Genomic DNA, 52,941 nt, shown 5'->3' on the forward strand with positions numbered 1-52,941 from the left:
AGGCGGGCTGGATCACCGGCCAGACCCTCGTGGTCGACGGCGGGATCTTCCTCAACGCCGGAGTCGGCTGAACCCGGCCGCCGCGCCCGGCCGTGCCCCCGTCGCCACCGGCGGCGGGGGCGCTGTCAGTGGCGGCCGGTAGGTTCTGGGGCAGAACCGACCGCGTTTCTGGAGGTAGTCGCCGTGACCGAAACCGCCCTGCTGCCCGACCTGCTGCCCGAGTCCTGGCGCGGGCCGCTCGGCGAGGAGCAGACGAAGCCGTACTTCGCCGAACTCATGGCCTTCGTCGAGGCCGAGCGGGCGAGAGGCCCGGTCTTTCCGCCGCGCGAGCAGGTCTTCGCGGCGCTGGAGGCCACCCCCTTCGACCAGGTCAAGGTCCTCGTGCTCGGTCAGGACCCGTACCACGGCGAGGGCCAGGGCCACGGCCTGTGCTTCTCGGTGCGCCCGGGCGTGCGCGTACCGCCCTCGCTGCGCAACATCTACAAGGAGATGCACGCCGACCTCGGCCACCCCGTCCCGGACAACGGGTACCTCATGCCGTGGGCCGAGCAGGGCGTCCTCCTGCTCAACGCGGTCCTCACCGTCCGCTCCGGCGAGGCCAACTCGCACAAGGGCAAGGGCTGGGAACAGTTCACCGACGCGGTGATCCGCGCCGTCGCGAGCCGTCCCGACCCGGCGGTGTTCGTGCTGTGGGGCGCCTACGCGCAGAAGAAGCTGCCCCTCATCGACACCGAGCGGCACACCGTGGTGAAGGGCGCCCATCCCTCCCCGATGTCCGCGAAGAAGTTCTTCGGCTCCCGGCCCTTCAGCCAGATCGACGGGGCGGTCGCCGCGCAGGGCCACGAGCCGATCGACTGGCGTATCCCGGACCTCGGCTGAGCGCCGCCTGAGCCGATCGGGGCCGCCTTGCCGCTAGCGTCGGCAGGGTCGCCGGCCCAGGGAGCGGTGACACCGGTACCTGGTGGAGGTGTGGTGGCACAGCGGCGGACGGGTGGCGTGGCGGGCGGCCCGGGCCCCGGGGGCGAACCCCCCGGGCCCGACGACGACGGGGACGCGGTGCTGACCCGCATCGGCCAGGTGGCGATCCTGCTGCACGCCGGGGACCGCGAGGAGGCCCGGGCCCGGTTCACCGCGCTGTGGGCCGAGATCGGTGAGGACGGCGATCCACTGCACCGCTGCACCGTCGCCCACTACATGGCCGACGCCCAGGACGATCCACGCCGCGAACTCGCCTGGGACCTCCAGGCCCTGGCCGCCGCCACCCTCTCCGCCGACCGCCTCGCCCACCGGGAACCCGCCCTGGTGGTCCGGTCCCTGGCTCCCACGCTGCACCTCAACCTCGCGGCGGACTACCTGAAACTGGACCGCCCGCAAGAGGCCAGGGCCCACCTGGGCCGGGCCCGCGCCGCCTCCGAGGCACTCGGCGAGGACCCCTACGGCGACGGGGTCCGGGCCGCCCTCACCCGGCTCGGCCACCGGCTGGACGGCCCACCGGAGGGGCCCGGGGGCTGAGCGCGTGGCGCGGCCGGGCGCCCCGTCAGCGGCCGTACGTCTGGCCGCAGATGCGTGCCTGAGGACTGTCCGCGGGCCAGCCGCCGTACGTCCGGCCGAGCCCACACACCCCGCCGCCCCCGCCCTCGGGACGGCCGCCGTCGCCGCCCGCGCGGGGTGCGGGGGCGGGGTGCGGGGGACGGGGCCGCTGAAGCTCCCGCACGGCGGGCGGCACCACCGCGGGCGCCGGACCGGCGGGCGCCGGCACGGCGGTCCGGGCCGGCCGGGGCGCCGGAGCCGGTGACCCGGGCGGGGCGGCCGGTTCGCCCGCGCCCCCGTGTCCCGCTTCCGGCCGCGCGAGCCACTGTCTCGTCTCCTCCTCCTCCAGCGGCACCGGGCCGGCCGGTCGGGGCCCGGCCCCGTCGAGCAGCAGCAGAACCTCCTGGAAGGGGCCGCTGAACGTGAGCGGCGCCGGCGGGGCGGAGGCGCGGGGCGGGACCGCGGGCCCCTTCGCGTCGGGGGGTGCGGGAGGCCGCACGCTGACACATCCGGAGAGGGCGGACACGGCCATCGTGACCAGGAGGGCCGCGGCGGCGGTGGTCTTGGTTCGGTGCACCCGCCAACTCTGCTGCTCCACGCGCTCCCGGCCAAGCCGGACGGACCAGCGTCCCCCGGACGGGTGGGGTGGCGGGTCCCCGGCGGCTGACGGAACGCCCCGGCACAGCTCCACGGCCTCCGCTCCCTGCCCCCGGGTTCGCGCCCCGTCCGAGCCGGGACCCTCCCCGATCCCCGGGCCCCGGTCCGCTGCCCGTAAGCTGCGCGCTCGGGCCGTCCGCCCGTTCACCACCCGCACCGCCCGGCAGGCGAACCGCCGGCCTGGTACGTCCGGACACCGGAAGAAGGAGTTGCCGTGAGGATCGGCTGCATCGGGCTCGGGGACATCGCTCAGAAGGCGTATCTCCCCGTACTCACCACGCTCCCGGGCACGGAACTGCACCTGCACACCCGCAGCCGCGCGACCCTGGAGCGGATCGGCGCGCAGTACCACCTCCCCGCCTCCCAGCTCCACTCCGGCCTCGAAGAACTGCTCGCGCAAGGGCTGGACGCCGCCTTCGTGCACGCCGCGACCGCCGCGCACCCGGCGCTCGTCACCCGCCTCCTCGAAGCAGGCGTACCGACCTACGTCGACAAGCCGCTCGCGTACGAACTGTCGCAGGCGCGAAAGCTGGTGGAACTGGCCGAGGAGCGGCGCGTGCCGCTCATGGTCGGCTTCAACCGGCGCCGGGCACCCGGCTACGTCCAGTGCCTGGAACAGCCCAGGGACCTCGTCCTGCTCCAGAAGAACCGCCACGGACTGCCCGAGACGGCCCGCACCTTCGTGTTCGACGACTTCGTCCACGTCGTCGACACGCTGCGCTTCCTCGCCCCCGGCACGCCCGACGAGGTGCGCATCCACACCCGCTCGCAGGACGGGCTGCTCGCCCACGTCGTACTCCAGCTCGCCGGGCCCGGGTTCACCGCGATCGGCATCATGAACCGGGTCAGCGGTTCCACCGAGGAGATCCTCGAAGTCTCCGGCCAGGACACCAAACGGCAGGTGCTCAACCTGTCCGAGGTCGTCGACCACAAGGGCCAGCCGACCCTGCGCCGACGGGGCGACTGGACTCCGGTGGTCCGCCAGCGCGGCATCGAGCAGAGCGTCCACGCCTTCCTCGAAGCCCTGGCCGCCGGCGAGGAACTGAGCGCCCGGGACGCGCTGGAGACCCACGAGCTGTGCGAGCGGATCGTCCGGGTCGCCGAGGAGGACGCGGCGCGCTGACCCCCCGCGGCTGCGCGCACCCTTGTGGATGAGCGCCTCGCGGCTTCAGGGGGCGTCCGCGGCCGCGGACGCCCCCGCACGCCCGCCCAGCCGGCGCCCGGCCGCGAGACCGCCGTACACGGCGAGCGAGCCGAGGGCCAGAGTGACCGGCCAGTCGCCGAGGCGGACGTACAAGGTCCTGCCGGTGGCGAGCGGCACCTCGCGCACGGCGAGCGCGGAGCGGTCGGTGCCGAGCCACGGGCCGAGCCGCTCACCGTCCGGTCCGAACGCGGCCGAGACCCCGGTGAGCGTCGCGTGCACCACGGGACGCCCCGTCTCGGCCGCCCGCAGCGCACCGAGCGAGGCGTGCTGCGCGGGCGCCCAGCTGTCCTGGAAGGTGGAGGTCGAGGACTGCGCCACCACGACCTGCGCCCCGTCCCGCACGAGCCGGCGGCTCAGGTCGGGGAAGGCCGTCTCGAAACAGATCAGCGGGCCGATCCGCAGCGGGCCACCGTCCGTCCCCCTCGCACGCGGCACCTCCATGACCACCTGCCGGTTCCCCCGCATCCGGTCCTCCCCGGCCGCCTTGCCGACCGAGGTCGCCCAGCCCAGCAGCGCGCGGGCCGGTACGTACTCGCCGAAGGGCACGAGCCGCCGCTTGTCGTACCGCGCGCCGGTGGGGCCGTCCGCGCCGATCAGTACCGCGCTCTTGTAGATGCCGGGGCGATCGGCGCGGCGTGCGTCGACGTTGACCAGCAGGTCGGCGCCGACCCTCCGCGACAGTGCGGCCAGCCGCCGTGCCAGCCCGGGGCGCCGCGTCAGGTCGGCGCCGACACTGCTCTCGCCCCACACCACGAGGTCCGGACGCCGCGAGACCAGGGTGCGGGTCAGCGTCTCCTCCCGCTCCAGTCGCGGTACGACCCCCGGAATCACACCGGGCTGCACGTACGCGATCCGGGCCGAACCGGCCGGCTGCGGACGCGGCGCCCACCAGGAGACCGAAGCCGTCAGGACACCCACGGCGAGCAGCCCGCCGAGCGCGAGGGTCCGCGCACCGGGCGCGCGGAGCAGCAGCGCCCCCGCCGTGTTCACCGCGACGACCGCGAGACCCACGAGCCACACCCCGCCCACCGAGGCGAGCCGCAGCGCCGGCCCCACCTGCCACTGACTCGAACCGAGCAGCCCCCACGGGCCGCCCAGCCCCTGCCAGGACCGCACGAGTTCGGGCACCAGCCAGGCCGAGGGCAGCAGCAGGAGGGCCGCCGCCGCGCGTCCCGGTCCCGGCGCGCCCCCGAGCAGCCGCCGGGCCAGGAAACCGAAGGGCGCCCACAGCACACCGAGCAGCGCGGCGAGCAGGAGAGTGAAGACATGCAGGCTCGGCAGCAGCCAGTGGTGCACCGCGAGCATGTAACCGAGCCCGCCCAGCCAGCCGTCGAGCATCGCGCGCCGCGCGGTCGGGGCCCGCGCCGCGAGCAGCAGCCACGGCACCAGGGCCCCGTAAGCCCACCACCACAGCGCGGGGGCCGGGAAGGCGAGCGCGGGCAGCGCCCCGGCCAGGACGGCCGCCGCGCCCCGCCACCAGGGGGAGTCGAGCGGAGCGGCGGGCCCGCGGCCCTCACCGGGGCGGATCGCGCGGGCCCCGCCCACGCCCGCTCCGGACGCTCGCCCCGCAGCCCGCGCAGCCCGCGCAGCCCCCGCAGCCCGCTCTTCGCGGTCCGCGCGGCGCTGGACGACGCGCCCCATCCGCGTGACCCAGGTGTCGTCGCTGGTCGCCCCCGGCGTCTGCCGCACATCGGCCCCTTCCTGCCCGGCCCGGCCTCCCGGGGGGCCGGGCCGGAGATTCGCGTCCCGGTCGGTGGTGAAGGCCAGTCTGCGACGCGCGGACGATCACGCACAGGGCGCGCGCCGGGGCGGACGGTCAGCGGCCGGGCGCGGACGCCTCCCGCGGCCACTTCCGGCGTACCGTCAGCCGCTCCAGCAGCCAGCCCGCGTCCGTGCGCACCGCCTCGAAGACGCACCGGCCCCCCGAGGACGGGCCGGAGGCGCCGAGCCGGCCCACGTAGTCCGCCTCCACCGTCGCGCGGTCGCCGGGTTCCCGCACGAGCGGGCCGGGTGGCAGACGGAACTGACGGTTCACCAGCAGATGCTGTCGCACGGGCCGGTCGGCGAGAGCCCCGGCGAGCCGGCGGGCCACCTCCCCGGCCGGTCCCTCCTCCCCGCCCGCACCCCGCAGGTCGACGCGGCCGGAGGGCGCGAACAGCGCCTCGTACGCGGGCCAGTCCCCGTCGTCCACGGCGACGGCGCAGGCCGTCAGCAAGGAGTCGAGGGCGAGCCGGTCCATCACGGAAGCGAGGTCCTCGCGCTGCGTCATCCGGCCAGTCTTCGCCACCGGGGCCGCCGGGCCAAGAGCCGCGCGGGCGTTGCCCGGCCCGGACAGGCCGTCACGGCCCGTAGGCTGCCCCGGGTGAACGAGACGATTGTGTTCGACATCGGTGAAACCCTCACAAAAGACGATCGCTACTGGTCGGGCTGGGCCGACTGGCTCGGTGTGCCCCGGCACACCCTGTCCGCGCTCGTGGGCGCCGCCGTGGTCCAGGGCCGCGACAACACGGACGCCCTGCGCCTGCTGCGTCCCGGCATGGACGTGCACGAGGCCAACGGTGCCCGGGACGCGGTGGGGCGCGGCGAGTACCTCGACGAGAGCGACCTCTACCCGGACGTGCGCCCCGCGCTCGGGAGACTGCGTGAACGCGGTCACCGCATCCTGGTCGTCGGCAACCAGACGGCACGGGCGGCCGAGTTGCTGCGCGGCCTCGACCTGCCGGCCGACCTCGTGACCAGTTCGGGGGTGTGGGGCGTCGCGAAACCCTCGCCGGAGTTCTTCGCGCGCGTGCTCCAGGAGGCGGGCACCGCGCCCCGCGACACGGTGTACGTCGGCGACCACCCGGTCAACGACGTCTTCCCCGCGAAGGCCGCCGGACTGCGCGTGGCCCACCTGCGGCGCGGCCCCTGGGGCCACTGGTGGGCCGACGACCCCTCGGTGATCGAGGCGGCGGACTGGCGTATCAACTCCCTGACCCAGCTGGAGCGACTGCTGCACGGCTGAGTGGCATGGACGGGGCCACTCCCGGACGACTGGTCGTTTGTCGTTGCGCGAAAGTACTTCTGTCTCGCAAAAGTATGTGCCAGGCTGAAGAACGGAACAGACGTCAACGGGCTTTCGGCGGGGGAGTGTTGAGCATGGCGACCGGACAAGGCGCGCAGGGCCGGGCGGACGAGGCGGTCGGGGTGCTGGCGGGCGTGGAGCGTGCCCGGGCGGCGGCGCGCGCGCCACGCGCGTGGCCGGGGTGGTTCGGCCCCTCGCGCGGGCTGCTCGCCGTGCTCGTGTTCGGCACGGTCGGGCTGCCGTGGCCCGAAGGGAGCGGAACGCTCGTGTCCGGGGTGCTCCTGGCCTCGGCGGCCGCCTTCGTCGCCGTGCACTACCTCGCGGTACGTCAGGTGGGCGTCGTCCGCTGGCCGCCGCCCGGCACCGCGTGGCAGCGGCTGCTGCCCTCACTGTGGCAGGCCGGGTGCTACGGGGCGGGATGGCTGCTCGCGCTGCCCCTGGACCGGGCGGCGGGCGCGGTGGCCTCCGGGGTGCTGCTCGGGGCGTTTCTGTGGGGCCAGGTGGCCCGCCACAACCGCCGGGTACGGCGCGGAGGCGGGGCGGCGGCCCGGTGAACGGGCTGGACGAGGTCATCCAGCACCCCACCCGGCTCACCGTCATGGCCTTCCTCTCGGGCTGCGCCGAGGCCGAGTTCGCCGCCCTGCGGGAGTACGCGCAGGTGTCCGACGCGAGCGTGAGCCGGATCGCCTCCGCGCTGGAGGCGGCGGGCTACCTGCGGGTGCGCAAAGGCCGTGTCGGCCGCCGCCCGCGCACCTGGTTCTCGCTGACCCCCGAGGGGCGGGTGGCCTTCAGCCGGCATCTGGAGGCGCTGCGCACGATGGCGGAGACGGCGCGAGCGGCGGGTGAACGCTCGGCAGGGGCCGGGAGGGGGGAGTGAGACCGGCGGCGGGGGCCCCGCTTCAAGCCGCCGGGACGACCTCGCGCCGTACGGCCTCGGCCCACTCCGTGACCAGCCGCTCGTACTCACTGCGCTGATTCGTCGTGAGGTGGCCGCCGGCCCGGAGCCACAGGCTGCGGATCTGCTCGTTGACGGCGGCGGCGGAGCGAACGGTCGAGGCGGGGGTCAGGGGGTTGGCGGACATGGCCACAAGCTTAGGGCCTCGATGTGACAGTCCGCTCCCTCGCCGATACCGCCCGTCGCGTTCCCGCCGCCCGCGCGAACCCCTCCTGACCAGCCGAATCATCCCCCAAACCTCCCCTGATACGGGGGTATTGTGACGTCGGCCTCATATTCCCTCCGTACCGGACGGAACCACCGGCCCCCGTTCGCCGTCAACGAGCTGCCGCACCGCTCCTGACCTGCTGTTACGTCCCGTCGGACGGCTCGGGCCGGGCGCGCCCCCGGCCGCAAGGGGGCGCGGCCACCGCTCAGCCCGCGGACTCGCCCGCGTGCGGGCTCAGCGCGCCGGTGCTCACCAGGGCGAACAGGACGATGCCGAGCAGGACCCGGTAGATGACGAAGGGCAGGAAGCTGCGCTGGGAGATGTAGCTCATGAACCACGCGATCACGGCGTAGCCCACGACGAACGCGATGACGGTCGCGAAGATCGTCGGGGCCCAGGACACGTGCCCCTCGCCCGCGTCCTTCAGCTCGAACAGGCCGGAGGCGAGCACGGCCGGAATCGCCAGCAGGAAGGAGTAGCGGGCCGCGGCCTCCCGGGTGTACCCCATGAACAGCCCGCCGCTGATCGTCGCCCCCGAGCGCGATACGCCGGGTACCAGGGCAAGCGCCTGGCAGCAGCCGTAGATGAGCCCGTCGCGCACCCCGAGATCGGCGATGGTCTTGCGCGGCTTGCCGGCCCGGTGCCGTCCGCCCTGCTCCTCACGCGCGGCCAGCCAGTCGGCGGCGCCCAGCACCAGGCCCATCACGACGAGCGTGGTGGCGATGAGCCGCAGATCGCGGAAGGGCCCCTCGATCTGGTCCTGGAAGGTGACCCCGAGCACGCCGATCGGGATCGAGCCGACGATGACCAGCCAGCCCATCTTCGCGTCGTGGTTCTGCCGCCACTCCTTGCTGCTCAGCGAGCGGAACCAGGCCGAGACGATGCGCGCGATGTCCTTGCGGAAGTACAGGATCACGGCCAGCTCGGTGCCGATCTGGGTGACGGCGGTGAAGGCCGCGCCCGGATCGTGCCAGCCCGCGAAGGCGGCGGCCAGCCGCAGGTGGGCACTGGAGGAGATCGGCAGGAACTCGGTCAGGCCCTGAAGCAGACCGAGAATGAAGGATTCGAACCAAGACATGGACGCGCAGCCATCCCAATGATCATCACGCAGGGACCCGTGCGGACGGGTCCGAGGCCGGTGGTGGACGACCGTCGCCCCCTGGCACACCCGCACGGGGTGTGGGGGTGGGGAAGAAGATCACGCGCCGGTCGGTGGGGAGCGTAGGACACGAACGGGGACGGGCAGGTGAACGGCGCGGGAAGCTCAGGCCAACGACAGAACAGGGCCCTCCGCCAGGCGGGTGGAGCGGCTGTCAGGAGGGCGTTCAGCGGTCCGAAGAGGTGCCCGCGCCCCGCAGCCGGTGCCGTTTGCGCCAGGCGACCAGGAGGCCGCCGAGCGCTGTGAGGGCGATGAAACCCATGGCGACCAGGAAGACCGGGGAGGTCGGGGTCGCCGCGCGGCTGCCCGCCACCACATAGGCCCCGGTGTTGGGGATCACCCCGACGCCGGTCGCGAGAAGGAAGGCCGACCAGCGCATCCGCGAGACCGAGGCGCAGTAGTTCGCCGCCCAGAACGGCACACCGGGGAACAGACGAAGCGCGAGCGTCGACCGGAAACCGTGCCGGCTGAGCTGCCCGTCCGCCGCCCGCAGCCACCTCGCGCGCAGCAGCGGGCGCAGCGCCTCCTGGCCGAGTATCCGGCCCAGACCGAAGGCGATCCCCGCACCGAGCACCGAACCGACCACGGCGGCGACCAGCCCCGCCTGGGAACCGAACAGGGCGCCCGCCGCGAGATTCAGCAGCGGCCTCGGCACGAACGCGGCCGTGCATATCCCGTAGGCCGCGGCGAAGACCAGCACGGCGGCGGCGCCCGTGAACTGGTTGGGCCAGCCCCCGGACAGCAGCCGCTGCGGCCGCAGCAACAGCACGAGAGCGCCGGCGGCGGCGAGCAGGGCCACCAGCAGACCGAGCCGGGACCACGGGGAGAGCAACACCCGTACACAACGTCCGGCGAAGCCCGTGGGCCGTGCGGCGGCATGGTCGAACATCTCGGGAGAGTAACCGACATGGGGCGGTGATCGCCGCACCGCGTACCCCGGAACGGGGGGAGTGTGGCGCGTCTCTCCCGCCCCGCCCCGGCCCGCCGGGACCCGGATGCCCGCCCCGCGCCCCCGTACCCGTCCCGCCGTCAGCCCCTGCTCCCGCGCGCTCCCTTGCGGGGACGGGGCGTCTGCGGGCCGGTGAAAAACCCGTCGACGGGCGAACGCCGGACGGAGAGAATCAGCCTCATGTTCCGGCACCTCCACCTCGCAGCAGCGTCCGCAGTCGCGGACGCCGCGAGGGCTGCCGCGACCCCCCCTCGACGGCGCTCGACGCTGACCCTCCCCGGACAGACCGGCGGACCCCGCAGGGGGAGGGTCGGTCCGGCCCCGGGGTCCCGAAACCACGCGTGTTTCCGGGAAGGAACAGCACACCGTCATGTCCAAGACCGCGTACGTGCGCACCAAGCCGCACCTCAACATCGGCACCATGGGCCACGTCGACCACGGCAAGACCACGCTCACCGCCGCCATCACCAAGGTCCTCGCCGAGCGCGGCACCGCGGGCTTCGTCCCCTTCGACCGCATCGACCGGGCGCCCGAGGAGGCCCGGCGCGGCATCACCATCAACATCGCGCACGTCGAGTACGAGACCGACACCCGCCACTACGCCCACGTCGACATGCCCGGCCACGCCGACTACGTGAAGAACATGGTCACCGGAGCGGCGCAGCTCGACGGAGCGATCCTGGTGGTCTCGGCGACCGACGGGATCATGCCGCAGACCGCCGAGCACGTCCTGCTGGCCCGTCAGGTCGGCGTCGACCACATCGTGGTGGCGATCAACAAGGCCGACGTGGGCGACGAGGAGCTGACCGACCTCGTCGAGCTGGAGGTGCGCGAACTGCTCTCCGCCCACGGCTACGGCGGGGACACCGCGCCCGTGGTGCGCGTCTCCGGCCTGCTCGCGCTGGAGGGCGACCCGCGCTGGACGGCCTCCGTGGAGGCGCTGCTCGACGCCGTCGACACGTACGTGCCGATGCCCGAGCGGTACGTCGACGCGCCGTTCCTGCTGCCGGTCGAGAACGTCCTGACCATCACCGGGCGCGGCACCGTCGTCACCGGCGCCGTCGAGCGCGGGACCGTCCGCGTCGGGGACCGGGTGGCCGTGCTCGGGCCCGACACGGAGACCGTCGTCACCGGCCTGGAGACCTTCGGCAAGCCGATGGAGTCCGCGCAGGCGGGCGACAACGTGGCGCTGCTGCTGCGCGCACTGCCCCGGGACGCGGTACGCCGTGGGCACGTCGTCGCCGCCCCCGGCAGCACGGTGCCCAGCAGTCGCTTCACCGCCCAGGTGTACGTCCTCTCGGCCCGCGAGGGAGGCCGCAGCACCCCGGTCACCAGCGGCTACCGCCCGCAGTTCTACCTCCGCACCGCCGACGTCGTGGGCGACCTCGACCTCGGCGAGGCGGCCGTCGCCCGGCCCGGTGAGACCGTCACGACGACCGTCTCACTGGGACGCCCGGTACCGCTGGAGCCGGGCCTCGGCTTCGCGATCCGCGAGGGCGGCAGGACCGTGGGCGCGGGCACGGTGACGCAGGTGCTGCCCGGTTGAACGAGGAGGAGGCCGGCCCGTGAGGGGGCCGGCCTCTGTTCGTCGCTCATGGTCTGCGCGCTGCCGCGGCGGCCTCTCGCTCCGCCGCCTTCGTGCGGCGGGGCCGGCGGGCCACCGCGTGCGACACGGCCGTGGCGGCCGCCACGGCGAGCGCTCCGCGCACCACGTCTCGCGGACCCTGCCGGTGCAGCAGCCCGGCTCTTCTGAGCCGACTACGGGCCCACAGGGCGAACGGGATCACGAGGACCGGTGCCGTGACCGCTCCGGGCGTGCGACTGCGCGTCACCGCCGCCTGCGCCAGGTGCACCAGGCCATGCGCGCCGAAGCCCGTGAGCGCCGACTGGTAGAAGGCCGAGCGGCCCCCGGTACGCCGCCCCTCCCCGGCAGCCGCCCCCACCACGAAGGCCATCACGGCGACCGCCCTGGCGAACTCGGCCGGGGACACCTCCAGCGCCCGCCACACCGGCTCCGGCAGCCGCTTCCCCCGTTCACGCAGAGCCGGCAGGTCCTCGCGGTACCACTGCCGGTGGGTGAGCAACTCCTCGATGTCGTGCAGTGCCCACGCCCAGAACAGCCCCAGCGTCGCGGCACGGGGGAGCGGAGCGGTGGGGAGGTCGTCCGTCGAGAGCGCCATGCCGCTACCCTCGCACGCAGCGGCCCCCGCGGGCCGCGGTTCAGCGGACCGCCCCTGCGGAACCCGTCCCTCCCGCGACCCGGCACACTGGGCGGGTGAGCGCATCCCGGCAGGAGCCGATCCCCGTGACCCGTACCGTCGACCACGGAGTGGCCCGGCTCATGCCCGACGTGGACCGTGAACGGGCCTGGCTGCTCACCGTCGACGGGGCCCCGCAGTCGTACGTGGACCTCGACGAGCCCGGGCACCTGGAGTTCGAGTACGCCCGCCGTATCGGGCACGCCGTGGACTGCGCGGCCCCGGCGGGCGCCGCGCTCGACGTGCTGCACCTCGGCGGTGGTGCCCTCTCCCTGCCCCGCTACGTCGCCGCGACCCGCCCCGGCTCCCGGCAGGACGTCGTGGACGCCGACCGGGGACTGGTCGGCCTGGTCGGCGAGGCGCTGCCGACCGCACCGCACGAGCACATCACCGTGCACGTGGCCGACGCCCTCGACTGGCTGGAGGCGGCCCCCGCGGCCGGCGCCGACCTGCTGATCGCCGACGTGTTCGGCGGCTCCAGCGTGCCCGCCCACCTCACCACCGTCGCCTACGCCGAGGCCGCCGCACGCGTCCTGCGGCCCGCCGGGTGGTACGTCGCGAACCTCGCCGACACCGCGCCCTTCGCCTTCCTCGGCGCCCAGCTCGCGACGCTCGGCACGGTCTTCGACCAGCTCGCGCTGATCGCCGAGCCCGCCGTCCTGCGCGGCCGGCGCTTCGGGAACGCCGTGGTGCTCGCCTCGCGCCGCCCCCTGGACACGGCCGAACTCGCGCGCCGCTGCGCCCGCGACGCCTTCCCGGCCCGGGTGGTCGGCGAGCCCGCCGATCTGCACCGGCTCATCGGCGGGGCCCGGCCGGTCCTCGACGGGGAGGCCCTCGCCTCACCGCTGCCGCCCGGCGGCTCCTTCGGCATCGGCTGAACCCGGGCCGCTGTCCGGCGCCGGCACCTCGACCGGAGCGGACTGCGTCATCTCGCCGACCGGGGCCGCGGCCGGCACCTCCGTCGGCTGCCCCGGGGCCACGGTCCCGCGCGGTGCGCGCCGCAGCCGCCGTACGTCCGGGACGAGCAGGACCGCGAGCGTCAGCAGCAGTACCAGGGCGGCGCAGCCCCACAGGGCCGTGCCGCGGCCCACCGCCGACTCGACCGGGCCCGCCACCGCTGTCGCCACCGGCAGCAGCGCGAGAGAGCCCAGCCAGTCGTACGAGGAGACCCGGGAGAACTTGTCCTCCGGGATCTCCTGGTGCAGGACCGTCATCCACGAGACCCCGAACACCTCGACGCTGACGCCGCTCACGAACATCACGACGATCAGCGGGGCGATGTGCAGGGGCAGCGCCAGGCCCGCGGAGGGCAGCGCGAGCGGGAGAACGCACAGGACACCCACGAACAAGGGGCGGTTCGGCCGCCACCGCGTCATCACCAGCGCGCCGATCACCGTGCCCGCGCCGAAGGCCGCCAGAGCGGTGCCCCACGGGCCCGGTCCGCCGAGGCTGTCCTCGGCGACCAGCGGCCCGTACACCGCCTCGGCGGCCCCGATCACGGCGTTCACCACGGCGAACTGCAGCACGATGGACCACAGCCAGGGCCGCCCGGTCACCTCCCGCCAGCCCTCGCGCAGATCCGCGAGCATCCCGGCGCCGGCGGGCCGCGTCGGCAGCCCCCGCACGTCGAGGAAGGCGCGCAGCGCACCGGCCACCGCGAAGGCCCCCGCGTCCACCGCGAGCACCCAGCCGGGACCGACCAGGGCGACCAGCGCCCCGCCGAGCGCGGCCCCGCCGATCCCGGCGCCGTGCATCGCCATCCGGTACACGGCGAAGGCCCGGCCGGCCTGCTCGCCCTTCACGCTGGACAGCAGCATGCCCTCGGAGGCCGGGGAGAAGAACGCCTGTCCGGTGCCGCCCAGCGCCGCCAACAGCATCATCTGCCACAGCTCGGCCCGGCCGCTCAGGACGACGAGCGCGAACAGCCCCTGCGACACGCAGCTCAGCGCGTTGGCCGCGACCATGACGCGGTGCCGGGGGAGCCGGTCCGCGAGCGCCCCGCCGATCAGCAGGAACAGGACCAGGGGCAGGGTGCGGGCGGCCGCGACCAGCCCGACGTCGCCGCTGCCCCCGCCCGACTCCAGGACCGCGAACGCCGCCGCGATCAGTGCCCCCTGGCTGCCCAGGTTGGTCACGATCGCGGCGGCGGTCAGCAGGCTGTAGTTCCGTCCGGCCCAGGCGGGGCGCCTGGCGGAACGTATCGGCAGTTCAGGGGTCACTCAGGGACTATCGCCGCTCGAAGGCCCGGCTGCCAAACCGGTTGCCGCGTCCGCGCCCGGCGCGCCCCGCTCAGCCGGTGGGCGGCTCGTCCGTCAGGCGCACCGTGCTCAGGATGCGCTGGACCGTCTCCTCGGGCACCTCGTCCTTGACGCCCTTGGCGGCGGCCAGGTTCCAGCTCACGTAGTCCCCGCCGCCGTTCTTGAAGGCGAAGGTGATCGCCTTCCCGTCGCTCGTGCACTTCCCGGTCTGCGGGGTGTTCTCCGAGTGGGCGACCGCGACACTGCCGGTCAGGCCGGACCTCGTCGTGTAGGGCTTCGCCTTCTCGTGCTTGACGCTCTTGCGGTCCGGCTCGGTGTAGCCGCCGTAGACCCACCAGGGCACACGCGCCTCGGCGGCCGCGTCCGCGCTCTTCGCGCCCTCCTCGCCCCGGGTGCCGGTCAGCGCCAGCGACGTGTCGTCGAGCGTCCCGTCCTTGTCCTCGTCGGTCGTGCACCACTTGGACTTGAAGAGGGCCGGCCGGTTGACGGTGGTCGAGTCGGTACCGTCCGGCTTGCTCTTGTCCTTCCACTCGAAGCCGATGCTGGTGTCGGAGGTCTCGACCTCCCAGTCCCCCGGCACCTCGAAGACGGTGCCGTACGTGGGATTGACCACGACCTGCCAGCCGGGGATCGTCGGCTCCATCCCCGGGCCGCCGCGATCGCTACCGCCGCTCGGGCTCGGGCTCTCGCTCGCGGACGGCGTGGAGGCGCTCGGCGCCGGCTTCTTGTCGTCGCCCTTCGCCTCGTTCTTCCCGTCGTCCCCGCCGAGGACGACGAAGGCGGTCACCCCCGCCGCGACCACGACGGCGAGCGCGGACACGATCGCGACGGTCCGCGTCGTGTTCCGTCCCCTGCCCGGCGGCGGGACGCCCGGCCCCTGCGGGGTGGTCGGTGCGGACCAGCCCCCGCCCGGCTGCTGCTGGTAGGGGTTCGGCTGTCCGTAGCCGGAGTGCTGGCCGTACGGGTTCGGCTGCGGGGAGCCGGGCTGCTGGTACGGGTTGGGGCCGGGCTGCGGAGAGCCGGGCTGGTTCGGGTTCGCCTGCGGGTACCCCGGTTGCTGGTACGGGCTGGGCTGCTGGTTCGGGTCCTGCGGGTTCTGCTCGCCCCCGGGCGGCTGCTGTCCTGGCCACATGGGCGGCACCCTACGGGCGCGCGGGTGGCGTGCGCCACGCGTGAGACAGGCTCGTGACCCGCCGCCACCACTCTGTGACATGGGCACGTGGCCGCTGGTGAGGGGGACGGGCGGGTGATCCCGGGGGCCTACGGGCCGCGGCCGCCCGGCACCGCCATCCAGTAGGCTTCCCGGCGTGCGTGCGCGCGGGAGGCGCGACGCGAAGTCTTCTGGGAGGCCCGCCATGGACGTGCAAGGGTGGCTGGAGACCGTACCCGCCGTCGCCATCTACGTCCTGGTGGCGGGCGTGATCGGGCTGGAGAGCCTCGGCGTCCCCCTGCCCGGCGAGATCGTGCTGGTCGCCGCCGCCCTCCTCGCCTCCCAGCAGGGCCACATCGACCCGGTGGTGCTCGGCGCCTGCGCCGTGGCGGGAGCCGTGGCCGGCGACTCCCTCGGGTACCTCATCGGACGCAAGGGCGGCAGACCCCTGCTCGCCTGGCTCGCCCGCAGGTTCCCCAAGCACTTCAGCCCCTCGCACGTCGCGCAGGCCGAGAACTCCTTCCACAAGTGGGGCATGTGGGCGGTGTTCTTCGGCCGCTTCATCGCCCTGCTGCGTATCTTCGCCGGTCCCCTCGCGGGCGTCCTGCACATGCCGTACTGGAAGTTCCTCATCGCCAACCTGCTCGGCGGGATCGCGTGGGCCGGCGGTACGACCGCGGTGATCTACTACGTCGGCGTCGTCGCCGAGGACTGGCTCAAGCGCTTCTCGTGGCTCGGCCTCGTGGTCGCCGTGCTCATCGGCCTCGGCTCGCTGCTGCTCATGAAGCGCCGCAACGCCAAAAGGCCCGAGCCGGAGAGCGAACCCGCGGCCGTCGCGGACTGACCCTTTCGGCACGAGCCACAGGAACGGGAACGAGCACGGACCCGGCCACGGGCACAGCCACCGGCACACAGGAGCAGAAGATGGCCGAAGCACTCGTCGCGGCGGTGGGCGGGAACACCCCCGAGATCCACCCCGAAGCGTTCACCGCGCTCACCTCCGTCGTCCTCGGCGCCGTGACCCTCGCGCAGGAGGCGAGCGTCTGGTACCACGCGGTGCTGCGCGGCGACGTCGAGCGCATCACGATCGGCGCGGGCAGCAACATCCAGGACAACGTCACGGTGCACGCGGACCCCGGGTTCCCGGTGCGGCTGGGCTCCGGCGTCTCGGTGGGCCACAACGCCGTCCTGCACGGCTGCGCAGTCGAGGACGACGTCCTGATCGGCATGGGTGCGACCGTCCTCAACGGGGCCCGGATCGGGGCCGGCTCCCTCGTCGCCGCGCAGGCCCTCGTACCGCAGGGCATGGAGGTCCCGCCCGGCTCGCTCGTGGCCGGCGTCCCCGCCAAGGTCAGGCGCGAGCTCACCGAGGAGGAACGGGCCGGGCTGCGGCTCAACGCGGAGGTCTACCGCGACCTCGCCCGCACCCACCGCGCCGTACGCTGACCGCCTCCGCGCGAAAACCGGTGCGCCGCCCTCGACCGGCTGTGCGCCCGCGTGGGGTGAAGATCACAGGCGGTGCCCCGCCCCCACCGGCTACCGGTGAGTACCGTGAGCGGGTGCCGAGGAACAGGAACCCGCTCCCCACTCCGGCCGCCCTCTCCCGCGCGCTCGCCCACCGCGCCGTGCAGGCCGGCTGGCGCCTGGTCCGTGAGGCGGGCGCCGTCACCGCGCGTACCCCGGGGCGCCTGCGCTTCGGCTCCATCGGCGCCGGGACCAGACTCGCCTTCCCGCAGGGCACGGTCTTCGGGGAGCCCTGGATCCACCTCGGCGAGCACTGCATCATCGCCGAACAGGTCACCCTGACCGCCGGTCTCATGCCCGGTCTCGACCTGGGTCCCGACCCCGTCCTGCGCCTGGGCAACGGGGTGGTGCTGGGCCGGGGCAGCCACGTCGTGGCCGACACCTCGGTCACCATCGGGGACGACTGCTACTTCGGCCCCTACGTCTACGTCACGTCCACGAACCACAGCTACGACGACCCGCACGAGCCGGTGGGCAGGCAGTGGCCGCGTATGGAACCCGTACGGATAGGCCCCGGCTGCTGGATAGGCACCGGCGCGGTGATCCTGCCCGGAGCCGTACTCGGCCGCAACGTCGTGGTCGCCGCGGGCGCCGTCGTACGCGGGGAGGTACCCGACCACGCGGTCGTCGCGGGCGCCCCGGCGAAGGTCGTACGACGCTGGGACGAGGAGCACGGCTGGCAGCCCCCGCTGCGCACCCCGCCGCCCAAGCCGGTCCCCGAGGGCGTCACCCCGGAACAGCTGGTCGCCCTCGCCGACCTGGAGGGCCCGGCCGGGCAGTGACCCGCGCCGTCGGCGCGAGGACGGCGGCGGGGTGAGAGCCGTACCGGGCGGCTGCTAGCGTGCCGCCATGCGTGCTCCTCTCGGCAACTTCACCGACGTCCGTACCGCCCCCGAAGCCCTCGACGACCTGGTCGCGCCCGTCGCCGAGGCCGTACGCCACTGGCGCGGCCCGGTCCCCGTCGAGGAGCTGGTGTACGTGGACACCGACCCGCAGTGGGCCGACACCGCCGCGTTCGTCGAGCACTACGGGCAGGAGCTGCTGGAGAACTCCGCCAACTGCGTGGTCGTCGCGGGCAAGCGCGGGGAGACCCGCACCCACGCCGCCTGCGTCGTCCTCTCGCACACCCGGGTCGACGTCAACGGCGTCGTGCGCAAGCAGCTCGGGGCGCGCAAGGTGTCCTTCGCCGCGATGGACTTCGCGGTCGGCGAGAGCGGCATGGAGTACGGCGGGATCACCCCGGTCGGTCTCCCGGGCGACTGGCCGCTGCTCGTGGACGCGGCGGTCACCGAACTGCCGTACGTCCTGGTCGGCAGCGGCCGGCGCCGGGGCAAGCTGCTGGTGCCCGGCAAGGCCTTCCTCGGACTGCCGGGAGCCGTCGTCATCGAGGGGCTCGGGCTCGGCGCCTCCTGAGAACGGGCGTCCGGGAGCCTCAGAGCCGGGGGATCTCGATGGCGGGGCAGCGGTCCATGACCATCTCCAGGCCCGCCGCCCGGGTCCGTTCGTACGCCGCCTCGTCGACCACGCCGAGCTGGAACCACACGGCCCCGGCCCCGGCCGCGACGGCCTGGTCGGCGATCGCCCCGGCCTGCTCGCTGTTGACGAAGACGTCCACGACGTCCACGGGGAAGGGGACGTCGGCGAGCGAGGCGTAGCCCTGTTCGCCGTGGACCGTCTCCGCCTTCGGGTGGACCGGGACGATCCGCTTGCCGAAGCGCTGGAGCACCGCCGCGACCCCGTAGGCGGCGCGTGCCTCGTTGCGGGACAGTCCCACCACCGCCCAGGTGTCACCGCTCCCGGTGAGGATCTTGCGGACGGTGTCCTGAGTGCCGTACATGGTGCCTCCGTGAGTCCGAGGTGGCCCGCGAGGGCCGGACGTGCCGCCGTACGGGCTCCGGCGGTCTCCGTCTCCCGCGCCAACGATCTCCGCGCGCGAGGGATTCCCCCCGCCCGCCCCGGCACGTGCGGTCCCCGGGCGGCCCGGTCCCCGGCGCTGCGCATACGCTGACCGTATGCCGGACGAGTACCGCACCCTGGCCCGCGCGGGCCACCACGAGACCGAGGTCAACCGGTCGCGATTCCTGTGCTCCATGGCCCCCGCCGCCACGGAACGCGAGGCCCAGGAGTTCGTGGCGCGGATCGCCAAGGAGCACGCCGACGCGAGCCACAACTGCTACGCCTACGTCATCGGCGCCGACGCCTCCGTGCAGCGCGCCAGTGACGACGGCGAACCCGGCGGCACCGCCGGGGTGCCGATGCTCCAGATGCTCACGCGCCGCGAGCTGCGGTACGTCGTCGCCGTCGTCACCCGCTACTACGGCGGGATCAAACTCGGCGCGGGCGGACTCATCCGGGCCTACGGGGGAGCGGTCGGCGAGGCCCTCGACGCGCTCGGGACCGTCACCCGCCGCCGCTACCGGCTCGCCACCGTCACCGTCGACCACCAGCGCGCCGGGAAGATCGAGAACGACCTGCGCTCGACCGGCCGCACCGTCCGCGAGGTGCGCTACGGGGAACGGGTCGCCCTCGACATCGGCCTGCCCGGCACCGAGATCGAGGACTTCCGCGCCTGGCTCGCGGACGCCACCGCCGGCACCGCCTCCTTCGAACTCGGCGCGGAGGCGTACGGAGAGGTGTGACCCCCCGGCCGATGCCACGAGGGCCTGCCTTCGGCTACCTTCGCTGACGTGACCGCCGACGCCACGACCACCGTCCCTCCCTCCGCCCGGACCATGCCCACCGCCGGGGAGTTGCTGCGCCTGTGGCGCGGGGAGCGCCGCATCAGCCAGCTCGAACTGGCGCTGCGCGCCGGCAGCTCGGCACGGCACCTGAGCTTCGTGGAGACGGGCCGTGCCCGGCCGGGGGAGGACCTGCTGGCCCGCCTCGCCGAACAGCTCGACCTGCCCATCCGGGAGCGCAACACCCTGTTCGTCGCGGCCGGTTACGCCCCCGTCTACCCGCAGACGCCGCTCGACGCCGAGGAGATGGCGGCGCTCGGGGAGACCCTGGCCGGCCTGCTGCGGGCCCACGAACCCCACCCGGCCCTCGTCGTGGACGGTGCCTACGACGTCGTGGCCGCCAACCGGGGCGTGCGCTTCCTGCTCGGCGAACTGCCGCCCGAACTCGCCACCGCCCCGCTCAACGCGATCCGCCTGACCCTGCACCCCCGGGGCCTCGCCCCTCGTATCCGCAACCTCCCCGAATGGCGCGCCCACTTCCTGCACCGCGTCGAACGGCACCTCTCGCTGGGTGCGCACCCCCGGTTGCGCGCGGTCTACGAGGAGGTGCTGCGCTATCCGGTACCGGGAGCCGAGGAGGGGTGGGAGGCTCCTGGTCCCCGCGCCCCGCAAGCCCGCGCCCCGTACCCCTACGCCCTGCCGCTGCGGATCGAGGCGGGCGGCCGGGAACTGACCTTCCTCTCGACCGCGACCACCTTCAACACCCCGCTCGACGTAACGGTTTCGGAGCTGGCGGTGGAGACCTTCCTGCCCGCCGACCGGCGGACGGCCGAGGCGCTGCGCGAGGCTCTGGGGCCCGCCTGGCCGGACTGGGAGCGCGACCCGCTGCACCCCGCGGCCCCGGACGGAGTGCCCGGTGAAGACGGCGGTTAGGACGGCGGTCACAGAACTTCGTGGTGAACGGACAGAACTCGGGCCCGCGAGGTGAGAAACTGACCGACGGCTCGGCGATGCCGAGCGCGAGGCGACACCCGTTCCCTGGGGACGGGCCCGGTTGCCCCGGGGCGGCCGCGAGGGTCGCAGAGCAGTGCCACGTCCAAGCCCTCGCGGACCCGTAGTCTTCCTCGTCATCCCCGATCGCCGGGGGCGGACCCGATCCGATCCGGCGCCCACACTCGTAGGAGCAGCCCGTGCCAGACCCCCTGCCCGCTCAGCAGCCGCGCCGCAAGGGCGCCGACCAGGGCAGCCAGAACCGCCTCGGACTCGCGGACACCGACGCCGCGCCCGCATACCGGCCGGTGCCCTCGATCACGCCGTTCCTGGAGCCGGACCTCCCGCCCGCCGTCGAGGACGACTACGACGAGACGGCGTGAGCACGCGCCCCGCCCCTGCCTTCGGCGGGTGGCGGGGCTTTCGCCGCTCGCCCTCGTGTGCCGCCTCGCGGGTGCCGAGTCGCCCGGCCCCGCGTCCCCTCCTAGGCTGGAGTTCCGCCACGGCAGTCCAGGAGGTGCGCATGCCCCGTCCGATCTGGAGCGGTGCCGTGTCGTTCGGCCTGGTCACCATCCCGGTGAAGATGCTGCCCGCGAGCAGTGACCACAGCATCCGCTTCCATCAGGTCCACCGGGAGGACGGCGGCCGGGTCCGCAACCGGAAGATCTGCGAGATCGACGGGAAGGTGCTCGACAGCAGCGAGATCGGCAAGGGCTTCGAGGTCGCGCGGGACCGGATCGTGCCGCTCACCGACGAGGACTTCGAGGACCTGCCCCTGCCGACCGCCAAGGCGATCGAGATCGTGGCGTTCGTGGACGCCGACGAGATCGACCCGATCCAGATGGGCACCGGCTACTACCTCGAGGGCGACGGACAGGTCGCCGCGAAGCCGTACACGCTGCTGCGGAAGGCCCTGCAGCGCAGCGCGAAGGTGGCCCTGGCGAAGTACGCGTTCAGTGGCAAGGAACGGCTCGCGATGCTGCGCGTACTGGACGAGGTGATCGTCCTCCAGGTCCTCCACTGGCCCGACGAGGTCCGCGACGGCTCCGGGCTGCCCCCGAAGCCGGCCGAGGTCACGGACGAGGAGATCGACCAGGCCGTCTCGCTCATGGACACGATGCACCGCGAGGACCTGGACGACTTCCAGGACGCGTACCGCGCGGCGGTCGAGGAACTGATCGCGGCCAGGTCCGAAGGCCGCGAGCCCCCGCACGAGGAGCCCGAGGAGCCGAAGAAGGGCCAGGTCGTGGACCTGATGGCCGCCCTCCAGGACTCGGTCCGCACGGCCCGCGAGAGCCGGGGAGAGCCGGAGTCCGGCGAGGACGCGACCGTCCACGACCTGCGCGAGCGGACCGGAGGGAAGCGGACGGCGAAGAAGACGGGGACGAAGAAGCCCGCCGCTGACAAGCCCTCCGCCCAGAAGTCCCCCGCCAAGAAGGGGACCGCCCGGAAAGCCTCCGCCGGGAAGGCGCCCGCGAGGAAGTCGCCTCCGGCGAAGAAGACGGCCGGGAAGAAGACGACGGCCAAGAAGGCATCCACGGACAACAGCGGCAAGAAGAAACCGGCCTGAGCGGGCGGGCCACCGCGTACGGGCGCACGGATCGGCCTGTGGTTCTCCCCGGCTCGTGACCCGCGTCCGGTGAACTCGTGGGCCGGCCGCCCGTCCGGTGGCCGAAAGCGCGCGCCTCAGGACCGGTGGTCTTCCGCACGTTCGCCCACGGCGTCACGCGGGACTCGCCCACTCCTCGCGGAGCATTCCGAAGAGCACGCGGTCATGGCGTGTCCCCTCCACCAGTACCGCCGACCGGCGGCGGCCCTCCTCGCGGAAGCCCAGCCGGGTGAAGGCGCGCACGGCGCGCTCGTTGCCGCTCCAGGTGTCCAGCTCCAGGCGACTGAGGGGGTAGGCGCCGAACAAGTGGTCCACGAGCAGCCGCAGCGCGTCACTGCCATGGCCGCGGCCCCAGAACTCACGCTCACCGATGGTGACGCCCAGCGTGGCCACTCCGGCGTACGGGTCAAGGTCCCGGTAGTCGGCCATGCCTATGACCCGTCCCTCCGCCAGTGCCTCGACCGAGAACACCGCCGACTCCCTCGGGCTCAGGCGCAGCATGGTGTCGAAGCCGAGTCCGATCGCCTCCGCCGTGACCGGGCCGAAGCACGGGTCACCCGCCGCGGCCCAGTGCACCACTTCCGGGTCGTTGCGCCATCGGAGATGGTGCTCCGTGTCTTCGGAGCGCAACGCGCGCAGCCTCACCAGCGTTCCTTCAAACATCGCGCCACCTTAAGCGACGGTCGCGGCCGCCGTGCGGGTCACCTGTGGTCGGCGTCCCTGCGGACCCGGCCTCGCTGACGGCCAGGGAGAACACCTCACCGGGCAATACCCCTGGGGCTTCACGCGGGGCTCGGTGCCGACGGGCCCCGCGCGAGTCCAGCGACCCGCACTCACATGTGGGAGCTGATCTCACCGCCGGCGCTGAGCACGATGTACGAGGCGTTGGCGTCGAGGCCGACGTCGTGTCCGTTGGTCTCCAGCGTGGCCTCCACCGCGCCCTCGCGGCCGATGATCTGCGCGCGGAACCGCAGCTCGCCGAGCTTCGTGACCTTGGCCGTCCAGCCGCCGGCGAGCTTGAAGGTGCCCGGTCCGGTGTGCTCGCCGCCCATCCAGGAGTGGATCTCGCCGCCCATCGTGAGCACGACGAACATGCCGTTGCCGTCGAGCCCCGCGTCGTGCCCGTTCGTCTCCATCGTGGCCAGCACGGCACCCGCGTTGACGATCTTGGCGCGGTACCGCTGCTCGCCGAGCTGGGAGATCTCGGCCTTGCTGCCGTCCACCAGGGTCTCGGTGCGGACCGGGGACGCCGCCTTGGTGGTCGCGGCCGGCGCGGTGGTGGTGCGCGCGGCGGACGTCTCGGCCCGCGCGCTGTTCTGCGCCTTGTCCGTGCCGGGCTCGGCGTCGCCGGACGCGTGGTCGGACGCGTCGTCGGTACCGCCGGACTGGGAGACGGAGCCGGAGATCCTGGTGCTCGACGCGGCGGCGTCGTCGTCGCCCCCGGTCTGGCAGGCGGTCAGGGAGAACGTGGCAGCGGCGGCGACGGCCACCAGAGCGGCGGAACGGGCGGTACGACGAGCACGGCGAGTGGTCATGGCGGAAACCTCCGGGGGAGTCAGGACCCGGCATCCGCGCCCGCTCTCGCGGGCCGTCCGGCCGGGTCCGGTGTCAGCTACACCCCTTGTGATGGCACCCGGCCCGGAGTTGTTCGCCGTTCTATGTCCGCACCTGGTAACAGAGGAACCGGGCGCCACCGGACGCGTCCCGAGGCGCACAGGCCCTCGGGCCCTCCCCGGTGCGCCTGCTCCGTAGTTCACGGCAGGCGATGGCGGAACCGTCCGTCCCGTAGGTAACTTCTTTGACAGTGGACAGCCGAGCGCCCGGCGGAGCCGGGGCAGGTGGCTTTGAAGCGGTGACACGGGGGAGAGGCAATGGGCGCGTCGACGTACCCGAATCTCGGGTTCGATCCGGCACCGGGCGATGTGGAGACCGTGCGGCTGATGGTCTCGGCCATGGGCCGAGTGGTCAGCGAAGGCGACACGGCACAGACCCAGTTGGGCGGGATCGGTACCTCGGACGGCATCTGGGTGGGGAAGTCCGCGGACGCCTTCTCCGAGTCCGTCGGGAAGATACCGCCGTATCTCAAGAAGGCGCTGAGCGCCATGAGTTCGGCGCACCGCGCGCTCTCGGGCTGGCAGGCCGGCCTGGAGAGCTATCAGGCGCGGGCCCGCAGACTGGAGGAGGAGGCCGCGGCGGCCGCCAGGAAGGCGGGCTCCGCGAAGGGGGCGCTGGACGGCGTCACGAGCGACACCTCCCACATGAGCGACAAGGAGAAGGAGGAGCACGAGAAGGACAAGAAGGGCAAGAAGGAGGCGTACGAGAACGCCGACGGCGAGCTGGAGGACGTACGGCGCCGCGCCCACTCCCTGCACAGCGAGTACGTCGAGGCGGCCGACACCACGGCCCGCACCCTCAAGGACGCGGCCGACGACGCCCCACCGGAGCCCGGCTGGTTCGACAGGATGGTCGACAGCTTCGGCGAGTTCATGTCCGACGCCTGGAAGACCCTCTCCGACCCGGAGTTCTGGAAGGCGGTGGGTGACTTCCTCGCCGATGCCGCTCTGGTGATCGGTGTGCTCGCCCTCATCGGGGTGCCCGGCCTCGGGCTGATCGGGCTGCTGGTCGCGGGTGGCGCGCTCGCGGCCCACCTCGGCGCCATGGCCGGCGGGGCCGATGTGACCTGGCAGACCATCGCGTGGGACGCGGTCGGCGTCTTCGCCGGCGCCCGCGCCTTCAAGGGCCTCAGGCTGGCCGGGAAGGGCGGGAAGCTCGCCAAGGCGGGTGAGGCGATGAAGACCCTGGGCCGGACCAACGTGGCGGCGGGCGAGACGCTGAGGCTGGGCAAGGGCTTCGCGGCCTCGCTGGGCAAGGCGGGCCGGAACATCTTCACGAAGAGCCCGTGGAAGAACGCGAAGGGGATCGGTGAGGGAGTACGGAACTCCTTCAGGGGTTTCAGCCAGACCAGCCAGGGCTACCGGCAGATCGGGCAGGGTGAACGGCTGGTGTCGCAGGGCCGGTCGATGATCGCCAAGGGGCATCTGGGGGACCTTCGCTGGACCCAGGCCGGGGTCGGCCTGGGCGGCCTCTCGAACCTGAACGGCTCACGGTGGCTGAACACCGACGTCAACCTGGGCGACGTCCCCGTGGTCGGCACCGTCCCGCCGCTCCTGGACTACGACTACGGCCACCACGGCACCCCGGACGAGGCCCTGTCCTCCGCCGGTGCCACCTTCACCAACGGCCTGAAGCCCTCGTCCTACGTGGCGGCGTCATGACCGGGGCGCCGCCGGCGGAGGCCGAAGGGCGGGGTGTGCCGTACGCCTTCCACTACCGGCTGCCCGAGGAGTTCGTCGTGGTGCGTGACCCGGACACGGCCGAGGGCTGGAAGGCGGCGCTGGCCGAGCTGATGCCGCAGGCCGAGGCGGGTGAGCGGGACGATTCCGCAGAGCGGTTGCGCCGCGCCGCCCCGCTGTTCGCCGAGCACGGGGACACCCTCGTCGACCTCGCGATGTGCCTGGGCGCCGAGCCCGTCCGCGACACCGACAAGCTGTCGTACGGCGTGGTCGTCGTATCCGTACGTCCCAGCGAGCACCGCGACCGGCTGCTGGCCGCGGAGGCCGCCTACCGGGCGAAGGAGCACGAGCTGCGCGAAGCGCGTGGTCCGCTCCAGGAGGTGGACTTCGAGCTGGGCAAGGGAGTGCGGGGGTCCACGGACACGGTGCTCGCGACGAAACTGCCGGTCGGGCCCGCCGTGATGTCCGTCGCGCTGCGCTCCGTGGAACTGCGTGACCCGGCGCGGACGCCGGAGGGCGCCGAGAGCGCGGGCCGGGCACGGACACTGCCCATGGCGGTCCTCCAACTGGTCGTCCCCGCGGCGCGCGGCTACTGCGTGTACGTCACGCTGACCACGCCTTCGGTGTACCTGCTGGACTCGTACGCGGAGCGGCTCTCGCACATCGCGCGGACGTTCACCTTCGACGTGCCGGACGCCGCCCCGGCTGTCGTCAGGTAGGGGGCCAGGGTGTCCCGGCCCGCTCCAGGCGTTTGCGGTACATGGCTCCGCGGCGGCGCAGGAAGAGGCGTGAGGTGAAGAGCAGCGCGAGGAGGAGCGCCGCGATACCCGCTGTCAGGCCGAGGTTGCGCACGGACAGTTCATTGCCGTTCACGACCAGGGCGATCAGGGACACGGCGGGGATCGCGATGAGGTAGCGGCGCATGGGCTCGGTGCGGAACGAGCCCGAGTAGTCGATCACCACGCGGGCGTGCAGGAGCTTCACCTCGGCCCGTGCTTCCGGCCGGGTGAGCCGGGGGAGGGGCCAGGCGCTCAGCCCCGGGAGCCGGCCGGCGTACGGGGCGCCGGGGTAGCGGTGCCGCATGCCGGCGGTGCGGTCGCGTGCGTCCGGCAGTCGGTGGAACTGGAAGCGCGGGGTGCGGGGGCCGCCGGATTCCGGGTCCGCCCCGGCATACCGGTATCCGTACTGTTCTGCCAGATAGGCGAACTGGGCGAACGACCGGAGCGAGGGTGAGGGGACCACGGTGGAGTAGGTCAGCTCGGTGTCCTCGACCGGACCGATCGCGCGCAGCTCCGCGAGAAACCGCTCGTGCTCCTCCGCCTCCCGCAGCAGCTTCCCGAGCTCCCGCCGCAGCCTCATCCGCTTCCCTTGCCCTCGCCGGCCTTCTTCAGCTCGTCGTAGAGCTTCTGGTCGAGCTTGGTGAACTCCTCGGCCGCCTTGTCGGCGAACTTCGACACGCCCCTGGTGAGCTTGGAGAGCTGCCCGAAGCCGTAGTCCCAGGAGTTCGCGAAGTCGTCGCACGCGGATTCCAGGCCCCTGTGCCCGATCTCCTTCGTGTCGGCGCGCTTCATCTCCTTCGACGCGCTCTTCATGTGGCCGCCGCTGGTCTCCAGCCTGCCCGCCATCTCCTTGACCTCGTCGCCCGCGAACTTCAGAAAGGACATTCGCCCCCCGCCGCCTCTCTCCTGACACCGCTCGGCCCGCGTCATCCGGCCCGTCAAGAGGCTATCGGTGCGGATGGGGCTCCACCAGGGGTCCGCGAGGCGGCGGGAGGGCCACCGTTCACGAGCCCGGTTCGTCAGGGGCCGCGGTTGTCCGCGTACGGATACGGAGTCGAGGAAGGTCCGCCAAGCGGTGCGGGCGAAGAGGTGCGCGCCGAGGGGAGGTTCTGGCTGTCGCCTGCCGCTGCGAAGCCGTCGTGCGCCAGTTGGGTTTCCGCGCACCGCTGTTCGGTGTCGTGGCTGCGGGGGGACTTGTGCCCGGCGTCGGCGGGGGAGGCGGTGGTGGGTCACCAGTGCCGTGATCGCGCAGGTTCGTGGGGGCGTCGGTTGGAACGGGTGGCCCGGTGCGCTCTCGCCGCGGCAGGGGGGCGATCAGCTGCCTGGCCGCGTCTGAGGCCGATCCGCTCCTATGACCGCGGAGTGCTGTCCGAGCACCACGTGCTGAGACGAGGGTGCCCCTGCAGTCCGGCGCGGCCGGTGGCCCACAACAGGGTGAGCCAGGGATCCGCGCCGCCCGGAGCCTGGGGTAACAGACGGGAGACGGGAGAGCACCCGCGAACAGAGAGCGGAGGGCAGGGCTCAGCCAAGCCCGAGGCCTTCCGCCAGATCGTGCGTGTGTACCAGCGTCGCCCGCACTCCCAGCGCCGCGAAGCCTTCGGGGTCCGAGACCCCGGCGGCGTAGCCGGCGGGGCGGAGTGGTGCGCACCATGGCGATCAGCAGCGCTCCGCACGCCTCCAGCACCTGCACCAGGCCGGGCCCGCGTCACGGTCCGCGAAGACGAAGACCGCGGGTGCGTCCGGTCTCTTCCGGCGCAACGCGAAAGGCACATGGGTGTCCAGCGGCGGGCTGTGCGGCCCAGTTGCACGGCGTGCTGGAGCAGGTCGTTGGCGAGGTGCTCGGCGGTCTCCCCGCAGCCCCACTCCAGCGGACCGGCCTGACCGCCCGACCCCCGCGCGGGCGCGTCCCGAAGGATGCCGACGGCGAGCCGCACGGCGAGGCCGACGTCGTCCCCGCTGACGGGAGACGGCACTGATCCGGCTTCGGCTGAGCGAGACATCGCAGCACCGTGTCGCGAGGGGAGAGGGCGACCCCTTCCAGCTTCCACGGACCCGGCTAGGGGGTGGCCCCGGTCGGCTCCCCGAACTCCGCCGAGAGAGCCGCGATGTCGGGGTCGCCGAAGTGGTCGCGCAGTTCCCGGAAGGCGTCCACCTTGTCCGGGCCGAAGCGGGTCACGATCTTCTCGTAGCCCTCGGGCGTGTGGAACCTCGCCGGGCGGGACTTGCTGTGGAACTTGTCGGCGTACATCACCAGCCGCTCCTCCTCGGTGAGCGCCACGTAGTCGCCGGGCGGCAGCGGCAGGCCCTGGCGGACGATGTCCTCCTGGGTGAGGCCGACGCCGGTGTGGCACGAGCAGAACCGGCACAGGCCCTCGGGCCAGCCCTCCTCGGCGAGCACGCGGTGGCCGAGGAGACCGTGGCGGATGTAGTGGCCCTGGCCGAGGACGCCCTGCTCGGCGTCGGCGCTGAGGAGGTAGACGCCGATGTCGTGCAGGAGGCAGCCGGCCCGTACGAGTTCCGCGTCCACCGCCGCCCCGCTGCTCTCGATCAGCTGCTCCGCGATGCGCCAGACGATCCCGCAGTGCGTGTGCACGCTGGCGTGGGCGTCGGCGTCCGGGGCGTACTTCTTGTGCAGGTCCTCGATCTCGGCGAGGGAGGGAATGCGCATTCCGCGAGCGTAACGGGCCCTTTCGCCGGCCACGCCGCGGCCTCACCGCCACGCACCTGCCCGCAAGGACCGGCCGGTCTCACCCGTCCGTCGCGCGCCGGGACGCGACGTCGAGCGGAGCGAAGGAGACCCGGGTGACGAGGCCGTCCTGCGCCCAGCGGAACTCGACACCGTCCGCGTCGCGACGCACCACCTCCACGATGCCGCCGACGTCCTCGGGGATCTCGTTCCGCCGCGCCTCCTCGCCGTCCGTGAGCGTCGCCAGGGCGGCCACCACGAGCGTGCCCGAGGCCGTGCCGTCGAGCCGCGGCACCTCGGCGTAGCGGGTGAACGCCGTTCCCTCCGGGGCCCGTTCGCGGCCCGCGTCCGTCAGTCCGCACAGGGGGCGCAGCACACTCGTGACCTCCTCGCCCGGCCCGGTGGCCCAGCCCGTCAGGCGCAGCCGCGTCCCCTCCGGGGCGTGCAGGACACGGTGGACGCGCAGCTCCCAGCCGCCCCGCACCACGGTGACGTTCTCCACCCGCAGGTTCACGGGCAGCGGGGCGCCGGGCGCGAAGACCGGTGTGTGCGCGGAGGCCGCCCAGCCGCAGCCGTACCCGGGTTCCGTCCCGCAGCCCAGGGGCTCGCCACCGATCCGGATGCCCGTGGAACCGTCCGGCAGGACCACCGTGAAGGAGTTGTCCGCGACGTTCTCCTCGGCGGTGGGGCCCGTCCGGGTCGAGTAGGCGAAGCGCCCGTAGTGCGGGTCGGCCGCGTGCCGCGCCACGGCGTGGGGCTGAGGGTGCGCGTTGCCGTGCTGGTGCACCCGGACCAGCCCGCTGCCGGGTGACGTCTGGACGAGCCAGCCGGGGGCCCGCAGCGCCACGGGTGGCCGCTCCTGTTCCGCGGGCGCGCGCCCCTCACGTTCCGTCCACAGCGGATGCCCGGGCCCCGCGAGCAGCGCGACGAAGGCTTTCGACGCCCAGTAGGGGGAGGCGGGGCCGGAGTAGCGCTGGAGCGTGGCGCGGTGCGGCCCGTGCCAGCCGAGGGAGAGCAGCCCGTCCCCGTCCACGGAGCCGCGTTCCAGGAAGTAGCGCAGCGCCCCGCTCATGATCCGCCGCGAGGTGCCGGGGGAGAGCGGGGTGTGCCCGGTGACGGCGCCGAGGCCCACACCTGCCGCCGCCCCGAACCGGTAGGTCAGGGAGCGGCCGAGGTGCAGCGGTGCCCCGTTCCCGTCGAAGGTCAGGGCGAAGCCGCGCAGGTGCTCGCTGAGCCGGCCGCCGAAGCGGGCGAGCAGGTCCTCGTCGCCGAGCAGCCGTGCGTGCAGTACCGGGTAGAGGTGCAGGGCCCAGCCGTTGTAGTGGTCGAAGGCGCCGAACTCCCCGTCGGAGTACCAGCCTTCGCCCCGGTCCCACAGTTCGACCGCGTCCAGGGCGCGGCGCACGACCCGCTCGGTGTCCCGGTCCCCGCGGCCGACGCTTTCGAGGAACGTGGCGACGGTCAGCGGGAAGAACTGCCAGTTGCTCGGCGGGCAGGTGCTGACGACCGCCCCGCGCAGCCAGTCGGCCGCCCGGTCCCGTACCGCCGGGTCCAGCCGGTCCCACAGCCAGGGCCGGGTCAGGTGCAGGCCGAGTGCGACGGAGGCGGACTCGACCATCGGCTGGCCGAAGACCTGGTAGTCGACGATCCGCGGCCAGCTGTCCGCGTCGTCCCCGCCCGGCGTCGCCGTCCCCGCGGCCAGCCCCTCGGCGTACCGGCCGAGCCAGCCGTGCGGGTCCTCACCCCCGGCGCCCGCGACCCGGAAGGCGGCGGCGAGGAAGGTCCGCGCGTAGCCCTCCAGGCCGTCCGAGCGGGGGCCCGCGGCCGAGGCCCGGCCCGGCAGATCCAGCCGCGCCCCGCCGGGCGAGGCCCAGCGCCAGGCGGCCGCGAGCAGTCCGTCCGCGGCGGCTTCCCAGTGCGCACGAGTGAACCCGGTGTACGGACTCAGCTCGCGGTCCTCGGCCGGTAGCGGGAAGGGCGGACGGAGTGCGGTCATGGAGGGAGGTCACCTCTCGGATCTCGGTCGAGATGGGGGAGCGGGCGCGGTGCGCGGACGCTGCCCTATGGGCCCCGACGTGGTGGAAAGCGCTTTCTCGCCCTCACCCTGGCAGAAGGGGCGGGTGCCTACAAGAGGTGTCTCGTGGCCCAGCTCTCCGGCGGGCGTGCCGAGTCCCCCGGCCGATTCCTCCTCTCCCGCTTCCTTGTGTCCTGGCGTGCCTGCGGCCCGCCGTGTCCTGGCGCGCCTGCGGCCCGTCAGGGTGACTGACGGGCCGCAGGCGACCGGTGCGCGGGCCGGCTCAGTGCTGGTTCGTCGCCAGCTTTCCGCAGTTGGTGCCGTCCTTGCCGGCCACCTCCCCGGCGATCTCTCCGCGCCAGGTCACGCACAGTCCCCGTGCGTCGAGGTAGACCGGCCCCGCGTACGTCGTGTAGTAGCCCGTGTCCGTGACGGTCGTGGTCGGGGAGGCGAAGCCGAGCGAGGCCGTCATGTGCACGGCCGCGCCCGGGGCGGTGCGGACGGTGACCACGCAGTTCTTGCCGGTCGCGGAGCTATAGGTGAGGAACACCGTGCCCTTGGTGCCGATCTGTGCGGAGTTGACCACGGAGTAGCCCGTGCCGCAGGCGCCGTTGTACTTGGCGGCGGCCGCGGCCTTCGTCGTCGTGCCGGTCCGGTGGGCCGTCGGCTCCGCCGCACCGGCGGCCGGGGCCAGGACGGCCGCCGCGCAGGTGAGGACGGCGGCGGTGGCGCCGATGGCTGATACGCGTCGCATGGTGGTCATGTCACGTCCCGATTCCTCGATGGGGCACCACGTGCCCTCCGGGCGGGTGCCCGGTTCCTGAACGGACAACATGGTGTGAATCACGCAATGTCAGACCAGGTGCCGCAGTCGATGGTTGTGCCCGATACCGCCTGTTACCGATTCATGACACTGCGGGCGAATCGGTGCGGCGGGTTGCTGGCGGGAGGCGGGGCTTTCGGCGGGGCGGTCCGAGGCGGTCGCGGGGGCTGCTCGCCGGGCGGGCCGCGCGGCGGTTCGCGTCGCGGCCGTCACCCGTGGCCGCACCGCCCCGGACGCGGGTGGCAGACTGAGGTCCGTGAGGGGCCGGAGACCGACCGGCACCGGCGTGGCCGATGATGACGGCGAGGCCGCTGCGGCCTCGGCGCCGGTCCCGGGGAGCGGCGGCATGAGAGCGGACATGGGGGACGGAGCGGCACCGTGAGGATTCTGCACACCTCCGACTGGCACCTCGGCCGGTCCTTCCACCGGGTCGGCATGATCGACGCGCAGGGCGCCTTCCTCGACCACCTCGTGCGGACCGTGAGCGAACAAGCGGTCGAGGCCGTCGTCGTCGCCGGGGACGTCTACGACCGCGCGGTGCCCTCGCTGGCCGCCGTCGAGCTGTACGACGAGGCGCTGCACCGCCTCTCCGCGCTGGGCGTGCCCACGGTGATGATCTCCGGCAACCACGACTCGGCGCGCAGGCTCGGGGTCGGCGCCCGGCTGCTCGGGGCGGCCGGGGTCCACCTGCGCACCAGGCCCGAGCACTGCGGGGAGCCCGTCGTCCTGCGCGACGCCCACGGCGATGTCGCCTTCTACGGGCTGCCCTACCTCGAACCCGCTCTGGTCAAGGACGACTTCGCCGCCGTCGCAGACCACGAGGGGGTACTCGGCGCGGCCATGGACCGGGTGCGCGCCGACCTCGCCACACGGCCGGCGGGCACCCGCTCCGTCGTCCTCGCGCACGCCTTCGTCGTCGGCGGTCTGCCGAGCGACAGTGAACGCGACATCACCGTCGGCGGGGTGGCCGCCGTGCCCCTCACCGTCTTCGACGGCGTCGACTACGTCGCGCTCGGTCACCTCCACGGCAGTCAGGTCCTCACGGGACGCGTCCGCTACTCGGGCTCCCCGCTCGCGTACTCCTTCTCCGAGGCCGGACACCGCAAGAGCATGTGGCTCCTCGACCTCGGGCCGCGTGGGGAGGTCGCCGCCGAACGCGTCGACTGCCCGCAGCCGCGCCCGCTGGCCCGGTTGCGCGGCACCCTCGACGCGCTCCTCACCGACCCCGCGCACACCCCGCACGAGGAGTCCTGGGTCGAGGCCACCCTCACCGACCCGCTGCGGCCCGCCGAGCCCATGGCCCGGCTCGCCGCCCGCTTCCCGCACGTTTTGAACCTGGTCTTCGCACCGGACCGGGCCCCCGGCGAAGAGCACACCTCCTACGGGGAGCGGGTGCGCGGCCGCAGCGACCAGCAGATCGCCGAGGACTTCGTGACCCACGTCCGGGGCGCCGCCGCCGACGCCCGCGAACGCGCCGTCCTGCGCGAGGCCGTCGACTCGGCGCGCGTGCACGTCCAGGGAACGGAGCGCGGACGATGAGACTGCACCGGTTGCGCGTCACCGCCTTCGGGCCCTTCGCGGGCACCCAGAGCGTCGACTTCGACTCCCTCTCCGAGGCCGGGCTCTTCCTCCTGCACGGACCCACCGGAGCGGGGAAGACCTCCGTGCTCGACGCCGTGTGCTACGCGCTGTACGGCAGCGTCCCCGGAGCCCGCCAGTCCTCCGGCGGGCGCGGCGAGGGGCTGCGCAGCGACCACGCCGCGCCCCCCGTCCGCACCGAGGTCCAGCTGGAGCTGAGCATCGGCGGCCGCCGCCTCGAAGTGACCCGGCAGCCGGCCTGGGAGCGCCCCAAGAAGCGGGGCACCGGCACCACCCTCGACAAGGCCCAGACCTGGCTGCGCGAGCACGAGCCCGCCACCGGCTGGAAGGACCTCAGCCGCTCCCACCAGGAGGTCGGCGAGGAGATCGGCGCCCTGCTCGGCATGAGCAAGGACCAGTTCTGCCAGGTCGTGCTGCTCCCGCAGGGGGAGTTCGCCCGGTTCCTGCGCGCCGACACCGCCGAACGCGGCACCCTCCTCGGCCGGCTCTTCGACACCCGGCGCTTCGCCGACGTCGAACAGCGGCTCGTCGACCTCGGACAGCGGGCCGGCGCCGGGGTGAAGGAGGGCGACACCCGCATCCTCACCCTCCTGCACCGCCTCCAGCAGGCCGCCGGGGCCCGCGCGGAGCTGCCCGCCCCCCAGGCACAGGCCGGCGATCCCGGACTCGCGGGGCAGGCCCTCGCCTACGCTGCCGTCGCCCGCAGCGCGGCCCGTGAGCACCGCGACCTCGCCGGCCTGCGCGAGCAGTGGGCGGGCCGGAGCCTCGCCGCCGACCGCCAGGACCTCGACGAGCAGCGCGCACGCGAACGGCTCCAGGCCCGTCACGCCGAGGCCCTCGCCCGCGCCGAGGCGCTCGCCGCCCAGGCCGGGCAGCACCAGGAGACGGTGGACCGCGTCGAGCGCTCGCGCCGCGCGGAGAGCGTCGCCCCCGCCCTCGGCCTGCGCGAGAGCGAGGCGGCGGCGCACCAGGAGGCCCTCGAAGCCGAACGCCGCGCACGGGCCGCGCTGCCCGCCGCGCACACCGGGGCCGGCGCCGCCACGCTCGCCGCCGCCGCCCGCCGCGCCCACGAGGAACGCGGCACCCTCACCGCCGCCCGTCGCGCCGAGCGGCGCCTGTCCGGGATCGCGGAGGAACGCCGGCGGCTGGAGCGCGAGGAGCACGCCGACGACGAGACGCGTGCCGAGGCCGAGGCCTGGCTCGAAGCGTGGCCCGGGCGCCAGAGCGAGCTGCGCGCCCGCGTCACCCGCGCCCAGGAGGCCGCCACCCGCGTCGAACAGCTCACCGCACGGATCGAACCCGCCCGTGCCCGTCTCGACGCCGCCCGCCGCAGGGACCGGCTCGCCGCCGAGCACGCCCGCGCCGCCGAGCGCGCGGCCTCGGCCCGCGAGACCCGCGACGTCGCCCGGCAGCACTGGCTCGACCTGCGCGAGGCCCGGCTCCAGGGCATCGCCGCCGAACTCGCCGAAGGACTGACCGGCGGGCAGCCCTGCCCCGTCTGCGGCTGCGCGGAGCACCCCGCCCCCCGCGAGCGCGGCGCCCGCCACGTCGACCGGGCCGCCGAGGACGGCGCCCACGCGGCCTACCAGCGCGCCGACGCGCGGCTGGCCGAGGCGGACCACGAACGGGCCGCGCTCGCCGCCTCCCGCGAGGCCGCCGCCGAGACGGCCGGTGACGGCTCCGTCGAGCGTCTCGCCGCCAGCGTCACCGAACTGGAGGAGGAGCGCGCCGCCGCGCACCGGACCGCCTCCGGTCTGCACGCGGCCCACGAGGAACAGGCCCGGACCGAGCGCGAACACGAACGCCGCAGCGCCGCACAGCAGTTGGCCCTCACCCGTGCGGCCACCCGGGCCGCCGCCCGGGAGGCACTGGAGCGCGAGGCGGCCGGTCTGCACGCCGACGTCGAACGCGCCAGGGACGGAGCCGAGAGCGTCGAGGCGCGCGCCGCGCACCTCGATACGCTCGCCGCGCTGCTCGGCGAGGCCGCTGAACGCGCCCGGGAGGCCGAGGAGGGCGCCCGGCGGCTCAAGGACGCCGACGCCCGACTCGCCGACGCCGCCTTCCGCGCCGGGTTCACCACCCCGCGCGAAGCGGCCCGCGCCCTGCTGCCCGAGGCCGAACGGCGCGAGCTGAACCGGCGGATCGACCAGTGGCGGCAACGGGACACCGAGGTCCGTGCCGTCCTCGCCGACCCGGAGGTGGCCGAAGCGGCGGGGCGGCCCGCCGCGCGGACCGCGCGGGCCTCCGCCCGCGCCGAGCAGGCGGAGGAACGCGCCCGCACCGCCGCGTCCGCCCGCGACGAGGCGGAGCGCCGCTGCACCGCGCTCGACGGTCTCTCGGCACAACTGGCTTCCGAGGTGAGGGCCTTGGGGCCGTTGCGGACCGAGTACGAACGGATCGCGGGGCTCGCCGCCCTCGCCACGGGGCGCTCGGCGGACAACGAGCGCAAGATGCGCCTGGAGTCCTACGTCCTGGCCGCCCGCCTCGAACAGGTCGCCGCCGCGGCCTCGGCCCGGCTCGCCCGGATGTCCGCGGGCCGCTACACCCTCGTCCACTCCGACGACCGCGGCGGACGCCGCCGCTCCGGCCTCGGCCTGCACGTCGTGGACGCCTGGACCGGCCGCGAACGCGACACCGCGAGCCTGTCGGGCGGGGAGACCTTCTTCGTGTCCCTCTCGCTCGCCCTCGGCCTCGCCGACGTCGTGACCGACGAGGCGGGCGGCGTACGCCTCGACACCCTCTTCATCGACGAGGGCTTCGGCAGCCTCGACGAACAGACCCTCGACGAGGTCATGGACGTCCTCGACTCCCTGCGCGAACGCGACCGCTGCGTCGGCGTCGTGAGCCACGTGGGCGATCTGCGCCGCCGCGTCCACGCCCAGCTGGAGGTCGTCAAGGGGCGTGCGGGCTCCTCCGTGCGGCAGTACGCGGACGGGGCACAGGCCCGCGGCTAGGGCTTCAGCGGCCCAGCGGGCGCGCGGCCCTCGTCCTCGCCGAACAGGGCTACCCCGTCAAGGAGTTGCTGGGCGGCTTCGAGTACTGGGTGCGGGAGGGGCTCCCGTACGAGACGGCCGGGGGCCGCAGGGGCGGCGCGCCGGCAGGACGCCCCGGACCGGCTCACCGCCCCGCTCGGGACGCCGGACTGCGGCTGCTGACCCGCACCCGCCCCGCGCCGCCCCGGACCAGGGGCGCGCGGAGGCGAGGGCCGGGTCAGAGCTTCGACAACTCGTCCACCAGATCGTCCAGCCCCAGGGACCCCTGGGACAGTGCCGCCATGTGCCACTTCTTCGCGTCGAAGGAATCGCCGTGCGCACGACGGGCGTTGGCCCGGCCGGTCAGCCACGCCCGTTCGCCGAGCTTGTAGCCGATGGCCTGGCCCGGCATCGACAGGTAGCGGATCATCTCGCTCTCCACGAACGCCGCCGGCCGGCTGCAGTGGGTCGCGAAGAACTCGTGCGCGAGATCCGGGGTCCAGCGCTCACCGGGGTGGAACGGGGAGTCGGCCGGGATCTCCAGCTCCAGGTGCATCCCGATGTCCACGATGACCCGCAGCGCGCGCATCATCTGCCCGTCGAGATAGCCGAGCCGCTTCTCCGCGGTGTCCAGGAAGCCGAGTTCGTCCATGAGCCGCTCGGCGTACAGCGCCCAGCCCTCGACGTTCGCCGAGACCATGCCGATGCCCGCCTGGTAGCGGGACAGGTCCTCGGCGACGTGCGTCCACTGGGCGAGCTGGAGGTGATGGCCGGGGACCCCCTCGTGGTACCAGGTCGACACCAGGTCGTAGACCGGGAAGCGGGTCTCGCCCATCGTCGGCAGCCAGGTCTGGCCGGGTCGCGAGAAGTCCTCGGAGGGGCCCGTGTAGTACGGCGCCGCGGCACCGCCCGCCGGGGCGATCCGCGCCTCCACCCGGCGGACCCGGTCGGCGAGTTCGAAGTGCGTGCCGTCCAGCTTCTCGATCGCCTCGTCCATCAGGCCCTGGAGCCACTCCCGTGCCTCCTCCACGCCCTCGATGTGCGTGCCGTGCGCGTCGAGGTGGGCGAGCGCCGTCCACGGGCTGTCGGCGCCCGGCAGCACCCGCTCCGCCTCGGTCCGCATCTCGCCGAGCAGACGGTGGAACTCCGCCCAGCCGTACGCGTACGCCTCGTCCAGGTCCAGGTCGGTGCCGTTGAAGAAACGGGCCCAGCGCGCGTAGCGTTCGCGGCCGACGACGGCGGGGGCGCCCTCGATGGCCGGGGCGTACACGTCCCGCATCCAGTCGCGCAGCCCTGCGAGCGCCGCGGTCGCCCCGCGCGCCGCCTCGTCCAGCTCGGCGCGCAGCGCCCCGGGACCCGTCGCGACGAACTCGTCGAACCAGCCGCTGCCCTCGCCCGCCCACTCGGTGAGCTGCCCGACGAAGGTCGCCGTCGGCTCCGGCTGGCCGTACAGCTTCCGCTCCAGGCCCAGCGCCAGGGAGGCGCGGTAGCCCTCGATGGCGGCGGGCACGGCGCGCAGCCGCTCGGCGAGGGCCGCCCAGTCCTCCTCCGTCTCGGCCGGGGTCACCGTGAACACGTCGCGCACGGCGTGCGCGGGGGTGGTCATGTTGCCGACCGTGCGCAGGCTCTCCTGCGCCTCGTGGACGGCGAGTTCAGCCGTCAGCCGCTCGCGCAGCAGACGGGCGCAGCGTCGTTCGATGTCGCTGTCCGCGCCCGGGGCCCGCTCGGCCCGCGTCAGCCGGTCGAGGGTCTCCCCGGCCAGCCGCGCGAGCGCCTCGGCACCCTCGGGGGAGAAGTCGGGCAGTTTGCTCGCGCTCTCCTTGATACCGAGGTAGGTGCCGGTGATGGGGTCGAGAGCGATGAGGTCGTCGACATAGGCGTCGGCCACCTCGCGGGGCAGCGGGATCTTGGTCTCTGGCATGGCCCACATCTTGGTACGGCGAGGGCCCCCGCGTCACCTGGGCGGCGAAGGGGCAGGTGCCGGCCTTGCCCGGACGCGCGGGTACGCGTCACCGGAGCGCGGTGGCGCGTACCCGGAGCCTCACCGGGAGGGACGGGGCGCCGGGAGCACGGGGCTCACTCGCCGGGGAGGGCCGCGCGCCGGAGGTCCTCCCCGGGGCCGGTGGGCTCAGGGGCCGGGGACAGGCGCGCGGTGATGACGAGGGTGCCCTCCTCGATCTGGTAGTCCAGCGGCAGTCCGAGGCCGCGCATCGCGGCGACCATGCCGGTGTTGGACGCCTGGGTCACCGCGTAGACACTGTCCGCGCCCGCCGCGCCGGCCATCGCGACGAGCCGTTCCAGCAGGCGCGCGCCGACGCCCCTGCGCTGCCACGCGTCCTCGACGAGCAGCGCCACCTCCGTCTCCTCCCCGTCCCACAGCAGGTGACCGAGGGCCACCAGCCCGCCCGAGGCGTTGCGCGCCGCGAGGGTCCGGCCGTGGCGGGGGCTCAGCAGGTGGTTGAGGTAGCGGTCGGCGTCGCGCACCGGGCCGTGGTAGCGCAGCGCGAGCGTCGCCGGGGAGCAGCGCTCGTGCATCGCGCGGGCCTCGGCCAGGTCGCCGGTGTCCGCGCGGACCACGGTGACCTCCTCGCCGCGCGGCAGCGTGCAGACCTCCTCGCCGGAGGGCAGGCGGGGGCCGAGCCGGGCGTCCAGCTCCAGCAGGGCCCGGGCGCGGGCGAACTCGGTCGGGGTGAACGGCAGATACGCCCGCTCCACGGTGACGACATCTCCTTCGGGGGCGCGCAGCCGCAGGACGGTGCCGGGGCCGCCCGGTCCGTCCAGGACGCCTTCGCGCGGGGTGCCCTCGGCGAGGCTCGTGGAGGGCACGGTACGGATCGAGCAGCGGCCCAGCAGTTCACGCAGCGCGAGCGGGAGTTCCGCCGCGTCCAGGGCGGTGCGGGTCGCGAGGTGCAGGATGCGGGCCGGGGCGTCGACGAGGTCGTGCGCGTCGGCCCGCTCGATCCACGTGGACCGGCCGCCGGCGCGTGCGACGGTCCGGCTCAGCGCGGTCGCCGTCAGGCTCGCCGGGGCGCGCAGCGAGAACTCGTCGACGGTGCCCTCGGCCAGCGGGTGCGTCTGGAGGCTCAGGATGTCGACGCGGCGGGTGGCCAGCGCCGTGCACAGGGCGGCGAGCGAACCCGGTGCGTCCCGCACGGTGGTCCGCATCCGCCACAGCGTCGTCTCCTCGTCGGTGCGGCCGGGCGCCGCCTGGGCGTCCGGGTCCGCGTACGAGTCCGTGTCCGCCGTCTCCCCGACACCGCTGTCGGTGTCCTTCGGCGGGGCGTGACCGTGCCCGTGGCGTCGTGACCACCACACGTGGAAGACGGTGGTGGCGGTCAGCAGGACGGCCGAGGTCACGAGCAGCTCGGGCCCGCTCGGCCCGTGGGCGACGGTGTTGGCCACCGCGTCGGCCACGGCCACGGCGGTGAAGAGCGCGGCCAGCTCGACGAGGTCGCGGCGCCAGTGAGGGGCCCGGTGGCCCTGTCGGCGGGCGCGGCGCGAGGAAGGGCGGTGCACAGCGGTCTCAGCATCCATGAGGTCACTGTGGGGCACGGGTGTTGCGTGGCCACGAACACTTTGTGACTGAGCGGTTAAGTATCGTTCCGTTCTGAAAAAGGTCATTTAGTGCGTCTATTGAGTGATAGTGGGTATTTGTGGCTCTCTTTCTGGTCGAACGTCGCTCTCCGCTGCCCGTCGCCGAGGCCTGGCGGCTGTTGACCGACTGGCGGCGGCACGGCAGGACCGCCCCGCTGACCACGGTCACGGTGCGCCGTTCGCCCCCGGACGGCGGCCTCGGCACGCTGTTCGTCGCCCGGACCCGGCTGGGCCCGCTCGGCTTCGACGACCCGATGGAGGTCACCGGCTGGGAGCCGCCCGAGGGCTCGGGGAGCGGACACTGCCGGCTCGACAAACGCGGGCGGGTCGTCACCGGATGGGCCCGTATCGACGTCGTTCCGCAGCCGGTCGCCGGCGGCTGTCTGGTGCGCTGGGAGGAGGACCTGGGGGTGCGCGGACTGCCCCGGCTCGCCGACCCCGTCCTGAGCCGGTCCGGGCGGCTCCTCTTCGGGCGCGCGGTCGACCGGCTGCTGCGCGAGCCGTAGGGGGTGCCCGGAGGTCCGGGCCGGGCCGCCCACAAGGTGTTCACCGGGCGTTCGCCCGCGGGCTCCCGTGCCGGTCCGGCGGGCACCGGGCACACTGCTGGCCAAAACCGGCACCGCACGAGACCGGGCACGGCCCGGCCGCGCACGGCACCGGTTCCGCAGGAGACCGGCATCCCGCCCCCGGCACCAGGAGGTCCCACCGATGGCAGACCGTCCCTCGCTCCCCGCGCCCGGCCGGCGCGCCCTGCTGCGCGGCTCGCTCGCCGCCTCGGCCGCGCTCGCCGTACCCGCCGTGACCGGCGCGGCCCCCGCCCTCGCGTTCTCCGGGCGCCCCTCGGCGGACTGGGGCGTTCAGGTCGGCGATGTCTCCACCGGCTCCGGTCTCGTCTGGACGCGCGCGGACCGGCCCGCCGTGATGACCGTGGAGACCGCCGCCACCGAGTCCTTCCGGGGCGCCCGCACCTGGCGCGGACCGCTGCTGGACGCCCGCACCGACTTCACGGGGACCACGGCCCTGCGCGGACTGCCGTCCGGACAGCAGATCCACTACCGCGTCACCCTGCACGATCCCGAGGACCCGCGCCGCGCCTCACGCCCGGTCACCGGCACCTTCCGCACCGTCTCCCGGCGCCGCCACGACGACGTGCGCTTCCTGTGGTCGGGGGACATCGCCGGACAGGGCTGGGGCATCAACCCCGACCGGGACGGCTGGCGGGTGTACGAGGAGATGCGCCGCCTCGATCCCGACTTCTTCCTGTGCAGTGGCGACAACATCTACGCCGACGGGCCGATCCAGGAGAGCGTGACGCTGCCCGACGGCCGGGTGTGGCACAACCTCACCACCGAGGCGAAGTCCAAGGTCGCCGAGACCCTCGACGAGTTCCGGGGCGCCTTCCGCTACAACCTCCTCGACGCGCACCTGCGCCGCTTCAACGCCCAGGTCCCCACCGTCACCCAGTGGGACGACCACGAGGTGCGCAACAACTGGTACCCCGGGCAGATCCTCGACGACCCGCAGTACACCGAGAAGAACGTCGACGTGCTCGCCGCCCGCTCCCTGCGCGCGTTCAGCGAGTACTTCCCCGTGCCGACGCTGCCTGTGGGCGACCCCGAGGGGCGGGTGTACCGCGTGCTGCCGTACGGGCCGCTGCTCGACGTGTTCGTCCTCGACATGCGCACCTACCGCGACGCCAACTCCCGCAACCGGCAGACCGAGGACCCCCAGGGCATCCTCGGCCGCCGCCAGCTCGACTGGCTCAAGCGCGAACTGGCCCGCTCGCGCGCCGTGTGGAAGGTCATCGCCTCCGACATGCCGCTGGGCCTGGTCGTCGCCGACGGAGCCACCGACTTCGAGGCCGTCGCACAGAACGACCCCGGGGCCCCGCTCGGCCGCGAACTGCAGATCGCCGAACTGCTGCGCCACATCAAGCACCGGCACATCACCGGCACGCTGTGGCTGACCGCCGACGTGCACTACACCTCGGCGCAGCACTACGAGCCGGAGCGTGCCGCCTTCCAGGACTTCGCACCGTTCTGGGAGTTCGTCTCGGGACCGCTCGCGGCCGGGGGCTTCCAGAGCGTCCCGCTCGACGCCACCTTCGGCCCCCGGCAGACCTTCCTCAAGGCCCCGGACCGCGCCAACGTCTCACCCGCCGAGATCCCGCCCAACTACGGGGAGATCAGCATCGACGGGGACAGTGGGGAGCTGACCGTACGGCTGCGCGAGGAGGGCGGGAAGGTCCTCTACAGCAAGGTGCTGCGACCGGGGCGGGTCGGGCAGTAGCCGGAGCAGCGGACGTACGGCCGAGGGCCTGGGGAAAGGGGCGAGACCCTGGCCCCGGGCCCCCGGCCCGTTCGCCGTTCCGCCGTCACGGCTTCAGGACCAGGCGCACCGGCGCGGGAGACTCGCGGCGCAGCAGCCGCTCCACCGCCCGCGCGGCGTCGGTCAGCGGCAGGACGCCGCTGATGGAACGGGAGAACTCCAGACGGCCGCGGCCCACGAGTTGCACGAGCTGGTCCACGTGGCCGTCCGAGGAGCCGTAGTGCCCCAGGATCTGCTGCTGGAAGTAGCTGAAGGCCGTGCCGCCGCTGATCGTCAGGGGCTGGTCCGTGAGCCCGACCAGCACGAGCTTGCCCGCCGGGGCCAGGCAGGTGACCGCCTGCTCGCGGACGGCGGGCACCCCGGCGAAGTCGAAGGCCGCCGCGAGGCCCGCACCTCCCGTCTCGGTCCTGATCCGGGCCCGCAGTTCGGGGTCGGCCGAGTCGAGAGCGAGGTCGGCGCCGAAGGCCAGGGCCCGCTCCCTCGCCTCCGGGGAGGGGTCCACGGCGATGATCGGCGCCGCTCCCACCGCCCGCAGCAACTGCACGCCGTGCGCCCCGAGGCCGCCCACCCCCCACACGCCGACCGCCTGCGCCGGACGCACCTGGGCGGTCGTGGTGATCGCGGCCCACGGGGTGGACACCGCGTCCGGGATGATCGCCGCCTCCTCGAAGGACAACGAGTCCGGGAGCGCGAGCAGCGTCTGCGCGGTGGCGATCGCGTACTCGGCCCAGCCACCGTCGTAGTCGACGCCCCGGGTCCACACCGCGCCGCCGCGCTGCTCACCGGCCTGGAGCAGCACGCGCTGCCCCTCGGTCCAGCCGCTGACGCCCGCGCCGGTGGCCGCCACCGTGCCCGCCACCTCGTGGCCCAGCGTCACCTCCTCGCCGGGCAGGTACAGCGGGGTGAGGGTGCCGTCGATGAGGTGCACGTCGGACAGGCACACACCGGCCGCCGCCACCTTCACCAGGACCTCGCCCGGGCCCGGCACCGGGGTCGGGACCTCCTTGACGGCGAATTCACGGGTCTTCACATTGAGCCGGCCGGCGAGCATGGTCATCACCTGTCTTGGGGTCTTGTTCCGGTTCTTGCGGGGTGCCGCCTGGGAAGGTGCCTGCGGTGCGGGGAGCGGCGCCTCGGGGCGGGCCCGGCCGAGCGCGGCGGCGAGCGCCGCGACGGCGCCCTCCACGAGAGGCCGGCGCAGCTCCTCGTCGCGCCCCGCCTCCCACCAGGCCAGACAGGCCGCGTCCACGTAGGCGAGATAGCCGTCCACGACCAGACGCGTGGCGAGATCCGCGGGGTCCAGGCCCAGCATCGCGCCCACCCGGTCCCGGTAGGCGGCGCGGCCGCGTTCGCGCACCGCGAGCGCCGAGGCCGGGACGGAACCGGGGGAGCGCAGCAGCGTCGCCCAGCCGTTGGCGCCCTCGGCGACGAAGGCGAGATAGACGGCGAGGCTCGCCCGCAGCCGGCTCCAGCCGTCCGCCTCGGGGCCGAGCGCCAGATCGCCCGCGTCCTGCCGCTCCAGCAGCCGGCCGAGGGCGTCCTCGGCCATCGCCGCGTACAGGCCGGCCTTGCTGCCGAAGTACCGGTGCGCGAGCGCCTCCGAGGCCCCGGCCGCGCGGGCGATCCGCGCGACCGACACCTGCGAGTACTCCGCCTCCCGGAAGGCGTCCCCGGCCGCCGCCAGTAGGGCGGCACGCCGCTCGGCCTCGCCGAGGCGGCGTCGGGGCGCCGGTGCGGCCGCCCCGTCCCGCTCGTCCCGCTCCTCCGCGTTCACGAGGCCACCGTACAACTTACTGAGCCCGGCTCAATAAGTCGTACCGGTGAACCCGCTCATGCGGCGGCGAGGCCGCGCGCCCGTGTCAGCGGGCCTCCCGGAAAGCCCGTCCAACCTCGGTCTCGACCGCGCCCGAGCGGTACAGGCCGGTGCTCGGGCCGCTGTCGGCGGCCGGCAGGCCGAACCACGCGTAGCGCCGCACGTACGGCAGGGAGTCCAGCATCTTCGTCGACGCGGTCACGAAGGCGGACTGCTGCTGCTCGCTCGGGAAGCGGGTGCCGTGGGAGAAGTCCGTGAGCGCGTACTCCGTGAGCCAGACGGGCTTGCCGTACTTACGGTGCACCGCTTCGAGATACGAGCGCAGCTGCTCGACGGCCGCCCCGGTACGGAAGTCGCCGCCGTACCAGTGCAGGGCGACGAAGTCGACGCGGTAACCGCGCGCGGCCGCCCCCGCCATGAAGCGGTCCAGCCAGCCGCCGGCCGTGTCCCCGCCGTACGCGACGGCCGGGCTGCCGAGCACCTTGCCGGTGTCCATCAGCCTCGGCCACAGCTCCAGCGCCCGGTCGACCGACATGTTCGACTGCTCGGCCATGTCGGGCTCGTTGAAGCCCAGCAGATAGGGCCCGTTGGCCTTGGCCGTCGCGAGGTTCGCCGCGTCCATGGACTTCTCGCCCCAGACCATCGGCACGAAGCCCTTGGCGCCGGGCCCGACGACGCCCTGCGGGCTCGCCGACCACGTGTAGTACCAGCCCGCTCCCGAGCGGGCCAGCGCCTGGTCGGCACCGGGGAAGGCCCAGACCCCGACCCCCTTGCGGTCCGAGGCCACCGTGCTCACCGGCGAGGAGGCGGGCGCCCCGGCGCTCCGCGCCGACGTGGGGGAGGGGCTCGCGGCGGGCTTGTGCGCGGCGGACGGCTTCACCGTACGGGACGGGCTCGCGCTGCCCGTGGGGCGCGAGGAGGGGGACGGCGACGCGGAGGCCCGGGCGGTGCTCGGCGCGGGCGCGGGGAGGGCGGCGGGCGCGTCCGCCGTACGCACCGTCGCGCTGTCCGCGGCCGGGGAGCCGCTCAGCAGCAAGGGGGTCACGACCGCCGCCGCCACGGCCGCGGCCGCCGCCGCGCTCACCACCGGGTGGCGCCGCAGCGCCCCGCCCCGGCCCGCCCGGTGGGCACCGCCGCGCCGGGGGGTGGACGCGGCGGTGCGCGGGGCCGCCGTGTCGGCGGCTGGGGAGGCGGCTTCGGCGGGGTGGGGGAACGGGTCCGGGTGCGAGGCGGCGCCGTCCGGGGCGCCGTACGGGTCGCCGTACGGGTCCGGGCCGGGCGCGGAGGGCGCGAGGTGGCCGGGCAGCGGGGCCGCGTCCCACGGGCTCAGGCCCGCGTACGGCACCGGCAGCAGCGGGAGACCGGCCAGCAGCCGTTCCATCGGCAGCAGCCGGCCCCGGTGCCCGCACTGCCCGCAGTCGCGCACATGACGCGCGATGCGCTTGCGCCACAGCGGGGAGGGCACACCGTCCCAGCCGCGCAGCACCTCGCTCAGCTCGGCGCAGTCCCCGGCCGTGCCGAGCGCCCCGACGACCAGACGCGCGGTCTCCATCTGCTCCTTCATCCGCTGCACCCGGACCGCCGCGTGCCGGCGCGACACCCCCAGCGCCTCGGCCAGCTCCGCCCGGCTCAGTTCGCCGGTCTCCTCCAGCCACCACAGGGCCAGCAGCGACCGGTCGTCCCCGTCCAGCCAGCGCGTCGCCTCCGCGAGCTGCCTGCGCTGATCGGTCAGGCCCAGACGCAGGACCGTGAGCCCCACGAAGTCCGCCGCCGGATCGGGCAGTTGCTCGGCGCTCTCCAGCTCCGCACGGTGCTGTCCCGCCGAGCGCAACGAGCGTTCCCGGTCCCGTATCCGGCGTACGGCTATGGCGATCAGCCAGGAGCGGAACGCCTCCGGGTCGCGCAGCTCGGGCAGCCCGCGCACGACCCGCAGCAGCGTCTCCTGCACGACGTCGTCGACGTCGCTGTGCCCGTTGAGGGCGCGGCCCACGACGTTGTAGACCAGCGGGAGGCAGTCCGCCAGCAGACGGTCCATGGCTTCCCGGTCCCCGGCCCGGGCGGCGAGCACCGTCCCGGTGTCGGGCCCGCTGTGACCGGCTTCCCGCATAACGGCTCCTTCACGTGCAGCGTTCCTCGGCGGCCGCCCGGCGCTCGCGCGGCCCCTTCCTGGGAGACGGAAGCGGCCCGTCCCCGACAACAGAAAACCCTCAAGACCCTTCCGGCACCCCGCTCCGTTCCCGTTCCCGTTCCCCTTCCGTGACGAGCGCCGCGTCGCCACGCCGCATGAGGCGTCCGTAGCAGGACATACGAACGAGATGAGAGCGAACCAGCCAGAGCCGACGCCAAGGCAGCGGTCCGTCGTGCCGAGCGAGCCGCCCCGGCCGCGCGGCACCCTGAGCGCGCGCGGTTCCGCGAGCCCCATGGCCCAGGGCCGGATCATGGAACCGAGCAGGGACGGCGAGGGCAGCCTCGCACACGTCGTGGAGACCCTGCTCGACAAGGGCCTCGTCCTCAACGCCGACATCATGGTGTCGGTCGCCGGGGTCGAACTCCTCGGCATCCGGCTGCGCGCCGCCCTCGCCTCCTTCGAGACCGCCTCGCGCTACGGACTGGAGTTTCCCGCCGGGACCGACACGGAGACCGCCGCGTGGCGCGAGACCCGTATCGACAAGGAGGAGTGCCCCCAGTGCGGAAAGCGGTCCCCCACCCAGCAGTTGCTGGAGGAGTGGTGCCCGTGGTGCGGCTGGCGCAGCGCGCAGTCGCTGGAGAACGGGCGCGGCGGCCGCGCCCCGGCGGACGGGGACGAGGCTGCCGAGGGGACGCGGAAGGACGCGGAAGGACAGGACGACGCCGAGACCTCGGGGAAGTCCGGCGGTCAGGAGACCGGTGAGGCCGACGAGGCCGGCGAGAAGTCCGCCGGTGGTACGTCGGCCGGTACGCCGGCCCGCGAGGGGGCCGAGGACGGTGGCTGAGCGGCCTCCCGTCAAGCCCACCCGCGACCCCCGGGTGACGCTGGACGACCTCGTCGAGGTGCTGCTGAACAAGGGCGCCGTCCTCCATCTCGACCTCATCATCTCGGTCGCCGACATCCCGCTCATCGGCGTGAGCCTGCGCGCGGCGATCGCCGGCATGGAGACGATGCTCGAACACGGCATGATGCGCCAGTGGGACGAGCACACCCGCGCCTGGGTCGAGGGCTCGGCCGCCCGCCGGGGACTCGACCTGCGGGAGGGGGAGCGGCACGTCGCCCAGATGCACGGCGGGCACCTCCTGGAGGAGGGCGTCTACACCGCGTGGCGTCCCGGCACGGTGTTCCTCACCGACCGGCGCCTGGTCGTCCAGCGCCGCGATCCGCGCGAGATCATGTGGCAGTCCGACCTGGGCGACATCCGCGAGGTGCGCCCCGAGACGGAGCGGAGCGCGGGCGGCGCCCCGCGCACCCGGGTCCGGCTCACCCTGGACGACGGGACCACCGCCCTGCTGTCCGCCGCCGACCCGCGCGCCCTGTGCGACCTGCTCGACCGCGCTCTGCCCGGGGCGCTCGCCGGGGAGCTGCTGCCCGGCGCCGCCCAGCAGGTGCTCGCCGAAGGGCACCTGTGGTACCAGGAGCCGCGCAGGGAAGGCCCGTTGTGGCGCGGCGGCACGGCAAAGCTCACCCCCGGCGGCCTCGTCTGGAAATCGCCCCTCGACGCCCGCCCGGCGCTCGCCCTGCCCGCCGACGACCTGCTCGACGTGCGGCGGGCCGAAGGACACAGCCCCGGGGGCGACGGCTCCGTCCTGGAACTGCGCACCCACAGCCTCGGCGAGGTCCGCCTCGCCGCCACCGACACCGCGCACTGGTACGAGAAGCTGCGCGAACTGACCGCCACCACCGCGAACGGGCACGAGCCGGCGGACGGGGCCACCGCGCCGGCGCTGCCGGCCCCCGCCCACTGACGACCGCCGCAGGCCCGTCGCAGGCCCTTCGAAGGAGGAGACCATGGCCATCACCGTGGACGAGAAAAGCCTGAAGCACGGGGTGCTGTCCCTCGTGGTGACCCTGGTCGAGGTGATCCAGGAGGCGCTGGAGCGCCAGGCCGTGCGCCGTATGGAAGGCGGCTCGCTCACCACCGAGGAGCTGGAACGCCTCGGCGACGCCCTCCTCGAACTGGACGAGGCGATGGAGGACATCAAGGAGGAGCACGGCATCACCGACTCCGTCGCCGACCTCCACCGGGGACTCGACGAGGTCGTGGACGACGTCGTGGACAAGCTGGTGAACCCCGCCCGCTGGGCCGAGGAGGCAGGACGATGACGACCCCCCGCGAACACCTCGCGCGCCCCCGCCCGCAGGCCCAGGCGCAGAGCGGGGACCCGGCGGTGGACACGCCGGAGCCGGCCGGGGACCTCGCCGCGCACGCGCCGGAGGGGACCGTGGACACCGCTCTGTACGTCTACGCCCTCGTACCCGAGGACACCGAGCTGCCGCCGCACGTCTCGGGCCTCGACGGCCGCCCCCTGCACCTCGTCACCGCGCCCGGCACCGGCCTCGCCGCGCTCGTGCACCGCAGCGCCCCCGCCCCCTACCAGGGCCCCGACGACCAGGTGCGGCAGTGGGTCGCCGAGCAGGACGCGGCGCTCGTCGCCGTGTGGGAACGCACGGGCACCGCGCTGCCGATGACCTTCAACGTCCTGGTCCCCGCCGACCAGGGGGCGAGCGCCGAGGAGCGCGTCAGGGACTGGCTGGCCGGCCGCGCGGAGGTCCTGCGCACCATGCTCGACGCGCTGAGCGGACGGGCCGAGGTGCGCGTCGAGATCAGCGTCGACCGCGCGGCGGTGACCGAGGACGACGACGAGGCCAGGGCGATCCAGGAGGAGATGGCCGGCCGCTCGCCCGGACTGCGCCGCATGCTCGCCAAGCGCCTCGACCGCATCCGCAAGGAAGCCTCGGACCGGCTCGCCGACACCCTCCACGGGGCGGTGCGCCGCCGCCTCGCCGCGGTCGCCGACGACCTCAGCGAACGCGCGGGCCGCAGCCCCGGTTCCGGCGAGGTGAGCGTCTTCGCGGGCGCCCTGCTGGTGCGCCACGAGGACATCGACACCGTCGGCGCCCTGCTCGCCGACATCCAGGACGAGCAGCCGGCCGCCCGCATCCGCTATCTGGGGCCGTGGCCGCCGTACTCCTTCACCGAACTCCCGGCCGCGCCCGGCGCCGAGGCCCCGGAGGGCGACACGGGGCAGGGGGAGACGACGGCCGGAGGGACGTACGCCTGACGTACGCCGCCCGTCCGCACGGCCGGCAGGTCAGGGAGGTCCGCACGCCTCGGCCAGGCGGCGGACCCCCTCCTCTATCCGGCTCTCGGACAGGTGGGCGTAGCCGATGACCAGGACGGCGCCCCCGTCCCACCGCGCGCGCCCCACGGTGTTCCCGGTCGTGCCGTACGCGGACAGGGGGACCACCGTCACGCCCAGCCGCGCCGCGCGGTCCACCGTCGTGGCGGCGTCCCCGCAGCCGGGCGGCAACTGGACGAGGGCGTGCAGCCCGGCCGCGATCCCGGTGACCCGGGCCTGCGGGAGCCGGCGGGCCAGCGCCGCGACCAGGACGTCCCTGCGCTGCCGGTACACCTGTCGGCAGCGGCGCAACTGGCGGTCGTAGGAGCCCCGTTCGAGGAAGTACGCGAAGGTCTCCTGCTCCAGCACCGGCGCCCCGAGGTCCGTCGTGCGTTTGCGGTCCGCGAGCGCCCCCGCGTGCCGCGCCGGTGCCACGAGCCAGCCCAGCCGCAGACCGGGTGCCAGGGACTTGCTCGCCGAACCGCAGTACAGCACCCGCTCCGGGTCGAGGCCCTGGAGCGCGCCCACCGGGGCCCGGTCGTAGCGGAAGTCCCCGTCGTAGTCGTCCTCCAGCACCAGGCCGTCCACCTCCCGCGCCCAGTCCAGGAGTTCGGCCCGCCGTCCGGGCGAGTACGCGCAGCCGACCGGGAACTGGTGCGCGGGGGTCACCACCACCGTCCGCGCCCCGGAGCGCCGCAGCGCCCCGACGTCGATGCCCCCGGAGTCCACCGGAACCCCGACCGTCCCGACCCCCGCGGTCTCGAACAGCGCTCCGTGACCGGGACTTCCGGGGTTCTCCACCGCGATCACCCGCTCCCCCCGCGCCCGCAGCTCGGCGCAGACCAGAGCCAGCGCCTGCGCCACTCCGGCACACACCACGAGCCGCTCCGGGTCGGCCGCGACGCCCCGCCGCCGCGCCAGGAGCCCGGCCAGCTCCGTACGCAGCCGGGGCACTCCGCGCGGATCGGGATAGCCGAGAGCGGCGTGGGCCGTCCCGCTCACCGCCGCCCGCTGCGCGGCCGCCCACGCGGCCCGCGGGAACAGCGACAGATCGGGCAGTCCCGGGGTGAAGTCCGCCCAACCCGCCTCCTGCCGCGGTGCCTCGTCCCGGACGGGCGGTCGCGCCGCTTCCCGCGCCGCCCCGCTCACCCAGGTGCCCGAGCCGTGACCGCTGCGCAGATAGCCCTCGGCCGTCAACTGCTCGTACGCCTCCGTCACCAGGCCCCGTGACACGCCCAGGTCGGCGGCGAGCGCCCGGCTCGACGGCAGCCGGGCCCCCGGCGCCAGCCGCCCCTCCCGCACGGCGGTACGCAGCGCCGACTGGAGCGCGCGACCTCGTCCCCGCGCCGGTCCCGCCACGGCCGGTAGCAGCAACTCCCCGCCCACGACCGCCCCTTCGTCACCCACGCGGTCCCGCCCCCTGTCCTCGCCGTCGAAGTGGTCCCCGAACCCGGGGCCCCAGTGGACCTTAAAACGGTCCGCCCGCGCTCCTAGTTTCGGCGTATGCCCCTCAACGTCACCGCGCCCGTCAAAGGCGCGTTCCTCGCCGCGTCCGCCTGTGTCCTCGTCGGCGGATCCTTCAGCGCCAACAGCCTCCTCGTCGACTACCCGTACGCGGGCGGGCAGGCCCTGCGCTACGGGCTCGCCGCCCTCCTGCTCCTCCCGTTCCTGCCCCGGGGGCTGCCCCGGGTGCCCCGTGGTCTCAGCCTCCGGCAGTGGGGGCGGCTCGCCGCGCTGGCCGCCGTCGGCATGGTCGGCTTCAACCTCGCCGTGCTGGCCGCGGAACGCTCGGCGGAACCCGCCGTGCCCGGCGTCCTCGTCGGCTGCGCCCCCGTCGTCGTCGCCGTCCTGGTGCCGCTGCTCGCGCGCCGCCGCCCGCACCGGGCCCTGCTCACCGGGGCTCTGATCGTCGCGGCCGGGGCGGTCGTCGTGCAGGGCTGGGGGCGCACGGACACGGCGGGGCTCGTGTTCTCGGTGGCCGCGCTCGCCGGTGAGTGCGGCTTCGCCCTCCTCGCGGTGCCCGTCCTGCCGGTGCTGGGACCGCTGCGGCTGACCGCGACCGTGTGCGCGCTCGCCGCCGTCCAGTCCGCCTGCCTGGCCCTCGCCTTCGGGGGCGCCTCCGCGCTGCGCGCCCCGAACGCCGTGGAGGCGGGCGCCCTGCTGTGGCAGGCGGCCGTCGTCACCGTCGTCGGGTTCCTGTGCTGGTACGCCGGGATCAACCGGATCGGCGCCGAGCGGGCCACCCTCTTCTCCGGGCTCATCCCGGTGAGCGCTGCCGCCACCGCCCCGTTCCTCGGCACCGGCGGCTACGGGGCCGCCCAGGCCCTCGGCAGCCTCCTCGTCGCGGTCGGCGTCGCCGTCGGGGCCCGGGCTCCGGCACCCGTGACGGCGCCGCCGGTGTCCCCCGTGTCGCCGGTGCCGTCCGTGTCGGCCGTGTCGTCCGGCTGACCCTCCGGGCCCGGCCGCAGCGGGCGCCCGGCCCCGGGCCCGTTCGCGAACACCTCATGAATGCTTTGCCCGGAACTGACCCGTCCTTGCCCCTTCGGGGCAGGATTGGTCTTGACCAAGGGGGTGGCCGGGCCTATCGTCGCGAGAGTCGGATAGTGCAAGGTCCTTTAATAAAGAAGGCCGATTAAACGTACGCGTCCGTCAAGGCGTCGGGGAGCGCGGCCCACGAGACACCGATCGGGGCCGGCGGAGCCACGGGGAGAGCGGAGGACAGGGTGGGGACCAGGCTGGAGACGGTGCCGGAGCCCAAGCACCGGCATCTGAAGACAGTGATCGGCGAAGCACTCGACTCCGAGTTCGCCATCGGGCAGATCCTGCCCAACGAACGTGAACTCGCCGCCCGCTTCGGCGTGGCCCGCGCCACGCTCCGGCAGGCCCTCGAACAGCTCGAACTCGAAGGCCGCCTCCAGCGCAGACGCGGTGTCGGCACCACCGTCGCCCCGCCCCGGGTGGGCGTCGCGGTCGGCGGCCGTCGCCAGGACGGCCACGGCGGCACCGGTGACGGATGGCAGCCGCAGGACGCGCACCTCGCACCGGCGCCCGCGCCCGTCGCCGCCCTGCTGGGCGGCGCCGCGGAGCCCGTGCACACCGTGACCCGGACCCGCACCGACGACGGGCTGCCCGTCGCCACCGAGATCCTCTACCTGCCCGCTCGCTCCGTCCCCGGCCTGAGCGCCATCGACGCACCCTCCGGAGCGGCCCGTGCCCGAGCCGTCCTGCGCGAGTTCCAGCACCTCGACCTCGCGGGCGAGGACCGCTCGGTGGAACTGGGCTCGGCCGGAGCGCACGACGCCAAGCGGCTCGACCGGCTGCCCGGCTCCCCGGTGCTCGTGGTGACCACCCGTTACTTCGCCGGGGACGAGGTCGCCGCGGTCTCCGTCGCGACCTACCGCGCCGACACCTGCCGCCTCACCTTCGGCGACGCCGGAACCGGTGCCGGGGTGGAGATCGGCTCCGCGCACCGCCGCGCCTCCTGACCCCTGGGGCCTGTCTTCAAACTGGCGCCGCGCGGCAGGCGCCAGTTTGAAG

General features: G+C 74.2%; 51 protein-coding genes and 2 pseudogenes (1 of these 53 cut by a window edge). 29 read left to right on the top strand and 24 right to left on the bottom strand.

Translation table 11 applies throughout. The features are described 5' to 3' along the window. From AB0J21_RS30990 to AB0J21_RS31000, 3 genes are all read left to right on the top strand, one after another. Positions 1–71, top strand: the 3' portion of a protein-coding gene (locus AB0J21_RS30990; RefSeq protein WP_363149480.1) for an SDR family oxidoreductase. The gene continues 694 nt to the left of window position 1, outside the view; the window shows 71 of its 765 coding nt (coding positions 695–765); its start codon lies beyond the left edge, outside the window; its stop codon occupies positions 69–71. Positions 72–183: 112 nt separating this feature from the next. Continuing rightward, positions 184–879: a uracil-DNA glycosylase gene (gene ung, locus AB0J21_RS30995; protein WP_363149481.1), complete on the top strand. Its 696-nt coding sequence runs from the start codon at positions 184–186 to the stop codon at positions 877–879. A 117-nt stretch (positions 880–996) separates the two neighbouring features. Continuing rightward, complete coding sequence (locus AB0J21_RS31000; RefSeq protein ID WP_363149533.1) at positions 997–1,512, top strand: hypothetical protein; 516 nt, start codon at positions 997–999, stop codon at positions 1,510–1,512. A gap of 25 nt (positions 1,513–1,537) precedes the next feature. Here AB0J21_RS31000 and AB0J21_RS31005 read toward each other — a convergent pair whose 3' ends face one another. Beyond that, positions 1,538–2,107, bottom strand: a complete 570-nt coding sequence (locus AB0J21_RS31005; RefSeq protein WP_363149483.1) for a hypothetical protein — start codon at positions 2,105–2,107, stop codon at positions 1,538–1,540. Positions 2,108–2,401: 294 nt separating this feature from the next. Between AB0J21_RS31005 and AB0J21_RS31010 the strand changes: the two genes are divergently transcribed. Continuing rightward, positions 2,402–3,310: a Gfo/Idh/MocA family oxidoreductase gene (locus AB0J21_RS31010; RefSeq protein ID WP_363149484.1), complete on the top strand. Its 909-nt coding sequence runs from the start codon at positions 2,402–2,404 to the stop codon at positions 3,308–3,310. 45 nt (positions 3,311–3,355) lie between these two features. Here the strand turns inward: AB0J21_RS31010 and lnt are convergent, their stop codons facing one another. Together lnt and AB0J21_RS31020 are read right to left on the bottom strand one after the other, a co-directional pair. Beyond that, positions 3,356–5,032 (bottom strand): apolipoprotein N-acyltransferase, encoded by a 1,677-nt coding sequence (gene lnt / locus AB0J21_RS31015; protein ID WP_363149534.1) that lies wholly within the window; start codon positions 5,030–5,032, stop codon positions 3,356–3,358. Positions 5,033–5,207: 175 nt separating this feature from the next. Then, a complete protein-coding gene (locus tag AB0J21_RS31020; protein WP_363149485.1) occupies positions 5,208–5,660 on the bottom strand; it encodes a nuclear transport factor 2 family protein in 453 nt (150 codons plus the stop codon). Between the two features lie 93 nt (positions 5,661–5,753). On the opposite strand from AB0J21_RS31020, the gene AB0J21_RS31025 reads away from it, so the two are divergent. From AB0J21_RS31025 to AB0J21_RS31035, 3 genes are all read left to right on the top strand, one after another. Beyond that, positions 5,754–6,395: an HAD family hydrolase gene (locus tag AB0J21_RS31025; RefSeq protein WP_363149486.1), complete on the top strand. Its 642-nt coding sequence runs from the start codon at positions 5,754–5,756 to the stop codon at positions 6,393–6,395. Between the two features lie 134 nt (positions 6,396–6,529). After that, positions 6,530–7,009 (top strand): hypothetical protein, encoded by a 480-nt coding sequence (locus AB0J21_RS31030; RefSeq protein WP_363149487.1) that lies wholly within the window; start codon positions 6,530–6,532, stop codon positions 7,007–7,009. After that, positions 7,006–7,332 carry a transcriptional regulator gene (locus AB0J21_RS31035; RefSeq protein ID WP_363149488.1) on the top strand — a complete coding sequence of 109 codons (327 nt, stop codon included), beginning with the start codon at positions 7,006–7,008 and terminating at the stop codon, positions 7,330–7,332. The genes AB0J21_RS31030 and AB0J21_RS31035 overlap by 4 nt, the downstream gene beginning before the upstream one ends. Before the next feature lie 22 nt (positions 7,333–7,354). Here the strand turns inward: AB0J21_RS31035 and AB0J21_RS31040 are convergent, their stop codons facing one another. The 3 genes from AB0J21_RS31040 to AB0J21_RS31050 form a co-directional block, all read right to left on the bottom strand. Beyond that, on the bottom strand, positions 7,355–7,537 hold the full coding sequence (locus tag AB0J21_RS31040) for a hypothetical protein (RefSeq protein ID WP_363149489.1): 183 nt from the start codon (positions 7,535–7,537) through the stop codon (positions 7,355–7,357). A 286-nt stretch (positions 7,538–7,823) separates the two neighbouring features. Next, entirely contained in the window at positions 7,824–8,696 is an 873-nt protein-coding gene (locus AB0J21_RS31045) for an undecaprenyl-diphosphate phosphatase (protein ID WP_363149490.1), read from the bottom strand. Between the two features lie 247 nt (positions 8,697–8,943). Beyond that, on the bottom strand, positions 8,944–9,666 hold the full coding sequence (locus AB0J21_RS31050; protein ID WP_363149491.1) for a VTT domain-containing protein: 723 nt from the start codon (positions 9,664–9,666) through the stop codon (positions 8,944–8,946). 430 nt (positions 9,667–10,096) lie between these two features. Between AB0J21_RS31050 and tuf the strand changes: the two genes are divergently transcribed. Further along, entirely contained in the window at positions 10,097–11,272 is a 1,176-nt protein-coding gene (gene tuf, locus AB0J21_RS31055; protein ID WP_363149492.1) for an elongation factor Tu, read from the top strand. A gap of 46 nt (positions 11,273–11,318) precedes the next feature. On the opposite strand, the gene AB0J21_RS31060 is transcribed toward tuf, so the two are convergent. Then, on the bottom strand, positions 11,319–11,906 hold the full coding sequence (locus AB0J21_RS31060) for an HXXEE domain-containing protein (RefSeq protein WP_363149493.1): 588 nt from the start codon (positions 11,904–11,906) through the stop codon (positions 11,319–11,321). Positions 11,907–12,067: 161 nt separating this feature from the next. Here AB0J21_RS31060 and AB0J21_RS31065 point away from each other — a divergent pair, with 161 nt between their 5' ends. Continuing rightward, complete coding sequence (locus tag AB0J21_RS31065; protein ID WP_363149535.1) at positions 12,068–12,862, top strand: fused MFS/spermidine synthase; 795 nt, start codon at positions 12,068–12,070, stop codon at positions 12,860–12,862. On the opposite strand, the gene AB0J21_RS31070 is transcribed toward AB0J21_RS31065, so the two are convergent. Together AB0J21_RS31070 and AB0J21_RS31075 are read right to left on the bottom strand one after the other, a co-directional pair. Continuing rightward, complete coding sequence (locus AB0J21_RS31070; RefSeq protein ID WP_363149494.1) at positions 12,824–14,203, bottom strand: MFS transporter; 1,380 nt, start codon at positions 14,201–14,203, stop codon at positions 12,824–12,826. The genes AB0J21_RS31065 and AB0J21_RS31070 overlap by 39 nt on opposite strands. Positions 14,204–14,273: 70 nt before the next feature. Then, positions 14,274–15,374 carry a hypothetical protein gene (locus AB0J21_RS31075; RefSeq protein WP_363149495.1) on the bottom strand — a complete coding sequence of 367 codons (1,101 nt, stop codon included), beginning with the start codon at positions 15,372–15,374 and terminating at the stop codon, positions 14,274–14,276. A gap of 223 nt (positions 15,375–15,597) precedes the next feature. Between AB0J21_RS31075 and AB0J21_RS31080 the strand changes: the two genes are divergently transcribed. From AB0J21_RS31080 to AB0J21_RS31095, 4 genes are all read left to right on the top strand, one after another. Next, positions 15,598–16,236, top strand: coding sequence for a DedA family protein (locus AB0J21_RS31080; protein WP_363149496.1), 639 nt, complete (start codon positions 15,598–15,600; stop codon positions 16,234–16,236). An 80-nt stretch (positions 16,237–16,316) separates the two neighbouring features. Continuing rightward, positions 16,317–16,838, top strand: coding sequence for a gamma carbonic anhydrase family protein (locus AB0J21_RS31085; RefSeq protein WP_363149497.1), 522 nt, complete (start codon positions 16,317–16,319; stop codon positions 16,836–16,838). Between the two features lie 113 nt (positions 16,839–16,951). Continuing rightward, entirely contained in the window at positions 16,952–17,698 is a 747-nt protein-coding gene (locus AB0J21_RS31090) for an acyltransferase (protein ID WP_363149498.1), read from the top strand. Positions 17,699–17,765: 67 nt separating this feature from the next. Further along, on the top strand, positions 17,766–18,329 hold the full coding sequence (locus AB0J21_RS31095) for a YbaK/EbsC family protein (protein WP_363149499.1): 564 nt from the start codon (positions 17,766–17,768) through the stop codon (positions 18,327–18,329). A gap of 19 nt (positions 18,330–18,348) precedes the next feature. On the opposite strand, the gene AB0J21_RS31100 is transcribed toward AB0J21_RS31095, so the two are convergent. Then, positions 18,349–18,753 carry a CoA-binding protein gene (locus tag AB0J21_RS31100; RefSeq protein WP_363149500.1) on the bottom strand — a complete coding sequence of 135 codons (405 nt, stop codon included), beginning with the start codon at positions 18,751–18,753 and terminating at the stop codon, positions 18,349–18,351. 175 nt (positions 18,754–18,928) lie between these two features. Here AB0J21_RS31100 and AB0J21_RS31105 point away from each other — a divergent pair, with 175 nt between their 5' ends. The 4 genes from AB0J21_RS31105 (at position 18,929) to AB0J21_RS31120 (ending at position 22,154) form a co-directional block, all read left to right on the top strand. Further along, complete coding sequence (locus AB0J21_RS31105) at positions 18,929–19,555, top strand: YigZ family protein (RefSeq protein WP_363149501.1); 627 nt, start codon at positions 18,929–18,931, stop codon at positions 19,553–19,555. Between the two features lie 93 nt (positions 19,556–19,648). Beyond that, positions 19,649–20,527 (top strand): helix-turn-helix transcriptional regulator, encoded by an 879-nt coding sequence (locus AB0J21_RS31110; RefSeq protein WP_363149536.1) that lies wholly within the window; start codon positions 19,649–19,651, stop codon positions 20,525–20,527. Positions 20,528–20,784: 257 nt separating this feature from the next. Continuing rightward, complete coding sequence (locus AB0J21_RS31115) at positions 20,785–20,967, top strand: hypothetical protein (protein ID WP_363149502.1); 183 nt, start codon at positions 20,785–20,787, stop codon at positions 20,965–20,967. 140 nt (positions 20,968–21,107) lie between these two features. Continuing rightward, on the top strand, positions 21,108–22,154 hold the full coding sequence (locus tag AB0J21_RS31120) for a Ku protein (RefSeq protein WP_363149503.1): 1,047 nt from the start codon (positions 21,108–21,110) through the stop codon (positions 22,152–22,154). 153 nt (positions 22,155–22,307) lie between these two features. On the opposite strand, the gene AB0J21_RS31125 is transcribed toward AB0J21_RS31120, so the two are convergent. Together AB0J21_RS31125 and AB0J21_RS31130 are read right to left on the bottom strand one after the other, a co-directional pair. Beyond that, positions 22,308–22,856: a GNAT family protein gene (locus AB0J21_RS31125; RefSeq protein ID WP_363149504.1), complete on the bottom strand. Its 549-nt coding sequence runs from the start codon at positions 22,854–22,856 to the stop codon at positions 22,308–22,310. Between the two features lie 170 nt (positions 22,857–23,026). Next, positions 23,027–23,728, bottom strand: coding sequence for a hypothetical protein (locus AB0J21_RS31130; protein WP_363149505.1), 702 nt, complete (start codon positions 23,726–23,728; stop codon positions 23,027–23,029). 336 nt (positions 23,729–24,064) lie between these two features. Here AB0J21_RS31130 and AB0J21_RS31135 point away from each other — a divergent pair, with 336 nt between their 5' ends. Beyond that, the gene (locus tag AB0J21_RS31135; protein ID WP_363149506.1) at positions 24,065–25,468 is read left to right on the top strand and encodes a putative T7SS-secreted protein; all 1,404 of its coding nucleotides are present in this window, start codon (positions 24,065–24,067) and stop codon (positions 25,466–25,468) included. Further along, positions 25,465–26,205, top strand: coding sequence for a hypothetical protein (locus tag AB0J21_RS31140; protein WP_363149507.1), 741 nt, complete (start codon positions 25,465–25,467; stop codon positions 26,203–26,205). The genes AB0J21_RS31135 and AB0J21_RS31140 overlap by 4 nt, the downstream gene beginning before the upstream one ends. Here the strand turns inward: AB0J21_RS31140 and AB0J21_RS31145 are convergent. The 6 genes and pseudogenes from AB0J21_RS31145 to AB0J21_RS31170 all read right to left on the bottom strand — a co-directional run bounded on the left by AB0J21_RS31145 (position 26,198) and on the right by AB0J21_RS31170 (position 31,728). Next, positions 26,198–26,845 carry a hypothetical protein gene (locus tag AB0J21_RS31145; RefSeq protein WP_363149508.1) on the bottom strand — a complete coding sequence of 216 codons (648 nt, stop codon included), beginning with the start codon at positions 26,843–26,845 and terminating at the stop codon, positions 26,198–26,200. The two genes, AB0J21_RS31140 and AB0J21_RS31145, sit on opposite strands and share 8 nt — an antisense overlap. Continuing rightward, on the bottom strand, positions 26,842–27,150 hold the full coding sequence (locus tag AB0J21_RS31150) for a hypothetical protein (RefSeq protein WP_363149509.1): 309 nt from the start codon (positions 27,148–27,150) through the stop codon (positions 26,842–26,844). Before AB0J21_RS31150 ends, AB0J21_RS31145 begins: the two co-directional genes overlap by 4 nt. Positions 27,151–27,614: 464 nt before the next feature. Beyond that, positions 27,615–28,265, bottom strand: a pseudogene (locus AB0J21_RS31155) (hypothetical protein). A gap of 56 nt (positions 28,266–28,321) precedes the next feature. Next, a complete protein-coding gene (locus tag AB0J21_RS31160; protein WP_363149510.1) occupies positions 28,322–28,933 on the bottom strand; it encodes an HD domain-containing protein in 612 nt (203 codons plus the stop codon). 79 nt (positions 28,934–29,012) lie between these two features. Then, positions 29,013–30,947 (bottom strand): DUF2264 domain-containing protein, encoded by a 1,935-nt coding sequence (locus tag AB0J21_RS31165; RefSeq protein WP_363149511.1) that lies wholly within the window; start codon positions 30,945–30,947, stop codon positions 29,013–29,015. A 301-nt stretch (positions 30,948–31,248) separates the two neighbouring features. Further along, positions 31,249–31,728, bottom strand: a complete 480-nt coding sequence (locus AB0J21_RS31170) for a spore-associated protein A (RefSeq protein ID WP_363149512.1) — start codon at positions 31,726–31,728, stop codon at positions 31,249–31,251. A 438-nt stretch (positions 31,729–32,166) separates the two neighbouring features. Between AB0J21_RS31170 and AB0J21_RS31175 the strand changes: the two genes are divergently transcribed. Further along, on the top strand, positions 32,167–33,327 hold the full coding sequence (locus tag AB0J21_RS31175; protein ID WP_363149513.1) for an exonuclease SbcCD subunit D: 1,161 nt from the start codon (positions 32,167–32,169) through the stop codon (positions 33,325–33,327). Beyond that, positions 33,324–36,341 (top strand): SMC family ATPase, encoded by a 3,018-nt coding sequence (locus AB0J21_RS31180; RefSeq protein ID WP_363149514.1) that lies wholly within the window; start codon positions 33,324–33,326, stop codon positions 36,339–36,341. Before AB0J21_RS31175 ends, AB0J21_RS31180 begins: the two co-directional genes overlap by 4 nt. A 256-nt stretch (positions 36,342–36,597) precedes the next feature. Here the strand turns inward: AB0J21_RS31180 and AB0J21_RS31185 are convergent, their stop codons facing one another. Continuing rightward, the gene (locus AB0J21_RS31185) at positions 36,598–38,280 is read right to left on the bottom strand and encodes a DUF885 domain-containing protein (RefSeq protein WP_363149515.1); all 1,683 of its coding nucleotides are present in this window, start codon (positions 38,278–38,280) and stop codon (positions 36,598–36,600) included. Between the two features lie 155 nt (positions 38,281–38,435). After that, positions 38,436–39,893 carry a GNAT family N-acetyltransferase gene (locus tag AB0J21_RS31190; RefSeq protein ID WP_363149516.1) on the bottom strand — a complete coding sequence of 486 codons (1,458 nt, stop codon included), beginning with the start codon at positions 39,891–39,893 and terminating at the stop codon, positions 38,436–38,438. Positions 39,894–40,012: 119 nt separating this feature from the next. Here AB0J21_RS31190 and AB0J21_RS31195 point away from each other — a divergent pair, with 119 nt between their 5' ends. After that, a complete protein-coding gene (locus tag AB0J21_RS31195; protein ID WP_363149517.1) occupies positions 40,013–40,459 on the top strand; it encodes an SRPBCC family protein in 447 nt (148 codons plus the stop codon). Between the two features lie 202 nt (positions 40,460–40,661). Further along, the gene (locus tag AB0J21_RS31200) at positions 40,662–42,242 is read left to right on the top strand and encodes an alkaline phosphatase D family protein (protein ID WP_363149518.1); all 1,581 of its coding nucleotides are present in this window, start codon (positions 40,662–40,664) and stop codon (positions 42,240–42,242) included. 85 nt (positions 42,243–42,327) lie between these two features. Here the strand turns inward: AB0J21_RS31200 and AB0J21_RS31205 are convergent, their stop codons facing one another. The 3 genes and pseudogenes from AB0J21_RS31205 to AB0J21_RS31215 all read right to left on the bottom strand — a co-directional run bounded on the left by AB0J21_RS31205 (position 42,328) and on the right by AB0J21_RS31215 (position 46,201). Then, complete coding sequence (locus AB0J21_RS31205) at positions 42,328–43,341, bottom strand: zinc-binding dehydrogenase (RefSeq protein WP_363149537.1); 1,014 nt, start codon at positions 43,339–43,341, stop codon at positions 42,328–42,330. A 498-nt stretch (positions 43,342–43,839) separates the two neighbouring features. After that, a pseudogene (locus AB0J21_RS31210) lies at positions 43,840–44,055 on the bottom strand (TetR family transcriptional regulator); the annotation flags it as partial. Between the two features lie 85 nt (positions 44,056–44,140). Then, the gene (locus tag AB0J21_RS31215) at positions 44,141–46,201 is read right to left on the bottom strand and encodes a sigma-70 family RNA polymerase sigma factor (RefSeq protein ID WP_363149519.1); all 2,061 of its coding nucleotides are present in this window, start codon (positions 46,199–46,201) and stop codon (positions 44,141–44,143) included. A 208-nt stretch (positions 46,202–46,409) separates the two neighbouring features. Between AB0J21_RS31215 and AB0J21_RS31220 the strand changes: the two genes are divergently transcribed. From AB0J21_RS31220 to AB0J21_RS31235, 4 genes are read left to right on the top strand one after another with little or no spacing between them, the layout of a single operon-like run. After that, complete coding sequence (locus AB0J21_RS31220; RefSeq protein WP_363149520.1) at positions 46,410–47,066, top strand: gas vesicle protein; 657 nt, start codon at positions 46,410–46,412, stop codon at positions 47,064–47,066. Further along, positions 47,059–48,030: a gas vesicle protein gene (locus tag AB0J21_RS31225; protein WP_363149521.1), complete on the top strand. Its 972-nt coding sequence runs from the start codon at positions 47,059–47,061 to the stop codon at positions 48,028–48,030. Before AB0J21_RS31220 ends, AB0J21_RS31225 begins: the two co-directional genes overlap by 8 nt. A gap of 43 nt (positions 48,031–48,073) precedes the next feature. Then, the gene (locus AB0J21_RS31230) at positions 48,074–48,388 is read left to right on the top strand and encodes a gas vesicle protein K (protein ID WP_363149522.1); all 315 of its coding nucleotides are present in this window, start codon (positions 48,074–48,076) and stop codon (positions 48,386–48,388) included. Next, entirely contained in the window at positions 48,385–49,347 is a 963-nt protein-coding gene (locus AB0J21_RS31235; protein ID WP_363149523.1) for a GvpL/GvpF family gas vesicle protein, read from the top strand. Before AB0J21_RS31230 ends, AB0J21_RS31235 begins: the two co-directional genes overlap by 4 nt. A 30-nt stretch (positions 49,348–49,377) precedes the next feature. Here AB0J21_RS31235 and AB0J21_RS31240 read toward each other — a convergent pair whose 3' ends face one another. Then, positions 49,378–50,811: a PLP-dependent aminotransferase family protein gene (locus AB0J21_RS31240; RefSeq protein ID WP_363149524.1), complete on the bottom strand. Its 1,434-nt coding sequence runs from the start codon at positions 50,809–50,811 to the stop codon at positions 49,378–49,380. Positions 50,812–50,907: 96 nt separating this feature from the next. On the opposite strand from AB0J21_RS31240, the gene AB0J21_RS31245 reads away from it, so the two are divergent. Together AB0J21_RS31245 and AB0J21_RS31250 are read left to right on the top strand one after the other, a co-directional pair. Then, the gene (locus tag AB0J21_RS31245; RefSeq protein WP_363149525.1) at positions 50,908–51,852 is read left to right on the top strand and encodes an EamA family transporter; all 945 of its coding nucleotides are present in this window, start codon (positions 50,908–50,910) and stop codon (positions 51,850–51,852) included. A gap of 275 nt (positions 51,853–52,127) precedes the next feature. Further along, positions 52,128–52,889, top strand: a complete 762-nt coding sequence (locus tag AB0J21_RS31250; protein ID WP_363149526.1) for a GntR family transcriptional regulator — start codon at positions 52,128–52,130, stop codon at positions 52,887–52,889. Positions 52,890–52,941: the final 52 nt, after the last annotated feature.

The sequence above is a fragment of the Streptomyces sp. NPDC049954 genome (assembly GCF_040656295.1).
Taxonomy (GTDB): Bacteria; Actinomycetota; Actinomycetes; order Streptomycetales; family Streptomycetaceae; genus Streptomyces.

Bases quoted from the DNA above. Each gene is read 5' to 3' on its own strand.
- lnt (WP_363149534.1), bottom strand. From the start codon at position 5,032: ATGGGGCGCGTCGTCCAGCGCCGCGCGGACCGCGAAGAGCGGGCTGCG.
- AB0J21_RS31020 (WP_363149485.1), bottom strand. From the start codon at position 5,660: ATGACGCAGCGCGAGGACCTCGCTTCCGTGATGGACCGGCTCGCCCTC.
- AB0J21_RS31030 (WP_363149487.1), top strand. From the start codon at position 6,530: ATGGCGACCGGACAAGGCGCGCAGGGCCGGGCGGACGAGGCGGTCGGG.
- AB0J21_RS31040 (WP_363149489.1), bottom strand. From the start codon at position 7,537: ATGTCCGCCAACCCCCTGACCCCCGCCTCGACCGTTCGCTCCGCCGCC.
- AB0J21_RS31045 (WP_363149490.1), bottom strand. From the start codon at position 8,696: ATGTCTTGGTTCGAATCCTTCATTCTCGGTCTGCTTCAGGGCCTGACC.
- AB0J21_RS31050 (WP_363149491.1), bottom strand. From the start codon at position 9,666: ATGTTCGACCATGCCGCCGCACGGCCCACGGGCTTCGCCGGACGTTGT.
- tuf (WP_363149492.1), top strand. From the start codon at position 10,097: ATGTCCAAGACCGCGTACGTGCGCACCAAGCCGCACCTCAACATCGGC.
- AB0J21_RS31060 (WP_363149493.1), bottom strand. From the start codon at position 11,906: ATGGCGCTCTCGACGGACGACCTCCCCACCGCTCCGCTCCCCCGTGCC.
- AB0J21_RS31065 (WP_363149535.1), top strand. From the start codon at position 12,068: ATGCCCGACGTGGACCGTGAACGGGCCTGGCTGCTCACCGTCGACGGG.
- AB0J21_RS31075 (WP_363149495.1), bottom strand. From the start codon at position 15,374: ATGTGGCCAGGACAGCAGCCGCCCGGGGGCGAGCAGAACCCGCAGGAC.
- AB0J21_RS31080 (WP_363149496.1), top strand. From the start codon at position 15,598: ATGGACGTGCAAGGGTGGCTGGAGACCGTACCCGCCGTCGCCATCTAC.
- AB0J21_RS31085 (WP_363149497.1), top strand. From the start codon at position 16,317: ATGGCCGAAGCACTCGTCGCGGCGGTGGGCGGGAACACCCCCGAGATC.
- AB0J21_RS31095 (WP_363149499.1), top strand. From the start codon at position 17,766: ATGCGTGCTCCTCTCGGCAACTTCACCGACGTCCGTACCGCCCCCGAA.
- AB0J21_RS31100 (WP_363149500.1), bottom strand. From the start codon at position 18,753: ATGTACGGCACTCAGGACACCGTCCGCAAGATCCTCACCGGGAGCGGT.
- AB0J21_RS31105 (WP_363149501.1), top strand. From the start codon at position 18,929: ATGCCGGACGAGTACCGCACCCTGGCCCGCGCGGGCCACCACGAGACC.
- AB0J21_RS31110 (WP_363149536.1), top strand. From the start codon at position 19,649: ATGCCCACCGCCGGGGAGTTGCTGCGCCTGTGGCGCGGGGAGCGCCGC.
- AB0J21_RS31120 (WP_363149503.1), top strand. From the start codon at position 21,108: ATGCCCCGTCCGATCTGGAGCGGTGCCGTGTCGTTCGGCCTGGTCACC.
- AB0J21_RS31125 (WP_363149504.1), bottom strand. From the start codon at position 22,856: ATGTTTGAAGGAACGCTGGTGAGGCTGCGCGCGTTGCGCTCCGAAGAC.
- AB0J21_RS31130 (WP_363149505.1), bottom strand. From the start codon at position 23,728: ATGACCACTCGCCGTGCTCGTCGTACCGCCCGTTCCGCCGCTCTGGTG.
- AB0J21_RS31135 (WP_363149506.1), top strand. From the start codon at position 24,065: ATGGGCGCGTCGACGTACCCGAATCTCGGGTTCGATCCGGCACCGGGC.
- AB0J21_RS31140 (WP_363149507.1), top strand. From the start codon at position 25,465: ATGACCGGGGCGCCGCCGGCGGAGGCCGAAGGGCGGGGTGTGCCGTAC.
- AB0J21_RS31145 (WP_363149508.1), bottom strand. From the start codon at position 26,845: ATGAGGCTGCGGCGGGAGCTCGGGAAGCTGCTGCGGGAGGCGGAGGAG.
- AB0J21_RS31150 (WP_363149509.1), bottom strand. From the start codon at position 27,150: ATGTCCTTTCTGAAGTTCGCGGGCGACGAGGTCAAGGAGATGGCGGGC.
- AB0J21_RS31160 (WP_363149510.1), bottom strand. From the start codon at position 28,933: ATGCGCATTCCCTCCCTCGCCGAGATCGAGGACCTGCACAAGAAGTAC.
- AB0J21_RS31165 (WP_363149511.1), bottom strand. From the start codon at position 30,947: ATGACCGCACTCCGTCCGCCCTTCCCGCTACCGGCCGAGGACCGCGAG.
- AB0J21_RS31170 (WP_363149512.1), bottom strand. From the start codon at position 31,728: ATGACCACCATGCGACGCGTATCAGCCATCGGCGCCACCGCCGCCGTC.
- AB0J21_RS31180 (WP_363149514.1), top strand. From the start codon at position 33,324: ATGAGACTGCACCGGTTGCGCGTCACCGCCTTCGGGCCCTTCGCGGGC.
- AB0J21_RS31185 (WP_363149515.1), bottom strand. From the start codon at position 38,280: ATGCCAGAGACCAAGATCCCGCTGCCCCGCGAGGTGGCCGACGCCTAT.
- AB0J21_RS31190 (WP_363149516.1), bottom strand. From the start codon at position 39,893: ATGGATGCTGAGACCGCTGTGCACCGCCCTTCCTCGCGCCGCGCCCGC.
- AB0J21_RS31200 (WP_363149518.1), top strand. From the start codon at position 40,662: ATGGCAGACCGTCCCTCGCTCCCCGCGCCCGGCCGGCGCGCCCTGCTG.
- AB0J21_RS31215 (WP_363149519.1), bottom strand. From the start codon at position 46,201: ATGCGGGAAGCCGGTCACAGCGGGCCCGACACCGGGACGGTGCTCGCC.
- AB0J21_RS31220 (WP_363149520.1), top strand. From the start codon at position 46,410: ATGAGAGCGAACCAGCCAGAGCCGACGCCAAGGCAGCGGTCCGTCGTG.
- AB0J21_RS31230 (WP_363149522.1), top strand. From the start codon at position 48,074: ATGGCCATCACCGTGGACGAGAAAAGCCTGAAGCACGGGGTGCTGTCC.
- AB0J21_RS31235 (WP_363149523.1), top strand. From the start codon at position 48,385: ATGACGACCCCCCGCGAACACCTCGCGCGCCCCCGCCCGCAGGCCCAG.
- AB0J21_RS31245 (WP_363149525.1), top strand. From the start codon at position 50,908: ATGCCCCTCAACGTCACCGCGCCCGTCAAAGGCGCGTTCCTCGCCGCG.